The 57,671-nt window shown below is 33.3% G+C and carries 40 protein-coding genes and 1 CRISPR repeat array (1 of these 41 only partly in view); of the genes, 28 read left to right on the top strand and 12 right to left on the bottom strand.

What is annotated here, in order from left to right:
• From LBP67_10955 to LBP67_10930, 6 genes are all read left to right on the top strand, one after another.
• Positions 1-224, top strand: partial view of a hypothetical protein gene (locus tag LBP67_10955; GenBank protein ID MDR2085500.1) — the 3' portion only. 109 nt of this gene lie to the left of the window's left edge; 224 of the gene's 333 nt are visible here — the last part of the coding sequence; its start codon lies off the left edge, out of view; it ends in the stop codon at positions 222-224.
• A gap of 14 nt (positions 225-238) precedes the next feature.
• Positions 239-610, top strand: a complete 372-nt coding sequence (locus tag LBP67_10950) for a hypothetical protein (GenBank protein ID MDR2085499.1) — start codon at positions 239-241, stop codon at positions 608-610.
• Between the two features lie 70 nt (positions 611-680).
• Positions 681-2,543, top strand: a complete 1,863-nt coding sequence (locus LBP67_10945; GenBank protein MDR2085498.1) for a hypothetical protein — start codon at positions 681-683, stop codon at positions 2,541-2,543.
• A 721-nt stretch (positions 2,544-3,264) separates the two neighbouring features.
• Positions 3,265-3,684, top strand: coding sequence for a hypothetical protein (locus LBP67_10940; GenBank protein MDR2085497.1), 420 nt, complete (start codon positions 3,265-3,267; stop codon positions 3,682-3,684).
• Positions 3,685-3,776: 92 nt separating this feature from the next.
• Entirely contained in the window at positions 3,777-5,351 is a 1,575-nt protein-coding gene (locus LBP67_10935; protein ID MDR2085496.1) for a T9SS type A sorting domain-containing protein, read from the top strand.
• Positions 5,352-5,539: 188 nt separating this feature from the next.
• Positions 5,540-7,774 carry a DUF5686 family protein gene (locus tag LBP67_10930; protein ID MDR2085495.1) on the top strand — a complete coding sequence of 745 codons (2,235 nt, stop codon included), beginning with the start codon at positions 5,540-5,542 and terminating at the stop codon, positions 7,772-7,774.
• A 65-nt stretch (positions 7,775-7,839) separates the two neighbouring features.
• Here the strand turns inward: LBP67_10930 and LBP67_10925 are convergent, their stop codons facing one another.
• Together LBP67_10925 and LBP67_10920 are read right to left on the bottom strand one after the other, a co-directional pair.
• On the bottom strand, positions 7,840-8,880 hold the full coding sequence (locus LBP67_10925; protein ID MDR2085494.1) for an acyltransferase: 1,041 nt from the start codon (positions 8,878-8,880) through the stop codon (positions 7,840-7,842).
• 130 nt (positions 8,881-9,010) lie between these two features.
• Positions 9,011-11,650, bottom strand: coding sequence for a gliding motility-associated C-terminal domain-containing protein (locus LBP67_10920; GenBank protein ID MDR2085493.1), 2,640 nt, complete (start codon positions 11,648-11,650; stop codon positions 9,011-9,013).
• Positions 11,651-11,749: 99 nt separating this feature from the next.
• Here LBP67_10920 and LBP67_10915 point away from each other — a divergent pair, with 99 nt between their 5' ends.
• Positions 11,750-14,005: a RelA/SpoT family protein gene (locus LBP67_10915; GenBank protein MDR2085492.1), complete on the top strand. Its 2,256-nt coding sequence runs from the start codon at positions 11,750-11,752 to the stop codon at positions 14,003-14,005.
• 88 nt (positions 14,006-14,093) lie between these two features.
• On the opposite strand, the gene gltX is transcribed toward LBP67_10915, so the two are convergent.
• On the bottom strand, positions 14,094-15,626 hold the full coding sequence (gltX, locus tag LBP67_10910; protein MDR2085491.1) for a glutamate--tRNA ligase: 1,533 nt from the start codon (positions 15,624-15,626) through the stop codon (positions 14,094-14,096).
• Between the two features lie 274 nt (positions 15,627-15,900).
• Here gltX and LBP67_10905 point away from each other — a divergent pair, with 274 nt between their 5' ends.
• The 4 genes from LBP67_10905 to LBP67_10890 all read left to right on the top strand — a co-directional run bounded on the left by LBP67_10905 (position 15,901) and on the right by LBP67_10890 (position 23,980).
• The gene (locus LBP67_10905) at positions 15,901-20,505 is read left to right on the top strand and encodes a type II CRISPR RNA-guided endonuclease Cas9 (GenBank protein ID MDR2085490.1); all 4,605 of its coding nucleotides are present in this window, start codon (positions 15,901-15,903) and stop codon (positions 20,503-20,505) included.
• An 18-nt stretch (positions 20,506-20,523) separates the two neighbouring features.
• Positions 20,524-21,459 carry a type II CRISPR-associated endonuclease Cas1 gene (gene cas1, locus LBP67_10900; GenBank protein ID MDR2085489.1) on the top strand — a complete coding sequence of 312 codons (936 nt, stop codon included), beginning with the start codon at positions 20,524-20,526 and terminating at the stop codon, positions 21,457-21,459.
• Positions 21,460-21,594: 135 nt separating this feature from the next.
• Positions 21,595-21,927 carry a CRISPR-associated endonuclease Cas2 gene (gene cas2, locus LBP67_10895; protein MDR2085488.1) on the top strand — a complete coding sequence of 111 codons (333 nt, stop codon included), beginning with the start codon at positions 21,595-21,597 and terminating at the stop codon, positions 21,925-21,927.
• A 490-nt stretch (positions 21,928-22,417) separates the two neighbouring features.
• Positions 22,418-23,387: direct repeats of the CRISPR family, unit length 47 nt; unit sequence GTTGTTTCGAACCACAAAGATATCAAATTTTGAAAGCAAATCACAAC.
• Positions 23,388-23,584: 197 nt separating this feature from the next.
• On the top strand, positions 23,585-23,980 hold the full coding sequence (locus LBP67_10890; protein MDR2085487.1) for a hypothetical protein: 396 nt from the start codon (positions 23,585-23,587) through the stop codon (positions 23,978-23,980).
• A gap of 496 nt (positions 23,981-24,476) precedes the next feature.
• On the opposite strand, the gene rpmA is transcribed toward LBP67_10890, so the two are convergent.
• Positions 24,477-24,737: a 50S ribosomal protein L27 gene (gene rpmA, locus LBP67_10885; protein MDR2085486.1), complete on the bottom strand. Its 261-nt coding sequence runs from the start codon at positions 24,735-24,737 to the stop codon at positions 24,477-24,479.
• Between the two features lie 19 nt (positions 24,738-24,756).
• The gene (rplU, locus tag LBP67_10880) at positions 24,757-25,068 is read right to left on the bottom strand and encodes a 50S ribosomal protein L21 (GenBank protein ID MDR2085485.1); all 312 of its coding nucleotides are present in this window, start codon (positions 25,066-25,068) and stop codon (positions 24,757-24,759) included.
• Positions 25,069-25,204: 136 nt separating this feature from the next.
• Between rplU and LBP67_10875 the strand changes: the two genes are divergently transcribed.
• Positions 25,205-25,867 (top strand): outer membrane beta-barrel protein, encoded by a 663-nt coding sequence (locus LBP67_10875; GenBank protein ID MDR2085484.1) that lies wholly within the window; start codon positions 25,205-25,207, stop codon positions 25,865-25,867.
• A 134-nt stretch (positions 25,868-26,001) separates the two neighbouring features.
• Here LBP67_10875 and hydE read toward each other — a convergent pair whose 3' ends face one another.
• The gene (hydE, locus tag LBP67_10870) at positions 26,002-27,063 is read right to left on the bottom strand and encodes a [FeFe] hydrogenase H-cluster radical SAM maturase HydE (protein MDR2085483.1); all 1,062 of its coding nucleotides are present in this window, start codon (positions 27,061-27,063) and stop codon (positions 26,002-26,004) included.
• Between the two features lie 336 nt (positions 27,064-27,399).
• Here hydE and LBP67_10865 point away from each other — a divergent pair, with 336 nt between their 5' ends.
• From LBP67_10865 to LBP67_10830, 8 genes are all read left to right on the top strand, one after another.
• Positions 27,400-28,962: a KamA family radical SAM protein gene (locus tag LBP67_10865; protein ID MDR2085482.1), complete on the top strand. Its 1,563-nt coding sequence runs from the start codon at positions 27,400-27,402 to the stop codon at positions 28,960-28,962.
• Between the two features lie 355 nt (positions 28,963-29,317).
• The gene (gene mgtE, locus LBP67_10860) at positions 29,318-30,658 is read left to right on the top strand and encodes a magnesium transporter (GenBank protein MDR2085481.1); all 1,341 of its coding nucleotides are present in this window, start codon (positions 29,318-29,320) and stop codon (positions 30,656-30,658) included.
• A 308-nt stretch (positions 30,659-30,966) separates the two neighbouring features.
• Positions 30,967-31,251 carry a DUF2089 domain-containing protein gene (locus LBP67_10855; GenBank protein MDR2085480.1) on the top strand — a complete coding sequence of 95 codons (285 nt, stop codon included), beginning with the start codon at positions 30,967-30,969 and terminating at the stop codon, positions 31,249-31,251.
• 9 nt (positions 31,252-31,260) lie between these two features.
• Positions 31,261-31,857: a hypothetical protein gene (locus LBP67_10850; protein MDR2085479.1), complete on the top strand. Its 597-nt coding sequence runs from the start codon at positions 31,261-31,263 to the stop codon at positions 31,855-31,857.
• Positions 31,858-31,864: 7 nt separating this feature from the next.
• Positions 31,865-33,265, top strand: coding sequence for an alpha/beta fold hydrolase (locus LBP67_10845; GenBank protein MDR2085478.1), 1,401 nt, complete (start codon positions 31,865-31,867; stop codon positions 33,263-33,265).
• Positions 33,266-33,276: 11 nt separating this feature from the next.
• Positions 33,277-33,894, top strand: a complete 618-nt coding sequence (locus tag LBP67_10840) for a uracil-DNA glycosylase family protein (protein ID MDR2085477.1) — start codon at positions 33,277-33,279, stop codon at positions 33,892-33,894.
• 191 nt (positions 33,895-34,085) lie between these two features.
• The gene (locus LBP67_10835) at positions 34,086-35,987 is read left to right on the top strand and encodes a putative porin (protein MDR2085476.1); all 1,902 of its coding nucleotides are present in this window, start codon (positions 34,086-34,088) and stop codon (positions 35,985-35,987) included.
• Entirely contained in the window at positions 35,980-37,527 is a 1,548-nt protein-coding gene (locus LBP67_10830) for an NAD(P)/FAD-dependent oxidoreductase (protein ID MDR2085475.1), read from the top strand. The genes LBP67_10835 and LBP67_10830 overlap by 8 nt, the downstream gene beginning before the upstream one ends.
• Positions 37,528-37,680: 153 nt before the next feature.
• On the opposite strand, the gene LBP67_10825 is transcribed toward LBP67_10830, so the two are convergent.
• The 6 genes from LBP67_10825 to LBP67_10800 form a co-directional block, all read right to left on the bottom strand.
• Positions 37,681-40,146, bottom strand: a complete 2,466-nt coding sequence (locus LBP67_10825; protein ID MDR2085474.1) for a DNA translocase FtsK — start codon at positions 40,144-40,146, stop codon at positions 37,681-37,683.
• Between the two features lie 142 nt (positions 40,147-40,288).
• Complete coding sequence (gene lnt, locus LBP67_10820; protein MDR2085473.1) at positions 40,289-41,950, bottom strand: apolipoprotein N-acyltransferase; 1,662 nt, start codon at positions 41,948-41,950, stop codon at positions 40,289-40,291.
• A gap of 8 nt (positions 41,951-41,958) precedes the next feature.
• The gene (gene rnr, locus LBP67_10815) at positions 41,959-44,136 is read right to left on the bottom strand and encodes a ribonuclease R (protein MDR2085472.1); all 2,178 of its coding nucleotides are present in this window, start codon (positions 44,134-44,136) and stop codon (positions 41,959-41,961) included.
• Positions 44,136-45,854 carry an ABC transporter ATP-binding protein gene (locus tag LBP67_10810; GenBank protein ID MDR2085471.1) on the bottom strand — a complete coding sequence of 573 codons (1,719 nt, stop codon included), beginning with the start codon at positions 45,852-45,854 and terminating at the stop codon, positions 44,136-44,138. The genes rnr and LBP67_10810 overlap by 1 nt, the downstream gene beginning before the upstream one ends.
• 7 nt (positions 45,855-45,861) lie before the next feature.
• Positions 45,862-46,443, bottom strand: coding sequence for a hypothetical protein (locus tag LBP67_10805; protein MDR2085470.1), 582 nt, complete (start codon positions 46,441-46,443; stop codon positions 45,862-45,864).
• A 141-nt stretch (positions 46,444-46,584) separates the two neighbouring features.
• Positions 46,585-47,169 (bottom strand): thymidine kinase, encoded by a 585-nt coding sequence (locus LBP67_10800; protein ID MDR2085469.1) that lies wholly within the window; start codon positions 47,167-47,169, stop codon positions 46,585-46,587.
• A 92-nt stretch (positions 47,170-47,261) separates the two neighbouring features.
• Here LBP67_10800 and LBP67_10795 point away from each other — a divergent pair, with 92 nt between their 5' ends.
• The 8 genes from LBP67_10795 (at position 47,262) to LBP67_10760 (ending at position 57,489) form a co-directional block, all read left to right on the top strand.
• A complete protein-coding gene (locus LBP67_10795; GenBank protein ID MDR2085468.1) occupies positions 47,262-48,227 on the top strand; it encodes a hypothetical protein in 966 nt (321 codons plus the stop codon).
• Positions 48,228-48,441: 214 nt separating this feature from the next.
• On the top strand, positions 48,442-49,704 hold the full coding sequence (locus LBP67_10790; protein ID MDR2085467.1) for a M20/M25/M40 family metallo-hydrolase: 1,263 nt from the start codon (positions 48,442-48,444) through the stop codon (positions 49,702-49,704).
• A gap of 1 nt (position 49,705) precedes the next feature.
• Complete coding sequence (rsmI, locus tag LBP67_10785) at positions 49,706-50,401, top strand: 16S rRNA (cytidine(1402)-2'-O)-methyltransferase (protein MDR2085466.1); 696 nt, start codon at positions 49,706-49,708, stop codon at positions 50,399-50,401.
• 168 nt (positions 50,402-50,569) lie between these two features.
• Positions 50,570-51,664: an AhpC/TSA family protein gene (locus tag LBP67_10780; GenBank protein MDR2085465.1), complete on the top strand. Its 1,095-nt coding sequence runs from the start codon at positions 50,570-50,572 to the stop codon at positions 51,662-51,664.
• The gene (locus LBP67_10775; protein ID MDR2085464.1) at positions 51,664-52,791 is read left to right on the top strand and encodes a glycosyltransferase family 4 protein; all 1,128 of its coding nucleotides are present in this window, start codon (positions 51,664-51,666) and stop codon (positions 52,789-52,791) included. Before LBP67_10780 ends, LBP67_10775 begins: the two co-directional genes overlap by 1 nt.
• Positions 52,792-52,908: 117 nt before the next feature.
• Positions 52,909-54,444, top strand: a complete 1,536-nt coding sequence (locus LBP67_10770) for a hypothetical protein (protein ID MDR2085463.1) — start codon at positions 52,909-52,911, stop codon at positions 54,442-54,444.
• Positions 54,386-55,681, top strand: a complete 1,296-nt coding sequence (locus LBP67_10765) for a GDSL-type esterase/lipase family protein (protein MDR2085462.1) — start codon at positions 54,386-54,388, stop codon at positions 55,679-55,681. The genes LBP67_10770 and LBP67_10765 overlap by 59 nt, the downstream gene beginning before the upstream one ends.
• 83 nt (positions 55,682-55,764) lie before the next feature.
• Positions 55,765-57,489 carry an MBOAT family protein gene (locus tag LBP67_10760; GenBank protein MDR2085461.1) on the top strand — a complete coding sequence of 575 codons (1,725 nt, stop codon included), beginning with the start codon at positions 55,765-55,767 and terminating at the stop codon, positions 57,487-57,489.
• The last annotated feature ends 182 nt before the right edge of the window (positions 57,490-57,671 follow it).

Here is a 57,671-nt window from a genome sequence, read left to right as displayed (position 1 = left end):
AAGGCGGTGCAACCGGAACTTCAGGCAGCGGAGGTACTGAAGTAAAAGTATGCACACAAGCAGGTGATGCCGTCTGTGCAACAGTTACAATCGAGCTGCCCATAAAGGAAAATTCATCTGACAATGATAATACGATTGTAACAATTTATACTTATGAGGATAATAAAACATACTACATTCCATTAAATCAGTTGATTGTACCGGAAAATAATACTTCTGATTAAAATATAAATCTATTATGAAGAAAATTATTTTATTTATAATTTTTGGATTGTTCATATCGGTCCTAGATTCTTATGCACAAGAGCCGGAATATATTCAAGTACATCTTTACGGCCGAGCAGGTGCAACATTTAATCCAAGTGGAGACATAAAGTTGTGTCCCGGTTTCAGGTTTAATATTTGCGCAACAATTGAAGGAAAACTAAAGGATATATGGAATCTCCTTTTTAACAGCGGCCCTAATTTCCCTGTAGTGGTTATTACTTATGATGAATTAGGACAAATCTGTGAAACATCAATTATGAATGGAGATATTATTTCTCCTCATAGATTTGATTCCGAATCATCCATTATGGAAATAACGGGCGACGATATAATTTTAAAGTAGCGGTTTTAGACCAACTGAATGATTTTAATTCAGTTGGTCTTTTTTTATAAAATATCAAATGAAGCACAAAATGAACGCACACAAATTAAACAGCCTTTTTATTTTGATTATGGCTCTTCTTGTAAAAACATATTCATCTGCTCAACCTGCAGACAATTATGAAAAAAATAATCAAGACACACAACTGTTGTATTATCTGCATCAAAAGGTAGGAACTGAAGAACAATTACAAAATTACATTAGTACTATTATAAAAAACAAAAAAGATAATATTGATACATTATCCGATATATACATAAACTTTATCCCGCCAATGCGTTGTCCGAGATGTGAAGGTTTACTTATTACGTACAATAACATGCTCAAAATAGCGACGCAAGATAGCGCTGTTATTATCAATGTGTTACTTTACAAAAAGCCTCATGCACTTCAGAAATACATTAACAGACAAAACTTTCCCGGCGATTTTTTGTTCATAGATACTTCCGATAATATTTACAATATATTCACATCAAATAATAATGACAAACTATTAGTACCATTTGTTACTAAAATATCCATTCCAAATGGAAGGTTAATAACTGCAAAACCAACACTTGGAATGACTTTGGATAGTTTGCTAATTGAGCAAATGATTAATGAAATCATGTTTGAACCACTTCATAGTATTAATGAAAACCTTGATTTATCATTAACAGCGAAAACTTCCAATAATCTCACAAATACCGAACGCTGGATCGAAAGTCTCTCAATTACAATCAACAAGCAACCCTTACTTCCATACGATTCTTGTATAATACCTGATGTCCATGCATTACCCGAACTTAATTCATTTCAAATCAATCATACAGGGAACGAATTATTAATAAGTGATTTTTTATCAAATTCTTTTATATTGTATTCAAAAGAGCAAAATAACTGGGCAAATCCCACCCCATTGTCGCCTAATATCGAAGAAAAAACAATGTTTATTGAAAGCGGTCTTGACACGTCCTATGTATATTATTACTTAAGAGATGCAAATGTATTAGTTTCAATGTATTTAGAGGCATCATTTACAAAATCAAATCAATATATTTTTGCCTCACTTCCAAGATTAGAATGGAGCGGACTATCTAATATTACATATTATAATATGCCTATATGTTTGATAAAAAACAAAAACGCCGAAACCATTCGCTTTTTTTTATTAGATTCAATAGCTGAGTTGGAATCCGATAAGTTATTGAAATTAGGATACTCATTTTCACATCCGACAGGTCTCTACTTTGAGGAGGATAGTTTATTTGTATTTCAGATTCAAAAAGGATGGCCTGTTATCGGGTCTGAAGCTTTGCCACAAATTGATAACATTTCGGACAATCCATTTCTAAATGAATTCTATACTCCACAATTACAAACAATTATGTTATACAATCATTACACAAACTCATATGTTTTGGCCGCCCCTTTAGACCCAATTTATGAAAAACATAAATTAGGTTATTATTATTCCACACCTATAGTAAAGAAATTTGATGAAATATATTATGTTGGTGATAAACATACGGGTAAGATACTACAATTATCTCATGATTATGTTTCAACCGACTTAGTTTGCGATATATTCATGCTTGATACAGTAATAAAACAAATGCACTTTAGTGAAGATATTGCATATATAGAATCATATAAAATTTATTTTGATAAATGGCTTAAAGATTTCGTAGTAATAAACGATTCATTTTATACAATCATATCAGACATTGAAAATAATTATTTGATTGAAATAAAAGATAACCATCCGTGTCGTATTCAAAGCTTTCCCAAATATTACAGAGGCTTAAAAATAGCAAACATGCAATTTGGCTATAATGAACAAAATGAGCATGTAGTATATGGCTTATATCAGGATAACCTGAATGCGGTAATTTATACTTTTGATTTTAAATAATATCGGAGCTACATATTTTGTAGAATAGTATTTGTATTCGAATATTATGAAATGACTATTCCTTAATGTCTGCAACAGTTGTTAACATACACAATAAAATGTATCTATTCCAACATGGAAATCAAAATATTATTTCCCATCGAAGTTACAATTTATAAAAACGTGTTAAAGAAATATATTAATGAAAAGAGAAAGACATAAAATAGACAAATTCAAACAAAGCTTAAAATATAAAGTTATTATTTTTTCGATTATAATATATGATTAAAACAGATAAAATTAAAAAATATCATATTTATTTCTTTTTTTTCTTATAAAATTGTCTATTATTGTTTTTTTTGTATCTTTGCGAAGATATTTACATTTAATGTTAAACACAATCTTATTTCGGAATGAGTTCGAACGTCTCTCACATTGATAACAAAATAAAAATGTTATTATTTATTTATCCGGCATATTGTTTAACAAATACTGCCATGTCTTTGCTTATTTACGGCAAACCAAACACTTATATATACTTAACAATATTTTTGGCAGTATATCTATGTATTTTAAATAATATTTGGTTTTTATGCAAAACTAATTTGGGCAAAGTAGGATCATATTAGCGGAAGCCGATTTATTGTATTGGCAATCACCTGCTATTGTGATTTTAAACCCTTTGTGATAAACAAATTCATTTAAATAATACGTAAAATAGTAACTTCAAAAAAGTAAAACAATGAAAAGAATATTTACCAAATTAATAATATTGACAGGATTAATGTTTCTATCAATGGGTGCGTTTGCACAGGTAACAACTGTTAAATTTGATGAGTTTCCGAATATTTCGGATTATTCATCTACATACAAAGTGTTTGTTCATATAAAAACCACATGGTATATCGGAACAGAAGAATCTTTTTACAGTTCTGTTGGGATGTGGAGTGTTGATGGGATATCTACTTCCATCCCTATTCAATTTGCAGGCCCTCCCGAACAAATAACCCAAATAACACATACTCATGTTGAATTAATTTTCAATGAGGGTATTTGCGGAACAAGTAATACTTTTCCGGGTTTTGCGGAAATAGTTCGTTGTAAAAGTGATTTTCCAACTACAACATGGTGGTACAGAAATTCCGGCGGAACAAATTATTAACCCGATAAATGTGTACAAAAAGCACTTTCAGCCTTTTGTACACATTTTAACTTTATTAATATTTTTTTATAATTATTTAAATATCAATTATCATGATTTCAAAAAGAAACTATTTTATAATCATCCTTGTATTCTCAAGTATCTTTTTAAATGCACAAGTATTGTTTGAAAATGCTTCCGTGCGCAATAAAATTAATTATTCCCTTCCGGAAGAAAGAGTAAAAATAGATTTGAGCAAATCACCGGGCGCCGCTCTTAATTTACAGTTAAATAAATCTAATTTAAAAACAAATAACGGATGGTATCCTAAAAAGGGTGAAATATATTTTGTCTCCGAAACCGAAATTGCGGGATACTCATATTATGAAGTATCCGGAGATGGTTTATTGGATAAAAAAATTTCGGTTTATGATCATCCGGACTTTTATGATTCAACTGTTATTGTTATGAACCGTACGCAATATTCTAAAGGAAAGGATTTATATGATACTGTTTACAATTATTATAAAAAACCAGATGGGACTTATGTTTCAGATAAACGTACTACATATTCATATCATTATTTTGATCATTTCGAAGGTGATTCTTTATTTTTTGAAGAAATAACACAGTATTGGGATAACACAGATAAACAATGGATTAATTATTATAAAATTAAATTCGGTTACCATGACACTTTAGTACAATTTAATAATCGGACATCAATATATACGTACGGCGATAATAATACATGGAAGTTATACGACTATTGGTATGATTCAATAAGTTATAACAATAAAGGATTTGTTGACTCATTATATAGAATTATAAATAACGGCATCACCAGTAATTGTACTTATAAAGTAGGTTTTACAAATGATGAACAAGGTCGCTATACGCATGTAAGGCATTATATGAAGCAAGGAAATATTTGGACAGAAGTAGGTGTAAGTTATGATGTTACTTGGATAGAATGGAACGGATTCATGTTCGGAGATGAAAGAGCTATCGGAAAAGAATTACTCAGTCCATACAAACGTTCAAAAGTTAATTCTTACTATAGGGAACGTACAAGTACAGGAGGTAAATCATTTTATAAAAAATTATGGGATATAGACGGTACCTTATCCAATAGTGACGGCCAATATTTTCTAATAGACGAACAATTATATCCTGCCGATGTATTTAAAAATTGCTACAATAAACATGGCGATTTTATTGAATGGATAAACGAATCTTATTCTGAACCGGATGAAAACGGAAATCAGAGATTAATAACATTTAGCACTATTCTTGATAAATACTCTTTCGATGAAACATACGGGAAGACCGGATGTATGCAATATTTGATCAATTTATTAAATGACGGCACAATTGATACTGCATTTTACTACGGCGAAAAATATACCGAATTTGCTTACTTTGAATCTATTCAGGAATATCCGCAAAAAACAATTCAACCTTTAATAATTGCTCCTAATCCGGCTTCAGGTATTGTAAATATTTCGGCACAGGAAGAAATAATTCAGCTAAATATTTTCAGCATCACAGGAAAATTAGTAAACAAACAATATCCTGTAAGCAACCAAGTTACTTTCGATGTCGGAATTTTGCCGAAAGGAATTTATAATGTTCAGGCAATATTTGAAAGCGGCAATCTGCAAACAGGAAAATTAGTTGTAGAATAAATATTCACAATAATAATTGAGTATTTTAAGTATTTACTTAATTATATTATAGTTAATTATCACTAAAGATATTTTAAAATATTATCTGGATAATACTTTTAAGGCTTTATATATCTATAAATCAAGGGCGAAAAAACAATTGCAAAACTAAGGAATTAGTTTTATTTTTGCGGAAAATTTACTCTTACATGAAGAAATCCTTAAATATTTTTACTTCCTTTCTTTTTATCTTTATCTCCACTTTATCCGCACAAGAAATTCCCGACTCACTAAGAATTGATAAAGAAGTTGATATTTCCGGCATTGAAGTAGTAGCCGAAAGGAATCCTGCATATTATATAATGGAAAAAACGCTTGCAAAGAAAAATCAAAACAATTACGAAAAATATAAATCTTATTCTTATGTTGCTTATGATAAATTATATATTCCTATAGAAACTGATTCTATAGAAAATTTAATTGAAGATGATGCAAATTTAGTTAAGATGTTTGATGAAATGTATCTATTCTTTATGGAAAGCATTTCACAAGGTAAATTCATGTCACCGGATTTAAAAAAAGAAACCGTTACAGCCTCACAAATTTCCGGCATTAAAGACCCTGTCATCGATTTTATTATAGCACAGATGAATATAAACTCTTTTTACAGCGACTATATAAATGTTTTCGATGCCAAGTATCTTTCGCCTTTAAATAAAGAATCTATTCTTACTTGGAAGTCAAAATATTATTTCAATATTGAAGATACAATTTATAAAAATCCCGTTGATACGATTTTTATAATTTCTTTTCGTCCGGTACTTTCAAGTGTTTTCTCAGGATTAAGCGGAACATTGCACATTAACTCAAGTCATTGGGCCCTTGAAGAAATTCAAGCTAAGATATATGAACGCAATGATGATGAAAAAAAATTCTTTAATATTGATTTTTTTCAGAAATTTGAATTTTTGCATGATACTTTATGGTTCCCTACTTATACGAAAATCGATTTAATACTTTCCGGTCTTAGTTTTTCTTCAAACGAGACTTCAATCTATCCATATATTCGAAACGAGCGATATATGTATAATGTTGAGTTTGATTCGGATATTCGTAAACGTGATTTCAATAATATCCAATATTCGGTTGACCCGAATGCTTATTATAAAAATGAAAAGTATTGGGAAGAAAACCGTTATGTTGAACTCGACAACAAGGCAAATACAACTTACACGGTTTTGGATAGTCTTGATAAAGAAATCAATCTCACACGCAAGATAGATTTTATGACATCATTGATTTACGGAAAATATTCATTATGGAAGTTTGATTTACTGTTAAATCATATTATTAATTATAATCAGTATGAAGGTTTTTCATTAGGTTTAGGCGCCGAAACCAATCATCGTTTATCTAAAGTTTTTAAAGTGGGAGGATATTATCGTTACGGATTTAGAGACAAAGCGTCAAAGTGGGGCGCATATACCCAAATCAGATTACACAGAGAAAGCGACTGGTTATTAGACCTTTCCTACACTAACGATTTAAATGAAGCCGGCGGAAAACATGTAAACAATAATATATCATTACTTAATCCCGATTACTTCAGGAATTATTTGATAGACAGAATGGATATGGTTAGAAGTATTAAAGCCGAAACGTCTCTGATGGCTTTCAAACATTTCCGCTTTGCGTTGGGATTGAGAATGGACAGGAAGACTCCTTGTTATGATTATTCATTTAAAGGAAATGAAACCGATTCTTATTACGATTTCACAATCGCACATCTTGGAGTTCGATTTGCGTTCAAAGAAAAGTTTATTACAAGTAAATACGGCTTAACTTCGCTCGGCACAAAATTTCCTATTGTTGAACTTGATTATGAACGCGGGTTAAGCGGCTTCTTAAACGGCAAATATAATTTCAATAAAATCCGACTAAGCATCGACGGTAAAGTTCATATTAAAGATAATTACAGATTTTGTTTTTATATTGAAAGCGGTTTTGTTGACGCCGATTTACCATATACGGAATTATTCAATAGTTTAGGTGCATATTACAAATTTACGTTATTCTCCCCCGCTTCCTTTACAACCATGAGATTGAACGAATTTGTTTCAGACAAATATCTTGCAGTATTTTTAAGATTTGATTTTGTGAAGTTCTTTGAAACGGGAATAAAATCTTTTAATCCGAAGCCTTCAATATGCTTTAATTACGGATTAGGAACTTTGGATAAAAATAAAATAGGAAGTCACTCGGAAATAGAAATAAAAACTATGGAAAAAGGTTACTATGAAGCCGGTATTATTATAAACAGCATATTAGACATTAATTTTTACAATATAGGTTTTGGAGTTTTCTATCGATTCGGGCCGTATTCCATGCCCAAGGTTGGTGAGAATTTTGCGTATAAATTAACTTTGTCGTTTCCGATAATGTAAATGAGATTTCTATTTCGTTCCGAATGAATACTTCAAACCGGCAATATTAAACTCAAACTCGGAATTCAAAATCCGGTTGCTTTCAACAGCGGTTTCCAATTTATTTTCCGAATTATTTTGCTTATCAACACCGGTACGTAAATTCCTACAAATACGCTTAATATTGATAACAACAACATTAAAACAGGAGAGCTTGTTCTGGAGTATATTTCAAGCACAACAAGTTGACATAATGTTCCGAAAAGATAAACTTGATAGTAATATTTTCTGAAGCTTGAAAAAATATTCGGTAAAAATTTTGCACAAAATAGAGAAAGATAAACAGACAGGCTTATTCCGCTTAAGGAATGTATCAATTTAAAAGGGTTAAGCATATCATATCCGTAACCCAGATTTTTGAAATACTCAATAAAAACATTTGCCGCTAAAAATACAACAAGGCTTAAAATAAATACCCATACTTTATTTTTCCGAAAATATTCTATCACATTAAACTTGGAAAATAAAATTCCGCAGTAAAAGAAAATAAAATAATAAGCAACCGTCCAAAAATCGAAAAGCATATCTACATCAGGAACAAAAAACCTGAGAGTTAAAGAAATTATAACTGCCATAACTATTCCATACCATTTCTTTAAGCTGACCTTAATAAGCGGATATAAAATAAAAAATATGAGTATAGTATTTAAAAACCAAAACGGCCCCCAGGGAAGATTATGCCTCGGATATAAAAACATTTCAAAATAAGAAAACAACGAAAGATCCACCGGTCGTTTTACATACGAAGCAAATATCAATTTCAATAAATAAATTACCGTACAAAGAAAGATATACGGATAAGCAACCCTTGTAATTCTTTTCTTCCAAATATTGCTATAGGGACTATTGTATTTCAGTTTAGTATGATAGAGTAAAAAACCGGAAATGAAAAAAAACAACGGCATTCTAAAATGCATTAGAGTATTAAATCCGTCGAAAAAAATTCCGATAAATCCGGGTTGATCATTCAGCGGAGCATGAAATATTACAACTAACAACACTGCCCATCCTCTCAAAATCGAAAGCCACGGTAAATGATTGTTATTTTCAATCGTTATGTTTTTCATGCCGCAAAAATAGCGAAATCAATTGAGAATGGAAGATGGAGAACTGAGAATTTTAGCAGAGTAATGGAAATTTCATATTATTAAGAAGTTCGGTACTTCAAACCACAGGTATAATTCGAAATTAATAGTTTTATCTAAACAAATGAATATATCCTGATAATATTGTTTCTACAATACCTTCGTAAGAATAACTTCTTACCACACAAACGTAAAAATATACACCGACGGAAACATCCAATTTTGTATGCTTATCTTTTCCGTCCCAGTTGATTTCAATTTCATTACTTTCAAAAACAATCTTTCCTTGTCTGTTGTAAATAGTAGCATTCACACTCTCTATATTCGAGTAACGAATCGGGACAAACTTGTCATTAAAGCCGTCACCGTTGGGAGTGAACACATTAGGCAATTCATAGTTAGGACATTCGTTACCGAGAATACAAACAATTTCGGAAGCATCGCTGACATTTCCGGAATAATCGGCAACACGTACATAATAACAACCTGATAATTTCCCGAAATTATAATGTAAGTATGAAGTATCGGAGGCGTTGTACGAAATAGAATCCAAGAGAATAAAATCTTTGTCTTTTTCAGGTTGATAATAAATATAATAAATAGCTACATCGTTATTTCCGCAGATTGTTTCGGGATTTTCCCAGGATAATCTGTTTATCATATCATCACAAAGTGCTTTTACGTACAATTGCGGCACACAAGGCGGCTCATTGTCCATAGGAATTTCACAATCAATTTGAGAATTATTTAAAATCGGAAAGATATATCCCTCCGACGAATAATATCCGACAGATTGGATATAATAACAGTATTCTTTTTCATTTTCAAGATTGATATCTTCGTAAAACATATTTTCTGTTGAAGCAATACTATCGAAATTTCCGTAATCATCCTGTCTGAAAACAGTAAATGAAGAATTAATCCAAGGCACAGAACAAGTCCAATTTAAGATAATACGTCCATCTCCGGACTGGCTTGTAAGAAATATTGAACCGGCTTCGGCAGATCTACCCATATAAAGCAGATTACTTCCGTTATTTTGATACAATCCGAAATAATATTTATAGGATTTTTCAAGAGTATTTAATCCTGAATCCTGGAAAATACTATCATTTAAATTATCGGCAGAAGCAATTTCCAAATAATTCTCGCTATTGTCATCATACCTATAAAGAAAATATTTATACGGACCCGGATATTCGAGCAAATCAATCTCCGTCGGCGGGGAAAGAATAATCTTTATCTCGCCGTTATTCCTGTCGGTTTTTTCAACTGTAACATGTGTGATAACAGGAACATCTTTTTTCAAAAGAACTTCAGCCTTTTCCGACAATTTTCCTTCTACTTCATTAATAAAATACGCTGATATTCTGTAAGAATAAGTAACTCCTACGGCCAATCCGCCTTCATCTCCCCTATCAATATAAGTATTTGATTCAATATTATCAATTGTTGCAATTCTTTCATAGCCCCAATCCGCAGGCATTCCGGTACTACAAGTTTCCTGAACGTGATTATCAGGTAATTTCGATCTGTAAATATATAATCCTTTAGCATTTCTGCACATATATTTATCCCAATGAAGATAAACATCACCTCTATCTGCTTCGGCGGAAAGATTTTCCGGAGGCGGACCAAGAACATAGATATTTGTACTTCCAATAGTACTTAAATTTACAATATTGCCTTCGTCGGTAGCTTTATAATATAACATATACGGATTTTTACGAACCTCGTAACAACCGGGAGTCCAAGAAAATAAACCTATAGTACTACCGGCAGTCGAATCAATAATTTCAAATTCCGCATTAGAATTTTCAATCATAAATGGTTCTCCCGCAATTTCAATATTAATATAATTATAATCGTAATCTGTAGCTTTTACCTCAAATTCAAGCAATTCCGCAGCAACAACACAAGTATCCCTAACAACATCAAGAACCGGCGGTTGATTATCGCAAGCAAGAACGAGAATCTGAAAATCTCTTACAATATATCCGATTTGAATACCACGTCGCCATTCTTTTATCTTCATTGCAACATTATATTCACCTTGCATCATCGGTTTCTCCCAAATAATGTCGCCTGTTCTTTCATCAATAATAAAATAATCGGAAGCATCCGGCACAATATAACCCGGAATCTCTTTGCCGTCGGCGCCCATACATGTAATCAATTCATAAGAAAGACTGTCGCCGTCAGGATCGTATGCACCCGGATTTGTGATAAAAGTTGTTCCTACACAAGCTTTATCAACCGGCAATAATAGCAGTTGCGGTGAGTCATTAGAGCCTAAAAACGGATTTATCATCAAAAAAGTTTCTATATAAAACGGGACTTCAACTGAATTGGGAATATTTGCAACGCCATAATTTCTATTCGGATCTTCCACAGAAATTATATAGCTGCCGGCACCGGCATACGTATGAGTTGTAGTATATTTATTCAACTGCACATCATTATAACCTTCAAGCGTTTCACCAAGGTGAGCACAATAATACCCGGCAACATTGTATCCCGATGGTCCGTTAACTCTCTGAACAGTATCGGTACTTCCGTCGCCCCAATTTACAAGCAATTCATTTCTATCAGCAGGGCTGGGCGAATACGTTATTGTAGTAATAGTTATTTCGTAAGTATTACCGCTTATATGAACAAATGTAATTTCACCGGCTCTGTTATGAGTTGCAAAAGAGCATAATGAGGCAAATAACAACAATAAAAAACATACTGTTTTATTTAAAACATGCATCGAAAACAAATTTGACTACAAAATTAATCTAAGAATTTAAAAAAGCAATGAATATTATTTTTTAATTTTGCAAAATAGTCTAAAATTAATCTTGCGAATATGTATGTTATTGATCTTGAAAAAGAAGCCATTGAAATAGAAAATGGATATAAGCGAATTTTGAAGGCATGGAAGCCGCAAAAGAGAAACAAAGCCGATGTTGCCTTAATTAGAAAAGCTTTTGATTTAGCCGTAAAGGCTCATAGTAAAGATAGAAGAAAAAGCGGTGAACCATATATTTATCACCCGATTGCGGTTGCCGAAATAACGGCGAAAGAACTTTGCCTCGGCAAAACATCAATTGTTTGCGCATTGCTTCATGACGTAGTAGAAGATCATGAGGAATATACTTTAGACTATATACAAAATGAATTCGGAGAAAAAGTTGCAAAGATTATTGACGGACTAACTAAGATTGACGAAGTTTCTTCTATTAATGAAAACATGTCGCCGCAATCCGAAACTTTCAGAAAAGTTTTACTTTCATTTGCTTATGACATCAGGGTAATTTTGATAAAACTTGCCGATAGGCTTCACAATATGCGTACCTTAGAATTTATGCCGCGTGAGAAACAAATTAAAATTGCTTCCGAAACAGAATATATTTACGCATCTTTGGCACACAGGCTGGGTTATTATAATATCAAAAGCGAACTTGAAGATTTGTCTCTCAAATATCTTGAACCGGAAGTATATAAAATGATTGAGGATAAAATTCATGAAAAGCAAAAAGACTATCTAAGATTTATAAATAAATTTATTTATCCGATAAAGCATGATATTGCTGATCTTGGAATGAAATTTGAAATATATGCAAGGTTTAAATCGGTATATTCCATTTGGAAAAAGATGACCGACAAAAAAGTTGATTTTGATGATATTGATGACCTTTTTGCAATAAGAATTGTAATAGATTCTCCCCGTTCTCTGGAAAAATTTGATTGCTGGAAAGTTTATTCGATTGTTACAAATTATTATAATCCCAAACAAGACCGCTTGCGTGATTGGATTTCCACTCCTAAGGCAAACGGTTATGAATCTTTGCATGCCACCGTTATGAGTAATACCGGTCAGTGGGTTGAAGTACAGATACGTTCTAAAAGAATGAACGAAATTGCTGAAAACGGTTTAGCCGCTCATTGGAAATATAAAAACAAAGTTGATAGCAATTATAATGTTGATAGCCGCTTAGATCAATGGATAAATCAGATGAAAATTTTGATTGAGAATCATAAGCTTGAATCCGACGACGATGATGCTGTCGGTTTTATTGATGATTTTAAACCCAACTTATTTAATGATGAAATTTTTGTTTTCACTCCCAAAGGACATTTGAGAACATTGCCTAAAGGTGCAAGTGTACTTGATTTTGCTTATGCAATTCATACCGATATCGGAAATCATTGCATAGGAGCAAAAATCAATAGTAAATTAGCATCAATTGGTGAAATCCTAAAAAACGGCGACCAAATAGAAATTCTTAATTCAAAGAAACAATATCCGAAAGAATCTTGGCTTGACCTGGTAATTACACAAAGGGCAAAAGCAAGAATAAGAATGAGTGTTAATGCAATAAAAAAAGAAAAATTTGAAGAAGGGAAATCAAAGCTATCCGGATGGCTCAAACAATTAAATATTGAACCTAACGACGTCGCATTCAACGATGTTCTATTAAAAAGCAAAAGACATTCATTAGCAGATTTGTTTTATGACACGGCAATGGATATTTTAAGTTTCGAAGATATTAAGCAACTTATTAAGCCTCAAGAAAAAAACAAATGGTTCCCGTTTTTAATTAAAACAAAATCATCAGGAAAAAACATTGATGAAATAATCAAGGATCAAATAGACGCCGATCCCACTCCGCTTTTACTTAATAATGAAACCACTAATCTGAATTACACTTTATGTAAAACCTGCAATCCTATTCCGGGTGATAACGTTCTCGCCTTAGTTGGCCCTAATCGTGAAATTACAATTCACCGTACCAACTGTCCGAAAGCAATTAAACTTATGGCACAATTCGGAAACCGTATTATAAAAGCAAAATGGAGAAAAGAAGATGCATCAGTCGGATTTTTAACACGGTTAGAACTTAAAGGAATTGACCGAAAAGGACTTATGGCCGAAATTTCAACAATTATCGGAAACAATTTTAATTTCAACATAAGAACCTTAAGTATTAAAGCTTCGGATGGTATTTTTGAAGGAAAAATAACACTTTATGTTAGTGATACAGAGGCTCTACAACTTCTTATTCAAGAGTTAAAACACATAGACGGTATCAGATCTGTTGTAAGAGTGAATAGAAAATGATTTATCTATATATGAGTTATGAGATTTGGGTTATAAATGTAACTACTTAAAATTCAATACTGTGAATTAATAAGTGACATTCGGATTATTATTCGATAACAATTGAGTTTATTGCTGTGTTTATTCTGGCTATTGTTTCTTTTTTACCGATAATTGCCATAATATCAAATACGCCCGGACCTTTTCCCGCACCGACTAAACATAATCTCAGAACATTAAACATATTTCCCGGATTAATTTCATTGTTGGTAATCCACTCTTTCACTTTATTTTCGCATTCTTCGGCAGAAAAATTATCAATTTCATCTAATATCGGTATCAAATCTAATAACTCAGTACCTGTATTATTCTTCCATCGTTTCTGAATAATTTTTTCATCGTATTCAGTGGGTGTTTCAAAAAAGAAAGAAACCTGTTCCCAAATATCCTTAACAAAACTTAAGCGCTCTTTTACAAGTGAACAAATTTTTATTAAAGTTGCTTTATCAAATTTATTTTCAAAACCATGAAGATAAGGTATAATTTCTTTCGCTAATTCTTCATCCGTTTTATTGATAAGATATTGATGATTAAACCATTTCGCTTTATCCGGATTGAATTTTGCTCCCGACTTACTCACCCTATCCAAAGAGAAAGTATCGACGAGTTCCGGTATAGAGAAAATTTCTTGCTCGGTACCGGGATTCCAACCTAAAAGTGCAAGCATATTAACAAAAGCATCAGGATAGTAACCGCTTTCTCTGTAGCCGGAAGCAATTTCTTCTTCTGCAGGATTCAGAGGCCAACGAAGTGGAAACACCGGAAATCCCAGTCTATCACCGTCTCTCTTGCTAAGCTTACCATTGCCATCGGGTTTCAGAAGCAGAGGAAGATGGGCAAACAGTGGAGCAGTCCATTCGAAAGCCCTGTAAAGCATCATGTGAAGCGGTAAAGAGGGTAACCATTCTTCGCCACGAATAACATGACTGATTCTCATTAGATGATCATCAACAATATTAGCCAAATGATAAGTAGGCATCCCGTCGGATTTAAAAAGCACTTTATCATCAAGAGTCGAGGTATTAACCTTAACTTCCCCACGAATCAAATCATGAATTACCAAATCCTCATTCTCAGGCATTAAGAATCTTACAACATAAGGTTTTTCTTCCTTCAGCCATTTTTCCACAACATTATTAGGTATGCTCAAGGAATTTTTCATTTCCATTCTATATTTACTGCCATAGAGGAAAGTTTCATTATTTTCTTTTTGCAATTTCTCCCTAATTTCCTCCAATTCTTCAGCCTTATCAAAAGCAATGTATGCTTTACCCTTTTCAATTAATTCATCAACATAAGTTCGATAAATTTCTTTTCTTTCCGACTGAATATAAGGGCCATACTCACCGCCTACCCCAACACCTTCATCAGGTTTAACTCCGCACCAGTTTAGAGCTTCAATAATATATTCCTGTGCTCCGGGAACAAATCTGGTTTGGTCGGTATCTTCTATCCTAAGCAAGAATTTTCCATTATTCTTCTTTGCGAAGAGATAATTATACAATGCCGTTCTTACGCCGCCGATATGTAACGGACCTGTTGGACTCGGTGCAAAACGCACTCTGATAGGTTGGTTTGACATGGTAGTTTGGTTTTGATATAAAAAAACCTCCTGATTATGGACAAGAGGTAACCCAAATGTTTTCACAACGGAATAATCCTTATTGTGATTTGCTTCAAAATTTGATGATGCAAAAATAACATTTTTTTAAGATTCTATTAATATTTATAAAAAATTTATACTTTTGAAGGAAATTTTATTGAACGTTAGGTGAATTAAAAATTTTGGAGAATAACTTGAATTATACATCTTAAATTTAGAGATAAATTTATATATATTATTAATAAATTATATAATGAAAAAAATATTAGGACTGGACTTAGGCACCAATAGCATTGGATGGGCTATTATTTCAACTGATGAAGAAGGAAACACATATAAAATAGACGGTATGGGAAGTCGGATTATTCCGATGAGTCAGGATATTATAGGAAATTTTGATAAAGGAAATTCTATTTCACAGACAGCAGAACGTACTGGCTTTCGAGGAGCCAGAAGGCTTCGTGAGCGCCACTTACTGAGACGCGAACGCTTGCACCGAGTACTTCATATTATGAGTTTTCTTCCAAAACATTATGAAGATTATATTGATTTTGAAAAACGTTTTGGAAAATTTCAAACCGACACAGAACCAAAATTAGCATGGAAAGAAAATGAAAAAGGAGAGTTTAAATTTATCTTTCATAGCTCATTCAACGAAATGTTGAATGATTTTGAAAAATTTCAACCGCAATTATTATCAGATAATAAGAAAATCCCATACGATTGGACAATTTATTATTTACGTAAAAAAGCGCTTCAACAAAAAATAGATAAAGAGGAATTGGCGTGGATACTTCTCAACTTCAATCAAAAACGTGGATATTATCAGTTACGTGGCGAAGAAGAAGATGAAAATCCGAATAAATTGGTCGAATATTACGCGTTAAAAGTTATAAACGTAACAGCCGATGAACCACAAAAAGGGAAACCAGATATTTGGTACAATGTGGTTCTTGAAAACGGTTGGGTTTATCGCCGTTCAAGCAAAAATTCCTTATTTGACTGGATTGGTAAAGAAAAAGAGTTTATTGTAACCACCGACCTTAATGATGACGGAACTGTAAAAGTGGATAATGAAGGCGTTGAAAAACGTTCGTTTCGAGCTCCTTCAGAAAATGACTGGAATTTGCTGAAAAAGAAAACAGAAGCAGATATTGATAAAAGTAAAAAAACCGTCGGAACTTACATCTATGAAACATTATTAACCAATCCCGGTCAAAAAATCAGGGGAAAATTGGTTCGTACCATCGAACGCAAATTTTACAAAGAAGAATTACTCCAAATCCTTGAAAAGCAAAAAGAGTTTCATTCGGAGTTGCAGGATAAAACACTATTTAAACAATGTGCCGATGAACTTTATTCTTATAACGATGCGCACAAAAACACACTTCTGCAGCACGCCGATTTTACCAAACTATTTATTGATGACATAATTTTTTATCAACGTCCTTTAAAAAGTAAAAAGACCCTTATTAGCAATTGTCCGTATGAGTTTCGAACTTTTAGAAATGAAAACGGAGTTTATGAAAAAGCACCGGTAAAATGTATTGCCAAATCCAATCCGCTATTTCAGGAATTTCGATTGTGGCAATTTATTCACAATCTGAGAATTTATGAACGAGAAAGTGAAGTTGACGGAAAGCTGCAAACCGATGTTGATGTTACATCAGAATTTCTGCCGTCAACCGAAGAACGTGTACAACTTTTCGATTGGCTGAACGGCCGAAAAGAAATCAAACAGGACACATTATTGAATTCTTATTTCAAGATAAAAAAGAAAAAAGGCGAAGACAAATTACCCTATCGATGGAATTACGTGGAGGACAAAGAATATCCTTGCAACGAAACACGTGGGCAAATACTAACGCGCTTGTCGAAAACCAATATTGATAAGGAATTTCTTACCAAAGAAAACGAACATGCACTTTGGCATATATTATTTTCGGTGGAAGATAAGACCGAAATTGAAAAAGCGTTGAAAAAGTTCGCTCAAAAACACCAGTTTGCAAATTCTTTTGTTGAACAATTCTCGAAATTCCCGCCATTCAAAAAGGATTACGGTTCCTATTCAGAAAAAGCAATTAAAAAATTGTTGCCTTTGATGCGAATGGGAAAATACTGGAATCAGGATGATATTTGTGCCGAAGCCATAGGACGGATTAATTCCACCATTGAACGATTAGAATATCTAAAAAACAATGATATTAAGATAGAAGACGTAACTGACGATGAAATTCCGAAACAGGTTTTGAAAAGTTTTGCCAAATTGTCGGGTGAAAACAAGAATTTCTATTCGGGGTTGAATACTTATCAGGCTTGTTACTCAGTTTATGGTAGCCATTCCGAATTGAGTGATATTACAATTTGGAAAACTCCACAGGACATCGACGAATATTTGACGGAATTCAAACAACATTCGCTTAGAAATCCTGTTGTAGAACAAGTTATTACCGAAACGCTTCGTGTGGTTCGGGACATATGGAAAAAGTACGGCGATGTATCCGAAATCCATCTTGAATTAGGCCGGGAAATGAAAAATCCTGCCGAAAAACGAGCCAGAATTACTCAACAAGTTACCGACAACGAAAATACAAATCTTCGGATTAAAGCCTTGTTGATGGAGTTAAAAAACGATGATAAAGTAGAAAATGTTCGTCCATATTCGCCGAGTCAACAGGAAATACTGCGTATTTACGAAGAAGGTGTTTTAAGTTCGGTAGATACGATTGATGATGATATTCTTAAAATTTCCAAACTGGCGCAACCGACAAAACCTGAATTGATTCGCTACAAATTATGGTTGGAACAAAAATACCGTTCTCCATATACGGGCGAAATTATTCCTTTGGGAAAACTGTTTACTTCGGCATATGAAATTGAGCATGTTATTCCGCAATCACGCTATTTTGATGATTCTTTCAGCAATAAAGTAATTTGCGAATCAGAAGTAAACAAATTAAAAGATAATCAACTTGGTTATGAATTTATTAAAAATCATTCGGGTGAAAAAGTTGAACTTAACTTCGGAAAAACAGTAAGGGTTTTTTCTATTGAAGAATACGAAAAATTTGTGAAAGACAACTATCGAAAAATCCGAAGTAAAATGAATAAACTTTTGATGGAAGATATTCCAGAAGGTTTTATCGAACGCCAATTGAACGACAGTCGTTATATCAGCAAAATGGTAAAAGGATTATTGTCGAATATGGTTCGCGAAGAAAATGAGCAAGAAGCGACTTCTAAAAATGTAATTTCCTGCACCGGCGGAATTACTTCAATGTTAAAACAAGATTGGGGATTGAACGATGTTTGGAATCGAATTATCACACCGCGTTTCGAGCGATTGAACGAATTGACCGACAGCAATCATTTCGGTGAATGGACCGATAAAGATGGGAAACGGGTTTTTCAGATAGAAATGCCACTGGAATTGCAAAAAGGTTTTAATAAAAAACGTATCGACCACCGCCACCATGCACTCGATGCGTTGATTATTGCCTGCACAACACGCAATCATGTGAATTATTTGAACAATGAGTCTGCAAGTAAAAATGCTAAAATATCTCGCTACGATTTGAGGCAAAAATTATGTTTCAAGACCAAACCCGATGAAAATGGCAATTACAAATGGCAGTTTCATAAACCTTGGGAAAGCTTTACACAAGATACCCAAACGGCTTTGGAAAATATCATCATCAGTTTCAAACAAAATCTGCGTGTTATCAACAAAAGCATTAATTATATTCAGTCATACAAAGACGAAAATAGCATTTTACAAACTTATAAGAGTGGGAATCCGACAAAAGTGAAACGCAAACAAATAAAAGGTGATAATTGGGCTATTCGGAAACCGCTACATAAAGATACGGTTGCAGGAATTGTTAATCTTCGTTTCAAGAAGCAAGTAGCCATTTCGATCGCTATTGACGAATGGGAAAACATTGTGGACAAAAACCTGAAAACGAAAATTAAACAGTTGATAAACGAAGGATTCGATAAAAAGAAGATTCGGAAATTCTTTGCAGAGCAAGAAAACAAATGGCAGGGAAAAGATGTGTCGAAACCCGATATTTATTATTTCAGCAACGATAAAGATGTATTGGTTGCTTCACGCACAAGTATAGATCCGTCATTTAATTCGAAGAAAATAGAAAGCATTACCGACACGGGCATTCAGAAAATTTTACTTTGTCATTTAGAAAAATATAATGAAGAAAAAGATGGAAAAATAACCGAACGTCCCGATTTAGCTTTCTCACCCGAAGGAATCGAAGAAATGAACAAAAACATTGAAGAACTAAACGATGGCAGAAAACACCAACCGATTCTGAAAGTCCGTACCTTCGAACCGAAGGGGAATAAATTTAATGTCGGGAATTCGGGTAATAAGGGAAATAAATATGTAGAAGCGGCCAAAGGAACAAATTTGTTCTTCGCAATTTATACAGATAAGGAGGGGAGTAGAAGTTACGAAACCATTCCTTTGAATATAGCTGTAGAACGATTGAAACAAGGATTAAAAGAAGTTCCCGAAAAGAAAATCGTTATGGAGAAAGGTGAAGAAAAAGAATTATACTTGCTGTTTTCTTTATCTCCGAACGATTTGGTGTATGTCCCGACGGAAGAAGAGTTAGAAAGTGGAGTTGATAATGTAAATATTAGATCGGAGAGGATTTATAAAATGGTTTCTTCTTCAGGGAATCAGTGTTTCTTCATGCCAAATTATATTTCTGCTCCGATTGTTCAAACAAGAGAATTAGGTGCAAATAATAAATCCGAAAGAAGTTGGGATGGCTTAATGATAAAACAACATTGTATCAAGTTAAAAATAGATAGGTTAGGTAGTATCATAAAATAAACATGTTTAATTAATATCATGATCAAAAAAACACTTTATTTCGGCAATCCGGCTTATTTGAGTTTGCGGAGTTCTCAATTGATAGTAAGAATACCGGAAATTGAGAATAACGATCGTTTATCTGAAAATGAAAAACTTGAGACACATAAAAGTGTTCCTATTGAAGACATCGGAGTAGTTGTACTTGATAATAAACAAATTACCCTAACAAATGGGTTAGTTGAGTTTCTTCTTGATAATAACTGTGCGGTAATTACTTGTAGCAATAGTCATATGCCGGTCGGATTATTGCTTCCTCTGCATGGAAATACAACACAAAGTGAGCGTTTCAGACATCAGGTAGATGCATCCTTACCACTAAAGAAACAATTATGGCAACAAACAATCAAAGCAAAAATTGAAAATCAAGCACATGTACTCTCTAAATTTCGCAAGGTTAATACAGGAAATATGACTGCTTGGGCAAATGAAGTGAAAAGCGGTGATTCGGAAAATTTGGAGGCACGGGCAGCTGTCTATTATTGGAATAATCTATTCCCTAATATTGATTCCTTTAAAAGAGATAAAGAAGGAACTCCCCCGAACAATCTTTTAAATTATGGATATGCAATACTAAGAGCAGTGATTGCAAGAGCTTTAGTTATTAGCGGATTAATTCCAACTTTAGGAATACATCATCACAACAGATATAATGCATATTGTTTGGCCGACGATATTATGGAACCCTACAGACCTTTTGTCGATAAACTTGTTATAGAAATATGTGACGAATATAATGATATCGAAAACTTGACAAAAGAAATAAAAGAAAAACTTTTGCGCATACCGGTTTTAGATGTAACGATAAATGGATCGAGAAGTCCGTTGATGATAGCCGCATCACAAACAACAGCATCTTTATCAAAATGCTACTTAGGTGAAAGCAGAAAAATTAATTATCCGAGTTTTAAATAATTACAAATTGTAAATTATGAATCTTATAATTAATAAGTACTATGCAGAAGTAAAATTTATTCGATCGAAACCATAGTCTCGATTCGGGAAGAAGTGGATGACAAGCTGTTTTGTAATTAACAATTCACAATTAAGTTGAACCGTTTAAGTGAATATAGAATTATGTGGATATTAGTCTTTTTCGATTTGCCTACCGACACGAAGAAAGATAGGAAGGCGTATACACAATTTCGTAAGAATTTGGTAGAAGACGGATTTTCAATGTTTCAATTTTCAATATATATGCGACATTGTCCAAGTATGGAAAATGCTCAAGTACATATTAAACGTGTTAAAAAAGCCTTGCCCGAAAAAGGACAAGTTGGGATAATGTGCATAACCGACAAACAATTTGGAAATATTGAATTATTTATCGGTAAAAAAGAAGATAAACTGCAAGCTCCTTCACAACAATTAGAATTATTTTAAATTAGTTTTTTGGTATAAAAACAAAAAAATCTCACGAAAATTCGTGAGATTTTTTATTCGCAACAACCAGTTCTATTCTGTGATTTTCATCAACTTACGCAGTTCGTGTTGTTTCGAACCACAAAGATATCAAATTTTGAAAGCAAATCACAACAAAACGACCTGCGGTTCTACGGATTGATGGTTGTTTCGAACCACAAAGATATCAAATTTTGAAAGCAAATCACAACAGCATGACCAGACACCTCATTATTTAACGGTTGTTTCGAACCACAAAGATATCAAATTTTGAAAGCAAATCACAACATTCAACTTTAAAAGATTAATAAACTCAACGTTGTTTCGAACCACAAAGATATCAAATTTTGAAAGCAAATCACAACTCCATAGCACCCTCAGAACCTTGGTATCCCGTTGTTTCGAACCACAAAGATATCAAATTTTGAAAGCAAATCACAACCTAGACCAACCACACCAATTGCTACGATTGGTTGTTTCGAACCACAAAGATATCAAATTTTGAAAGCAAATCACAACTCAATCGCCCCCTCAGAACCTTGATAGCCTGTTGTTTCGAACCACAAAGATATCAAATTTTGAAAGCAAATCACAACGTACAGTTGCGATTTTCATCATAACTATAAGTTGTTTCGAACCACAAAGATATCAAATTTTGAAAGCAAATCACAACTAACTCAACCACACAATCATTGTTGATTAGTTGTTTCGAACCACAAAGATATCAAATTTTGAAAGCAAATCACAACACACAAGTAGTCATTTGGTTGCACTTTATGGTTGTTTCGAACCACAAAGATATCAAATTTTGAAAGCAAATCACAACCCACCATTTATAGGAGTGTATATTGATTCAGTTGTTTCGAACCACAAAGATATCAAATTTTGAAAGCAAATCACAACGCGATTACGCCCTTGAATCCCGGTACTGGGGTTGTTTCGAACCACAAAGATATCAAATTTTGAAAGCAAATCACAACTATAAATTATTGTTAGTAATAAGCTTTACCGTTGTTTCGAACCACAAAGATATCAAATTTTGAAAGCAAATCACAACCTCCACACCATAAATTACCCAACAACCCTTGTTGTTTCGAACCACAAAGATATCAAATTTTGAAAGCAAATCACAACGGAGTAGATAGATATAATCGCATTGCAAAAGTTGTTTCGAACCACAAAGATATCAAATTTTGAAAGCAAATCACAACCGCAGCTTCACGGGCTAAATAAATCAATTTGTTGTTTCGAACCACAAAGATATCAAATTTTGAAAGCAAATCACAACATTAAGGAAGATAGCAAACAGAACTAAAACGTTGTTTCGAACCACAAAGATATCAAATTTTGAAAGCAAATCACAACTTCTTCACCGATAAGTTCACCAGTGGATTTGTTGTTTCGAACCACAAAGATATCAAATTTTGAAAGCAAATCACAACGGCGCTGTTACGGAAGAAACGTTCGACACGTTGTTTCGAACAACAAAGATACCAAATTTTAAAATTAAATCACAACCATTCGTTAGTCAAAAGTAAAGTAATCTATTTATTAATTCAGTTTTTTCAATGAGTAAATTCTAAGAATTATTACTATCTTTGCGGCAACAAAATTATTTTTAACTAAATTTTAAAATTTTATGAAAAGAACCAAATTCTTAGGAGCATTTATTGCAACATTATTTATTTCAATTTCTGCCTTCGGGCAAGAGGGTAAATTATCAACAAAAACACCTTTACCGGTAACTGTTAATATCTGTTCTTATATGTCCAGTCTGGCAACAGTTACATTTAAATGGGAACCCGAAACAGTAATTTTACCTGACGGGACTAGTATTACAACAGCAGTTCCTAATCAGGTATATTACGTAGGCCTAAGAGGATTTATTGATGGACCTTATTGCGGTCAACTTGTAAATAATGTTTCAAGAACAAAAGCTTTTACTGTAGAAGTAACTCTAAATTATGAACCGTACTACAAGTATACCCAAACTTTTACACTTCCTCATCCGGTGGAAATAGTAATAGACTTATAATAGCATAGAGCCCGGATTGATCAAAAGTAGTCGGTGGAAAATATCTTCCGGCCACTTTTGTTTATTAAAAGATCTTCCTTGTCGTTCCAGGTCAAAAAATTTCTCCGGATAAGATTTTCAGATTTCTAATCTATATATATAAATAAAATAATATTATCCGGATACTGTGTTTAGATGAATATATTTTGCCCCGAATAATCGGTAACCATACATTGAAACATAATCCGGTAAAAATCCTTCCGGGCACTTCCTCTGAATATTTTTATTTTCGCAAATATTGGCATTCATTTTTATTATAGCCGGTTAAAAACAACCGACTCTGTATATAATTGTTCTGAGTTAATATTTTTTATACAAAACGAACAAAGTCCTTTAATTCATTTGAAAAACTTCAATATATTTTTTAACAACCTGTAAATATAACATACTGAAAAAGAGAAAGGAGTTACACTTTCGTGCAACTCCTTTCTCAAAACATCAATATATGAAACAATGATTATTCTGTAATAGGCATTACGCTTACATAAGATTTATTATCTCTTTTTTTGCGGAATGAAACTGTACCATCAATTAATGCATAAAGTGTATGGTCTTTACCAATACCGACATTTAATCCCGGTTTATGAACTGTACCTCTTTGTCTAACAATTATATTGCCGGCTTTAACAATCTCACTGCCAAATTTTTTAATACCAAGTCGTTTACTATGTGATTCGCGACCGTTATTAGAACTACCGGCTCCTTTCTTATGTGCCATATCTTTCTGATTTTAGGGTTTAATAAACAATATTTTCAATCATTATCTTTGTAAGATAGTCACGGTGACCGTTTAATTTTTGATATCCTTTTCTTCTTTTCTTTTTGAAGACAAGAACTTTATCACCTTTCAAATGTTGAAGAACTTTAGCTTCAACCTTAGCGCCCTCAATAAGAGGTGTACCCACTGATACCTTATCATCGGTATCTAAAAGAAGTACTTTATCAAATTCGATATTCGTATCTTCTTTTGCATCAAGGCGGTTTACATAAACATATCTACCTTTTTCGACCTTGAATTGCTTTCCTGCGATTTCTACAATAGCGTACATTATTAATTTTTAAAATTTATTTTTTTAATTTTCGGACTGCAAAAGTACAATATTTTTTTGAATTGAAACAGAAATTCTAAAAAATTTTTATCTTTGCCGAAAATTAAAAAAGTGATTAATTAAATTTTATCTTATTATGAGAAAAAATAATGTAATAAAAACTTTATTCGTTGGGTTGATATTAATCTCAACATGTACAGGAGCTTTCGCTCAAAAGACAGGACTTTCTTTACACCTTGGCGGAATATTTCCCGCTGGTGATTTCAAAACGCCAAAGATTTCTTTACAATCTGGAACCGCAACAGTTGACGGCAGCACTACTACTGGAGCATCGTTAGGACTAAGATACAACGTTAAACTTCCTCTGGGATTTAATGTTTTTGCTCACGCCGAATTAGTTTGGAACTCTTTGGATAAAGAAACAAAGGATCAATACAAAGAAATTTCCAAAACCATTCCTCAATATGTTAATGTTCCTCTTTTTGCGGGAGTTCGTTATCATCTTTCACTTTTTAAGATTGTCGGTATTTATGGTGAAGCCGGGCTCGGCGCCAATATTCTTATGAAAACTCGTGAAGGCTGGAAAGACAATATCGTTAAATATAAGAATTCAACAAAATTTGCTACCGAATTCGGAGTTGGTATAACAGCATTTAATTTCGTAAGCTTGGGCATTCACTATTATCTTTTGGGAGATCATACAATTTCGGTTAAGGAACAGGATGTACCAACACAGGTTATCAGTGATGAAAACATTAACGTAAGAATGTGGGCTCTTAAGCTCGCAATATTATTTTAAGAAATACTTGTTCGGATTTTGTCATTGCGAAGAATTCATCTAAAAAACAGTCTATTGAATTTCTTTTCAGGATTGTTTAACAGTTATACTCTTCGCAATGATTATTTATAAACACACTATCAATTTTTCAGATATCAACACTCAACTCTAATAACATCTCCGCGGGAAACTACAATCCTATTCCCAGTACTTTCTATCTTTCTCTTGATATTCTCCAGACTCGCAACAGCGTCATCTTCAATACCTACTTTATTGTCGTAAATCATATATTTTTTCCGAACCTTAACCGGCGATAAATTCGGCATAACAACATTTGCTCCCGCCAATATCGCTTTTTCTCTACCAAACACATCAATAGAACCTAATGCTGTAGTTGACGGTAATAAAGAATACGGCAACATTAATCTCAGAATCGAAATAAGAAAAACAGTCAACTCAACCGTACCGCCTTTAAAATCTGCAAACTTTGTATCGTGATGCGGAATAAAAGGACCTATACCAACCATATGCGGTTGAATATCGCAAATAAAAATCAAATCTTCCGCAAGATTCTCATAAGTTTGATATGGAGATCCTACCATAAACCCCGTTCCGAATTGATAACCCAACGATTTTAACTCCAGTAAACATTGTTTTCTGTGTTCGGAAGACATTTTCTGGGGATGTAGTTTCGAATAATGTTCCGGATTAGCCGTTTCATGCCGCAACAAATATCTGTCGGCACCGGCTTCCTTCAATAATTTATAGCTTTCAAAACTTCTTTCTCCCAATGATAAAGTGACTGCGCAATCAGAAAATTTCTTTTTAATTGAACTTACAATATCTGTCATTCTTTCATCAGTAAACCATTTATCCTCACCGCCTTGCAGGACAAAAGTTCTAAATCCGAGTTTATATCCTATTTCACAGCATTCCAAGATTTGTTCTTTTGTCATTCTATATCGAACAACATTTTTATTTGAAGCACAAATTCCACAATAATAACAATCGTTTTTACAGTAGTTTGTAAATTCGATTAATCCTCTAATATAAACATCTTTCCCATAATTCTTTTCTTTGGTATTTCTTGCTTTTTGAGAAATATAATCGGCAAGTTCAACATCTTTATGCTCAATTAATAATTGAACGAATTCTTTCTTTGAAAGAATCTTTTCAACTTCAAGTTTATCAATCAGATTTATTAAAGTTTTTTTCATCGGATTATATTTGGAATGCAAAGATATAGAAAAATGTGTGAAAGCGAAAAGCATAAAAGAATTAATACATTGCAATGTAATAATTTGATTATTAATGTCTTTTTAATTATTACAAAAACAAAAATTCATTATATAAAAAGTCGGGATTAAAGAAAGTTTTTGCATGTTTACAAATAAAATGTATTCATTACTAATTCAAATCAAGTTAAAAAATCCCAAATTCTCATAGATTCCGATAATTAATACTTATATTTGCATAAATTGTTTTTTAAACAATCAACTCCTCTCTCAATATTTAAGAGAAATCTCAAATCAATATTAATAAAATTAAAGATCATGAGTGATAATAATACTAATTTTTATAATACCAACAATTCGTTTTATTATAAACAACGCGATTATAGAACAATAAAACTGTGGGAAAATGCTACTGAGGAAGATTGGAATAATCCGAAATGGCAATTAAAAAATTCTATTCGTGATGTTGAGCAGTTGAGCAAGGTTATTAAATTAAATTCTCATCAGATTAATGAAATAAGAAGAACTGTTGAAACTTTGAGGGTAGAAGGAAAGGAATCTTTACGAATAACGCCATACTATGCAACTCTAATGCAGAAGGATCCTTTTCATCCGGTATTTTTGCCGGGAGAAAAAGCAAAATACAGATTAGACCCGATTTTTTGGCAAAGTGTTCCGACTCCGGCTAATCTACTTTTTCCTGACACCGGATTGGAAGGTGCGATGGATGAAGGCTCAAGAAGTTACGGCGCTGCTTATCAAAGATACCCTAACAGAGTTGCTTTATTTGTTGCCGAAAATACGAGTTGCGCTTCCTATTGTGTTCATTGTCAAAGAGCGAAATCATTGGACGGTACTGTTGATGTTAGTATTAACGATATTAATAAAGGACTGTTCTATATTAATTATAATACAAATATCAATGAAGTTCTTGTCACGGGGGGCGACGCGCTTATGATTAATAAAAAAAGGTTACAGTATGTTCTTGAAGAACTTAGTAAAATTAATCATATTCGTGCCGTAAGAATTGCCACACGCGTTCCTGTTGTATTACCAATGGCAATTGATGATGAATTGCTTCAATTGATAAAAACCTCAGCAAATAAATATACGGTAGGGCCGAATAAATATGTGTACTTTATGACACATATCAATCATTATCACGAAATTACGGAAGAACTCGCAAATACAATCAGAAAAATTAATGATCATGGCTTTACTGTAAGAAATCAAACTGTTTTATTGAATCATGTTAATGATTATTACAAAACTTTAGCTGAAACTTTCAGGAGAATGTTTTGGATTGGCGTTCATCCTTATTATCTTTTGCAATGCCATAAAGAAAAAGGAATCGTACATTTTATAACACCAATACAAAATGGGAAAATATATATGAAAAATTTGCAGGGATGGCTTTCAGGAATTACAGTTCCGCGTTATGCCGCAAATATCGAAGGCGGCGGCGGAAAAGTTTTATTAATGCCATCGGGACATGATACTATGCATCTTGGCAGTGCAATTGAAAAAACTATTGCCGATTCTTACGCAACTGTTCGCACTTGGGATGGTAAAAAAATCACTCATTATGAAGAGCTCGGAAGAAGTTCTCAAAAAGAGTTCGCTGAAGCTAATGAAATTATGACGAAATTCATCGGCAGGAAAGATGTATTTTTTCCTAAACTTATTATTTTCGATGAAAAAGACGAATATCTCTATACTACAAATAGATATAAGCTGCCGAGAATAGAAAAATACAAGAAAAATGAATTATTAGAATACGATTTATTTGATTATAAAACCGAAATGCCATTGACAAATCCTGCGATGATTGTATCTAAATTGGATAAATTATTTGAAGAATCCAAATATAATAACGAATAGTTGTATGTTTCCCGTTATTTAATTTCTGATTTTATGTTTTGAAATGAGGAATTTCAATTTTCAAATCATAAAATTTACCTTACAATCAAAATATTCCTACGGCTAAAATCACAAAGAATAATCAATCAAAACCTAGAAATTTATTCAATCTATGCTCCTATTAAATTTCAAAAAAAATCAATTCTAAATTTTCAATTTTAAATTAATTTACTATCTTTGCAGCCGAAAATTTAAAATAATCTTAACATGGACGAAGGCCCGTATTATAGTCGTAGAAAATTAAACATCAAACATTAACTACTCTGTAAGGGACTTCAATGGTCTTCTTACAGAAAAAAATGTAAGGAGGTCATAAATGAATGAGATCAAACTTTTTTTAAGAAATTTAATCGAACAAAAAGACTGGAAAAGTCTAAAAAAGGAACTACAACACTTCTCACCTCTTGAAATAGCAGAAGTTATTGAAGACTTATCTAAAACAGAAGGTATTCTTTTGTTTAGATTGCTTTCGCGTGAATACGCAAAGGAAACTTTCGAGCATTTATCTCACGAATCGCAACAGGATGTTATTGAAAGCCTTGCTGAAAACAGTAACAGGATTACAAGTTTATTGAATGACTTGGAACCTGATGACAGAACAGCTTTTTTTGAAGATTTACCTGGAGAGATTGTACAGCCCCTGATGCAATTACTTAGTGATAAAGAAAGAAAAATTGCCGGCCAACTTTTAGCATATCCCGAAGACAGCGTAGGTCGATTGATGACTCCCGAATACGTTGCAGTTAAGGCATATTATACGGTTGATCAATCTTTAGAACATATTAGAAAATACGGTCGCGATTCCGAAACTCTCAATATTATTTATGTAGTTGATGATAAATGGCATTTGGTTGACGACATTCGCATTAAGGATTTAATACTTGCTTCACCCCAACAGAAAATATCAGAAATTTCCGATAATAAATTCATTGCTCTAAATGTTTTTGATGATCAGGAAAATGCGGTAAAAGTTTTTTCGGATCATGACAGGGTTGCTTTACCTGTTATTGATAACGACGGTACTCTGGTTGGTATTGTTACCTTCGATGATATGATGGACGTTGCGGAAGAAGAAAGCACAGAAGACTTTCATAAATTCGGTTCTATTAAAGATGCTATTGTAAACCCATTGAAAGCAACTATTGCAACATTATATAAAAACAGAGTTGTTTGGTTGACTGCTCTTGTGTTTGTGAATGTATTCTCCGGCGCGGCAATTGCAAGCTTCGAAGATGTAATACAATCGGCCGTATCATTAGTTTTTTTCCTTCCGCTTTTGATAGCAAGCGGAGGTAATGCAGGTTCTCAATCCGCAACACTTATGATTCGCTCTTTAGCAACCGGTGATGTAGAAATAAAAGATTGGGTCAAATTGCTCGGCAAGGAGCTCCTAGTTTCACTTTTACTCGGACTTACTATGGCGGCAGGCGTTGCATTAATTGCAGTCTTTCGAGCTAAGGAAATAGTTTTAGTTGTAAGCTTAACCATGGTTTTAACAGTTATTACCGGCAGCTTAATAGGCTTAATCCTGCCTTTCATATTCACAAAATTTAAAGTTGACCCCGCAACGGCAAGTGCACCGCTTATTACATCAATTTCTGATATTACGGGAGTACTGATTTATTTTTCAATTGCAAGTTGGGTACTGGGGATATAAGGTAAATAAACTTTAAGTTTATTCTATTCGTTTGTTCTTATTTGTGAGGGACATTGGTCCTAAAAGTTCCCTCATATTGACACAATTTTCAGAGTTAATATATTTTATCTAATTCAATATTTTATAGCAATAAAAGAATTTTACTAATTACTTTTATAAAAATACTATGAATTTTATTGTTTTTCTATCTTTTCTTTCATTTATTTTCTGCATATTTTCATTTTATTAAATTTTTTTTAAACAAAATTAAATTATACTTCAATAAAATTAAAAATATATTTATATCTTTGCAAAAAATATATTGAATTATGTTACCGACTCATTGTCCAAGTTGTAATAATCAGCTTAAAGTAAAATGCTTAAAATGTGATGAGTGTAATACTGAAGTTAACGGTTCATACGAACTTCCTATTTATTTACTTCTAACACAAAAAGATCAAGAATTTATTCTAAAATTCGTAAAATATAGCGGAAGTCTTAAAGAAATGGCTAACGAACTCAAGCTAAGCTATCCTACGGTTAGAAATATGTTGAACGACATTATAGACAGAATAAACTCATTGGAAGAAATTCAATCAACAATAACAAAATAATAAACAATTATGAAACGTAATGAAATTTTCAGGTTGATTTTTGTTAATCCGTTTGAGAAGATTGCCGGTTGGCAGGCGCTCGGTTTAGGATTAATTTTTATTATTCTTACCGCTCTCATCGGGAGTTATAACGGGGCATATTTCGACGGAGCATTAGATATGCATACAAACGGAAAAGCATATTCTTTTTGGGCTGCATTTGCAATGTTGAATATAGATTTAGCAAGCATAATTATTATGTTTCTGCTTGCCGGATTGATTTTTTCCAAAAACTTCAGAGTGATAGATGTAATCGGCACAACATATTTAGCGAAGGCTCCTACTTTATTTCTGGCACTTACAGCCTTTTTTCCGCAACCGGAATTTATTGATATGATATTCGAAAATCCGGAAGTTTTTATCAGTAATCCCAACATTATTTTCTCTTCCGTTTCTTTTTTTGCAATCATTTTATTATCAATCCCAATATTAATATGGACAATTGTTCTATTTTATAATGCATTTAAAGTTTCTTTAAATATCAGAAAAAACAATTCGGTTATTTTTATCTTTGCTATAGTTTTAGCAGAAATTATTTCTAAAATATTTATTAACATCTTATTCTAATTAAGTCATGAAAAAAGTATTATCCACAATCTTAGCTGCATTTATCTTTTGCACTATCAACGCTCAATCTATAGAAGGAACATGGAACGGCAAAATTGATGTAAACAACACTTTTCTTACTATAGTTCTCCATATACAAGATTCTTTGGGTTCAAAAGTGTTGATGGACTCTCCCGACCAATATACTTTTGGAATTCCTTGCGATAGTTCTTTCTTTAGTAACGACAGCTTATTTATTTCTATAAAATCGATAGGTTTAACCATAAACGGTAATTATAATACTGAGAAAGATTCAATCTTTTGTTTTTTCAAACAGATGGGATTTTCCGCCGATTTAGTTTTGGGTAGAGGAGATTTTACAAAAAAGAAAATTGTAAGAAAACAAGACCCGGTTGATTTCCCTTACCATGTTGAAGAAGTCTCAATAAAAAGTGCAGACGATGTTATTCTTGCAGGAACATTAACAATGCCCAACGAAAAAACAAATGTGAAGCCAAGCAACAAAATAGTTGTACTTATTTCCGGTTCAGGAGCTCAGAATCGCGATGAGGAACTTTTTGATCACAGACCATTTCTCGTGTTATCGGATTATCTCACAAGAAACGGAATTGCCGTAATAAGATACGACGACAGAGGAACTGCCGAATCTACAGGAAAGTTCAGTACGGCTACAACTTACGATTTATCTCTTGATGCGGAAGCGGTTGTCAATTACATAAAAGGAAGGGATGATTTGAAGGATATGTCTATCGGATTAGTAGGCCACAGCGAAGGCGGTATGATTGCCCCGATGGTTGCCGTCCGCAATTCCGATATCGATTTCATTGTTCTGCTTGCGGGACCCGGAATTCCGATCGAAGAATTATTGATACATCAAAATAATGATATAATGGTTGCAAATAATGCGCCTAAAGATATTATCGATATTGAAATAAAAAGTATTAAAAAAAGTTATTCGATAATAAATAATAATAAACTTAATGATGAAGAGAAATTAAAAAAGATTATAGCCGTCAAAGAGAAAAGTTACAAACAATATCCCGAAGGGTGGATTAGTGAAGAAGATATTCAACAGATTGTAGAAACAGAAGCAAAATCGTATTTACAACCTTGGTTTAAATATTTTGTCGGATTTAACCCGCAAAATTACTTGAAAAAGACAACAGTTCCTGTTTTAGCCTTAAACGGCACAAATGATATTCAAGTAAGGGCAAAAGAAAATCTCGAAGGAATTGAAAAATCTTTAAAGAAAGCCGGTAATACAAATTATAAAATTGTTCCGTTACCTCAGCAGAATCATTTATTTCAGAAATGTTTATTCGGAAATACCGAATTATATATTAAGAATGAAGAAACTTTTAATGAAGATTCTATGAAGATTATTGCAGACTGGATTAATGAAAATTAAGAACCGATATAATGATTATTAAACACGAAAACTCAGAAATACAAGCTCCGAATCCTGACATTGAAGAAGTTCATCCTTTGGGATTCTTTTTGCCGGAAAATGCGAAACTTTTGATTCTCGGAAGTTTTCCGCCGCAACGCAAGCGATGGTCTATGGACTTTTATTATCCGAATTTTCAGAATGATTTCTGGCGAATCATGGGTTTGGTTTTTTATAATGACAAAGAGTATTTCATTAAGGAAAATAAAAAAACTTTCGACAGAGATCGTGCCGCAAGTTTTTGCTACTACAAAGGTATAGGAATGGGTGATACGGCGATGAATATCATCAGATTAAATAATAATGCTTCGGATAAGTTCTTACATATAACAAAAACTTTTTCTCCGGAGAAAATTTTAAGGAAAATTCCCGAATGTAAAGCAATCGCGGTTACAGGAGCAAAAGCAATGGAAGCATTATTATATTTGCTGGATTTTTCTGAACCAGCAGTAGGAAACTTTTCACCGTGCAATATAAACAACAGGGAAATAATGATTTATAGAATGCCGTCAACATCACGGGCATATCCCAAACCACTCAATGAAAAGGCAGAATTTTATAGAAAAATGTTTGAAAGTTTAGAAATTTAAGATTAGGGAGATTAGTTTTGTGTTTATAGTTTTGCCGTTATAATGCAATCATAATCATTCGGAATATTCCAGTAAGCGGAATTAAATAATTTTCAAATAATATTATCCGTTTATTACACTCGGGACTACTAACTCTCATTTTTCATTCTTAATTTTTAATTTTTAATTCTTATTATTCTTATCTTTGCGCCGTGAAGAAATTTCTGAATATATTTATCGTTTGTCTGTTGTTTATTGTGCCGAAACAATTTCATGCACAAGCACTTCCCGACTCTTTGGCAATATATTACGGATATTTAAAAGATTTTCCTCTCGATTCATTAACATTAACTCCTATTGACACTACTCTTTTCCGCTATCATATTTTTGACGAACTGTACAGGCAAGAGAATTTCTACAATACGACATCGAATACCGGCCACGCTCATCGTCCACTAATTTTTACTCCGAATTTAAACGCCGGATATTATTATAATTACGATGGTTTCGAGCAGTATCTCCAATCAACGCAAAATACAAAATACTTTTCTTCATTAAAGCCGTATTTTAATCTTATGTATTCGCGAGCTCCGGGTAATGAGCGCGATGAGAGTTACTTTAATGCCGAACATAATCAGAGAATCGGACAAACAATAGCTTTCGGATTCAATTTTAATTTTCTAAATAACGAAGGGTTTTATATTCGTCAAACCGCAAAAAATGCTAATTTCAATGCCAATTTACGATTTCATACCCGTGACTACCGTTATGGATTTCTTTTCGCTTATTATCATACCAGATTGAATATCCTGGAGAACGGCGGAGTTAAAAATCTTACCGATTTTACTGAAAATAATTTTTCAAACAGAAAAACTATTGATGTTAATCTTACTAATGCTTCAAATTTTATCAAACGCGGCGGATGGTATTTCAGTCATTATTTCAAACTGATGAAAGCCGATACTACGAGGAAGGAAAATCATCTTCAGCTTCGGCACAGTATAAATTTTGTTCGCGACAGAAATATTTATCAGGATACAAGACCGGATACTAATTTTTACAATTATTTCTATACAAACGATAATTCCGCTATATTTGATTCAACTGTTTTTAAAAGTTTGAAAAACAATTTTGCTTTTACCAATTTCGATAACGGGAACAAAGCTTGGTTTCAATTTGAAGTGGGAGCAGATGTTGATTATCATAATATTCAATACTATGTTTTTGCAAATAATGTTACTGTTACCGACGAAGGCCTTAGTATTATTTCCAGTCAAGAAGAAGTTAATAAGTATAATATTTACAATATAATCCCTTACGGTAAATTCCTTTTGAAGTTTGCTAATTTCACATTAATTCCCGAAGCGCATTTTTCTCTCGGGAATTATAATAACGGCGACTATAACGTTTCGGGATTGTTGAATTATGATTACAAGAAATTTTCTTTTGAGGCCGAATATAATTCCGCCGCAACCGATGTCCCGTGGATGTATTCACAAATTAAGACTACAACAACAGCGTGGGAAAATTCTTTCAAGAAAGTCTTTTATAATCAGGCTAATGTTTCGGTAAAATACAGTTCATTAGAATTAGGCGTAAAATATATGTTAGTTAACAATTATGCTTATCTAAACCAAGATATTACACCGCAACAACATGAAGGCGCCATAAATTATTTATCGGCATATTTTTCTGCGGGATATGATTTAAAACGTTTTGAAATAAGCGGCAGTGTTGTTTACCAATATACCAGCAATAAAGATGTAATGCGGATACCCGACCTTGTTGGAAAAATTACTTTTATATATAAACAACCTTTGTTTAAAAAAGCCCTGATGTCGCAAATCGGATTCGATGTTGTTTACAATACACCTTTCTATGCTGAAGCTTACATGCCTTCAATTCGTTCGTTCTATCTTCAAGATGAAGTTAAAACAGGAAATTATCCGTATATCAACGCATATTTCAGGTTTCAAGTAAAAAGGGCAAGAGTTTTTGTTGAATTTATCAACGTTACGAGCGGATTGTTAGGTTATAATTATATAGGCGTGCCGCATTATCCGTTAAACGACAGACAATTTAAATTCGGAGTAAGTTGGTATTTCCATGATTAATGAGATAGATATAAAAATTTCTCCCGAATTAATAAATGATTATGAAGCTATAAAATTATCATCGGGAAGAGCTGCCGGAATAAAAATTTCAAGTATTAACGATATTAGAATTTTACGTCGTTCCATTGATGCGCGCGGAAGAAACATTTCTTATTTACTGAAAATAGCTGTCTTCTCCGGAAATGATTATCCGAACGAGAGCATAAAAATTCCGGAATTTAAAAATGTTGCCTCCGCTCCGCCTGTAATAATAATCGGTGCGGGGCCGGCAGGATTATTCGCCGCTTTAAAACTAATTCAAAAAGGAATCAAACCCATAATTCTGGAACGCGGAAAAGATATTCACAAAAGAAAAATAGATATTGCCGAACTTTATCGCAACAACAATCTCAATGAAGATTCCAATTATTGTTTTGGTGAAGGTGGCGCCGGAACTTTCTCCGACGGAAAATTATTTACCCGTTCAACAAAACGAGGTAATGTAAATGAAATCCTACAATTGCTGGTTTTACATGGAGCCTCAAAAGATATTCTTGTTGATGCACATCCGCATATCGGTTCGGATAATCTACCAATGATAATGGAAAACATCAGAAATACAATAATTTCTCATGGGGGCGAATATCATTTCAATACTAAAATCTGCGATATCAAAATTAAAAATTCTGAAGTTGATAAAGTAATAGACCAAAACGGGAATATATTTTCCGGAATTGCAGTAATTCTGGCGACAGGACATTCGGCAAATGATATTTATGAATTTTTGAATGAAAGAAAGATAAAAATTGAAGTTAAAGACTTTGCTTTGGGTGTACGTGTCGAACATTATCAGAAAATGATTGATGATATCCAGTACAATGGAAAAAGGCAGCGATATGATTTGCCGCCGGCAACTTATAGTTTAGTAACGCAAGTTGGAGGAAAAGGTGTTTTTTCATTTTGTATGTGTCCGGGTGGGATAATTGTTCCAGCCTCAACAAAATCTGGAGAACTTGTTGTAAACGGAATGTCTAATTCATCTCGCAGCGGAAAATTTGCAAATTCAGGAATTGTTGTTTCTGTTGATAAGAAAGATACTTCGGATTATTCAAAATTCGGAGCGTTGCAAAATCTGATATTCCGGCAAGATTTAGAAAGAAGATTTTTTGATCATAAGGACGGAACTATTAAGGCGCCGGGACAAAGAATGACCGATTTCACAAAAAACAAAACTTCGTCGGAATTAAGAAAAAGTTCCTACATACCCGGATTAATATCCTCTCCTATTCACAATATGCTTCCGGATTTCATCACAAACAGATTAAAACAAGCATTTACAGATTTCGACAAAAAGCTCAGGGGATTTTACTCCGATGATGCTTTATTAATTGGAATAGAATCTCGTACTTCTTCTCCTGTAAGAATTTTAAGAAACAACGAAACATTCGAACATATTGAAATCAAGAATCTATATCCTTGCGGCGAAGGTGCCGGCTATGCGGGAGGAATTGTTTCTTCTGCAATCGACGGAGTAAATGTTGCTGAAAATATTAAGATATAGAAATCAATCTCAAAATTTACATATTCGAAATTCTATAATCTGCACTATTAATTACCAACTATTTTTGGCATCGTTACCAACTAATATATTTTGTACGATTGATTGTTTTTTTACTGAATTTCACTACAATAACATGAGCAAAATTCGAAACAATTATAAATCCGGATTAAGTATCTTATCTAATTCTACTTCGCTGTGAACATATACTTCGCGGGCTTTGCTGCCTTCTTGCGGACCGACAATTCCGGCAGCCTCAAGTTGATCCATAATTCTTCCGGCACGATTATATCCCAAGTTAAGTTTTCGCTGTAATAAAGATGTTGAACCATGTTGATTTATAACAATTAATCGTGCCGCTTGGGCAAACATTTCGTCACGGTCACCAATATCATCCTTATTCAAACTCGTTTCCGCAGAATCTCCGGAATATTCCGGCAATAACAAAGCTGTTGCATAACCTGCTTGCGAACCTATATAATCCGTAAGGCGACCTACCTCATCAGTATCAATAAACGCACATTGCATTCGAATAAGATCACTTCCCGTAGAAAGTAGCATATCTCCTCTTCCTATTAATTGGTCTGCGCCGCCGGTATCAAGAATCGTGCGCGAGTCTATTTTCTGCACAACACGGAAAGCCAGACGAGCCGGAAAGTTCGCCTTAATAGTACCAGTAATAATATTAACAGAAGGTCTTTGGGTTGCAATTACAAGATGAATTCCTATAGCACGAGCAAGTTGCGCCAAACGTGTCAGCGGCACCTCAACCTCTTTTCCGGCAGTCATAATTAAATCGGCAAACTCATCTATTATTACAACAATATAGGGAAGATATCTATGACCGTTTTCAGGATTTAATCTGCGGGCAATGTACTTTGTGTTATATTCTTTAATATTTCTGACTCCAGACATTTTGAGGAGCTCATATCTTGTTGTCATTTCTATCAAAAGTGAATTGAGCGTATTAACAACATGCTTTGTATCTGTAATTATAGCTTCGTCAAGATCAGGTAATTTTGCAAGATAATGTTTTTCTATTTTACTGAATAATGAAAGTTCGACCTTCTTAGGGTCAATCATAACAAATTTCAATTGAGCCGGATGTTTTTTATACAATAATGATGTAATAATTGCATTTAGCCCAACCGATTTACCTTGTCCTGTTGCTCCTGCAACAAGTAAATGCGGCATCTTGGTAAGATCGGCAACAAAACTTTCATTAGAAATAGTTTTACCTAAAGCTATAGGTAGTTCCAGATTACTTTCAACAAACTTTTTAGATGAAAGAACAGATCGCATGGAAACAATTTGCGGTTTGCTGTTCGGCACTTCGATACCGATAGTTCCCTTACCGGGGATAGGTGCAATAATACGAATTCCCATAGCGGCGAGACTAAGCGCAATGTCGTCTTCAAGATTCTTGATTTTCGAGATTCTTACTCCCGGAGCCGGAACTATTTCATAGAGAGTAATCGTAGGTCCGACAGTAGCCTTGATTGAAACGATTTCAATAGAATAAGTGCGAAGAGTATTTTTAATATTCTGTCTGTTTTTCTCTATTTCCTCATCAGAAATAGAAACGCTGTCGCCGCCGTACTCTTCGAGCAAGTCAATGGGAGGCATCTTATACCTCGGCAATTCATCCCTCGGATCAATATCTTCGAGTTCTAAAATATTTTGTTTTTTAAAATCTTTTTCATCAATCGACTCTTCATCAGGTCTTTCAACAACAATATCTTTTAATTCAAACTCTTCTTGGTTTCTACGAATCTCTTCAATTTCTTCCTCCAGCAAATCCTCATCATTGGAGTTTTCATCTTCATCAAAAGATCTTACGGTTTCTTCATCTTCATCATTATCCTGTTCGTCATCATCGAAATCATCTCTATCATCCGTTCCTTCCTCGTCGTCATCTTCAATAATATCCTCAACATCCTTTGTTTTATCTTTAGAATTTAATTTAATGTTTTTAAATAAATTCAACACATTCAATTTGTAGCGTATTCCGATAAAAACGAACATCAGAATAAACAGAATTATTGCCGTACCTACAATTCCGGTAACCGGTTTAATTATTTCGAACAATTCTTTTCCGATATATCCGGCAAATATTGAAACATAAGGTTCATTATTTTGGAAGAATACGGCAAATATGAGTGAAAACCATAAGGCGATTAAAATATTTACGGGCAGAATAAATTTACGATTTATTAATTTCTTTCCGAATGTCAATTTAATTCCATAATGAAAAAGAATCAGAACTAAAAATATCGAACCGATACCGAACCATCTTTTAATCAGCAAATCAGCGATTAAATCTCCGAAATTTCCGGTAATATTATGTCCGTCGCCCTGAGCTAAATATTTCCACCATCCCAAAGCATCAATATCAATTAACATTCCGCTTTTAAAGACATTTATAACATAAGAAACCATTGCTAATGCGGCATAAACCGCAACCGACATAAAGAGCACGCCAAAAGTAATATTCACGGCCTTTTTGTTTCTTTTAAACCAGGAATCTTTTTTCGACTTTTTCTTAGACTTTTTACCTGAATTCTTACCGGCCGGTTTTGTGTTTTTTGGTGGTTCTGAATTTCTTAACTTATTCTTAGACATGCGTGGGAAAATATTTTAAACTAACTGCAAAGATAATATTTTAATGCGATATTTTTTGTTTCGGATTTCAAGCTTCGGGACAGTAACATTCGAGTCAAACACTATATAATCTTTAACTTTATCCCTTCACTTCATATTCAAATCACATTACTTTCTCTATCCTTTCAACTCTCTTCAATACCAGACTATTAATAAAAGAAATAATCACAAGAACAATTAATATTATTAAGGAAATATGTGCAACATAATCGCCATATCTTACATAAAAAGTCTTTTTTGTGTTTAAATTAATTTCATCCTTAAAAACCGCCTGCTCCCAATATTCGGTAGCATTGGAAATTTCACCCCTTTGATTTACAGTACATGAAATGCCTGTATTTGCAGAGCGCGCAATACTTCGCCTTGTTTCAATCGCAAGCAGTGAAGCATATGCACAATGTTGTTTATGCCCTTGTGTATTTCCCCACCAGCCGTCATTGGTAGAAATTGTAATCAAATTTGCACCGTTACGGACAAAGTTAGAAACATGTTCGCCGAAAAGCGATTCATAACAGATTATAGGAGCTATTCTTACAGACATATCTTCATTTACAAAAGGATTTTGTTCTTCATCGTAACCTAAAGAACCGACAGTGCCTCCAAGGTCTAAGGCCAAGTTTTCGAGAAATTTTAAATATCTGATATACGGCATAATTTCAACGCCCGGCGTTAGTTTCGACTTATGATATATCTGAAGAATGTTGCTTGTATCTATATATATATTTGTATTGAAAGAATCATAATAAACATCCTGACTACTAAACTTCTTTGTGTAGGGCTTATGTTCTTCTCCTTCTTGATATAATTTATATGTAGATGCTCCCATTACCATTCCGGCATTAGAAGCTTTTGTTTCCAATCCTTTTCGAATGCGTGAAATATATGACGATTTATCTATTTCGTGTTCCCAGAGCTGTGCCTGTAAAGCAGTTTCGGGACAAACTATCAAATCAACATCTACACCAAGAATATCCTGCATATCAATAAATAATCTGTCAATAAATTCATTTGCGGATAAGGAGAACTTTTCATTAAACGGGTCGCTGTTAGGTTGATACACAACAACAGTTATCGGATCTTCAACTTCCTTATATGTGTGAAATCTTATCAATGAGATTATTATCGGCACAAATATAATTGTTAAAGGAATAAGTAATCGTTTGCCCAATATAGCATATTGTCTGTCTTTTCTGAGCCATTTATCTATCGCTTTAAAAACAAAAACATTCGTAAGCAGAACCCACAACGAACCGCCAAGCACTCCGGTAACATCATACCACTGAATAAGTTTTATTGACGTAGCAAAAACGTTTCCCAAATTCAACCAAGGAAAATTCAACTCCCAATTGTAATGCAAAAATTCAAAACAAATCCATATCGGTATTAAAATCCATTGTCCGCGACTTCTATTATCATAAATACTCGCTCTTATAATATGATAAACCTGGAAAAAGAAAGTCATAACAATAGCATTCAACAAACAGGTTGCAATTCCAGCCGCAAAAGCAACTTTGCCAATCCACCAACAAGTTATTACATTGAAAATTAAAAACGCAATAAATGAATAGCGAAGTAACAACCAGGAATATTTTCGCACATATTGCATCAAATCCCTTTCAATCAATAACAACGGAACAAAACCGATGAAAATCAAAGGAGAGAATCCGTATGTCGGCCAAGCAAGCGCCAATAATAAGCCCGATAAAACCGCCAATAGTAAATTTTTGCTGCTACGTTTTTTTCTTTTCGTTTTTGTTTTTGCCATAATAAACTTTATTTTTCTGCTATTGCCAAGTCCATTTGTTTCTTTTGTAAATCTATGCTTTTTACCACAACATCAATAGGATCGCTTAATTTATAAACTTTACCGTGATGATGGCCAACAACCTGATAATTTTCTTCATCAAGATAATAGAAATCGTCTTTCATATCTTCTATTCGAACCAAACCTTCGGCTTTGCTTATGTCGAGTTCAACAAACAATCCCCATTTGGAAACTCCCGAAATAAGTCCGTGGAAAGTTTTTCCGATATGCTCCGCCATAAATTCCATTTGTTTCAATTTTACGGAATCTCTTTCCGCATCAGCGGCTCTGCGCTCCATTTCGCTGCAATGAATACATTTTTCCTCCAGCTCCTCTCCGTCAACAACATAATTTTTGTTATTAATATAATTAAACAACAATCTATGAACCATCAAGTCGGGATAACGGCGAATAGGTGATGTAAAATGAGTGTAAAAATCGAAAGCTAATCCGTAATGCCCTATATTTCTTGTGGAATAAATCGCTTTTGCCATAGTTCTAACAGCAATGGTTTCTATCATATTTTGTTCGCCTTTGCCGCTGATATCAGTAAATAATTTATTTAATGAGGCCGAAATTGTTTTGTGATTTGAAAGATTAAGTTTATAACCCATCTTTCCGATGAAATCGGAAAACTGCATTAGTTTAGCTTCATTCGGCTTATCATGAATACGATAAACAAATGGTTTTGATTCGTCTTTCGGATTTTTTTTGAAAGTTTGAATACGTTCGGCAACTTTTCTGTTTGCCAGAAGCATAAAATCCTCAATCAATTTATTAGAATCTTTTGATTCCTTGAAATAAACTTCTATAGGTTTTCCGGTTTCATCAAGTTTGAATTTAACTTCTTCCGAACCGAAATCGATAGAACCTTTTTTATATCTTTCGTCGCGAAGTTTTTTTGCAAGCCTATCAAGAGTTAGCATCACTTTTGAATATTCGTCCTGTTTTCCTTCAATAATAGCTTGTGCTTCCTCATAATCAAATCTTCTGTCAGAATGAATTACCGTTTTACCGAACCATTGATTTTTCACTTTCGCTTCTTCATCAAGAACAAAAACTGCGGAAAAACAAAGCCTGTCTTTATTCGGCTGAAGAGAACACAATTCATTCGACAAAGCTTCAGGCAACATCGGGATTGTTCTATCAACAAGATAAACAGACGTTCCTCTATCGAAGGCCTCATTATCAATTAAAGTACTCGGGTGCACATAATGAGAAACATCAGCGATATGAATTCCCACTTCATAATCGCCATCCGGCAAATATTGCAGAGACAAAGCATCGTCGAAATCCTTAGCATCCGCGGGGTCAATCGTAAAAGTAAGAATATTACGGAAATCTCTTCTTTTACTAATCTCAGATTCACTTATTGTATGAGGAATTTTTTCAGCTTCTTTTTCGACATTAGACGGGAAGTGTGCAGGAAAAGCGTTATTTACAAGAATCGACAGCATTTCAACATTATTATCGCCGGGTTGCCCTAAAATTTCAACAACCTTTGCAACCGGATTCTTCGCCTTGTCCGGCCATTCGGCTAATTCTACAACAACTTTCTCTCCATCTTTTGCTTTCATAGAATCTTCCAAAGGAATGAAGAAATCGACAGGCATATTATCACCGTCGGGAATAACGAAAGCAAACTTCGGAGATTTCTTAAACACACCTACAAACTGCGTTCTGTCTCGTTTCACTATCTTGATAATTTTTCCTTCAAGTTTCCTGTTCTTTCTCTGCGGAAATAATCTAACTTGAACCGTATCGCCATGAAAAGCCGTTCCCGTATTGTTTGCCGCAATAAAAACATCTTCATCCATATCTTTACAGATAACATAAGCTTTACCTGTGGATTTCATATCCACTTTACCTGTAACAACAGTAGCCTTTGGCCCATAACTTTCGGCAAGATCTTCATTTAGTTTAAATTTGCCGCGTGAGATTTCATTTATGGCATTTACTTGTTTTAGTTCATATAACATAGTTCTGACGAGCTCTTTGCTGGCTTTATCGTTTACACCGAGCAGGGAAGATATCTGACGGAAATTATATGATTTCTGGGAATTAGTTGTAAAAACTTTAAGTACTTCAGCCATAAAGCTGTTTCTTTGAAGTTTTGTGATGTTGGGTTTTGATTTTTTATTTGCCATTATAATGATGATTTAATTAAATTTTCCGTGTAAGGATTTTGAGGATTACTGATTAAATTAAACGGATTTGCACTTTCAATTATTGCGCCGTCTTTCATCACCGAAATCCTCTCGGAAACGTGGCGTACAACCGCAATATCGTGCGAAATAAACAACATACTGAGTTTAAAATCTTCTTTTAATTTTTGAAGTAAATTCAAAACTTTTGCCTGAACCGAAACATCTAAAGACGAAACCGGTTCGTCGCAGATAAGTAATTTCGGATTTAATGTTAATGCCCTTGCTATACAAACTCTTTGCCTTTGTCCGCCTGAAAATTCATGAGGATATTTATCGAAATCATTCGGATTCATGCCGACAACATCAAGTAAATAATTTACTTTTTCCTTGCGTTGTTTTTCATTATCCAATATTTTATGAACTCTCAGGGGCTCCATCATTGCTTGTCCTACCGTTTTCTTAGGATTTAAAGAAGAATACGGATCTTGAAAAACCATTTGAATTTCCTTGCAAAAGCCGATTCTTTTTCTGCCCCGCAAATTACTGATATCGTAATTATTAAAAAATATACTTCCCGATGTAGGATACAACAATCCGGCAATAACTCTTGCCGTAGTAGATTTTCCGCAACCCGACTCTCCCAGCAAACTTAAAGTTTCACCATCGTAAATATCAAAAGAAATATCATCAACGGCTTTAATATATTTTTTTACGTTACCGAAAGAATTTACTTTCTGAGGATAATATACTTTCAAATTTTGAACCGAAAGAATCTTATTTTCATTATCAATAGAAAAGTTTTTATCAATTATTAATGATTTGATATATTCATTTACAGAGAAATTCGGATTTTTTTCTTTCAATTTTTCGACATCTTCAACAGTAGGCAGATATTTCAAGTTGAAATTCAACGGGGGTTTACAAGCCATCAATCCCATTGTGTATGCTTGTTGCGGATGATTAAAAATATTTTCTGCGGTATTGGTTTCTACAACTTTTCCTTTATTCATCACAATTACATAATCTGCAATAGCGCGCACAATTCCAAGATTATGAGAGATAAAGATTATAGACATTTGATATTTTTCCTGTATATCTTTTAATAGTTCAATAATGCTTTTTTGAACACTGACATCGAGGGCGGTAGTCGGTTCGTCTGCGATTAGGATATCTGGACGACAAGCTATTGCCATTGCAATCATGACTCGCTGGCGTTGACCGCCGGAAATTTCATGGGGATATGACTTAAAAATATGTTCCGGACGAGGTAATCGCACTTCATTAAATAAGCGGATAGTTTCGTCGTACGCATCTTTTTTATTTAATTTGAGATGAATTTTAAGAATCTCAGTAATTTGATGTCCGCAACGCATCGAAGGATTGAGCGATGTCATTGGAGTTTGAAAAATACAACTGATTCTTTTACCTCTATACTTTACGAGTTTTTTTTCAGGCAGCGAAAGTAAATCAACCGTTTCTCCGTCAATAGAGAAATCAGCTTTTCCTTCATCTATTCTCGCCGGAGGATAATCCAAAAGCTTTATCAGAGATAAAGTTGTAACAGTTTTCCCGGAACCCGATTCTCCTACTATGCCGAGCGTTTTACCTTTCTTTACGGCGAAAGATACGTTATCAACAACCTCGTTATATACATCATCGGAAAGGAAAGATAAAGAAAACCCTTCCAGTGACAATATATTGTCGGTTTTGACTTTCATTTAAGAATTAAAATTTAAATGAAACTCCCAGTTCTATAGCGCTTATGCTTCCCCAACCAATTTCTAAATAGGCTCCGAAAGAGTCTTTAAACCAGTATTTTGCACCTATTTTAAAATCTGCGGCAAATCCTGCATCGGTATATGGATTCATTTTATCTCCAACATATTGATTACTATATCTATACACATAATTCCGTATCTGAACTCCTAAAAACAAATGCACATACAAATCTAATTTCGATACATTTGGAATACCATTGAAATGGTAGCTAACTCTTGGGCCTAAATTTATATAGCTGGTATTTATCGACCAATAATTATTTATTCCGTTCCAATTATAACGTGATTTTGAACCGGAAAAACCAAAATATCCGCCGATTCCCATTGACCCTGGCATTCCGAAATCAACAATACCATAATCATAAGAAACAGAAACAGGCGGAAGAATCATATTAGAAAAATATGTCGGCACATGAATGCCGACGTTTAAATTAGAAGTTCCGACAGTAAAAATATTTGTTTGAGACTTAAGTTGTGTCGAACATAAACACAATAAGGAAATTAATAAAATGTTGTAAAGTCTTTTCATATTATAATAATTTTATTGTAAATGCAAAGATAGGGAAATAATCAAAAATTAAGAATTAAGGATTAAAAATGATTTGGTAATTTTAGGGTCAAAATATGAATAACTAAATATAAAGGATTATTAGAGATACAAATTTGTTCACTATTTATTATTCCCGGTTGAGTTTAAATAGCAGGCCCTGCAAAGCGGCTCATAACTGTCGGTTTCCCCAAGCAAAACTTGCTGCTTGCCTACGGCCGTTCTATGAGAATATTGTGCTAAATTACCGCATTTAACACAAACAGCATGCACTTTATCAACATATTCGGCAGAAGCAATTAATGCGGGCATCGGACCAAAAGGTACTCTTTGAAAATCCATATCCAGTCCGGCAACAATAACTCTAATTCCCTGATCGGCTAATTTGTTGCAAACATTAGCAAGTTCTACATCAAAAAACTGAGCTTCATCAATTCCTATAACATCAACACCCTGTGCATAAAACAAAATTTCTTCCGCAGTTTCAACAGGTTTGGAAGGAATAGCATTATCATCATGCGAAACAATATTCACATCATCATATCTTATATCAATTTTCGGTTTATAGATTTCTACGCGTTGTTTTGCTATCTTCGCCCTTCTTAACCTTCGCAACAGCTCTTCGGTTTTTCCGGAAAACATTGATCCGCAGATTACTTCAATCCAACCGCTACGAGCAGTATTATTATATGATCGTTCAAAAAACATATCAATAAATAGTTGATAAATTTCAATTTAAATTATGCTGCAAATTTACGATTTTTTGTACCTTAGCGAATTGAAAATCTAAAAAAATCGTCATGAATATTAATAATTCCTTAGATTCAGATCTTAAGATTGTTAATGATTTAACAAACAAGGTTTTATCAGAAGAAAAAATTCATCCTATTGAACTTGATCTGCTAAAAGATGCTTTGAAAAATCTTTATAAAGAAGTATTAAAAATCGAAAGTTATCCTCAAAAAGAAGTTGAGAACTATATTTCCGATAAAAAGCAAGAAGAGGTTATTTCTCCTTTTATTGAAAAAGAAATTAAGTATGAACTAAAAATTCAACCTGAAGAGGAAGAAATTATTGAAAATGAAAAAATCCTTGAGGAAAAACAGGCTGCTGAAGAAAAGAAATATACGGTTGATAGTGAGCCGGAAGATGATAACTATAAAGAAGAAGAAATAGAAAACAATCTTCCCAAGCCTGAAATCGAAAATATACAAGATACTCATGATGAAATCTTTTTTGACTTCGAGAAAAGAGAATTTGAAGATATTCAAAGTAATGAACAGGCGGATAAAAATGCAACGCATGACATATCAATAAAAGAAAATAATGAACCCGAAAAGAAAATAGCGGGCGATGATTTATTTGTTTTTGAAAGAAAAGAGGAAATTATTGAAGAGAGGATTATTATTGAAGAGAAGGTTGATGATTCAAAGCATGTAACTATTGCTGAAAAGTTGTCTTCGGTCAGCAGCACTATTGCTAATACTATTGTCACGGAATCAAAGAATACTATTGCGGATAAAGTAAGTAAAGAAAAAATCTCCAATATTAAATTAGCTATTGGCATTAATGATAAATTTTTCTTTATCAATAGATTATTCGATGGCGATGTTAATTTTTACAATGAAACAATAGAAAAATTCAATAATTTCTCATCTTTAAATGATGCGAGGATTTTACTTCAATTACTGATAAACAAATATGGTTGGGATTTTGAAGACGAAGCATTTAAAAAGTTTGAGGATATAATTGAGAGAAGATATTAATCTTTTAAAACAGAGAAGAACATAAATTATAAATAATATAAAAGCACGCAAAAGAGCTTAAAAAGAAATTATATTATTTTATATGTTTGAAATTAAAATAGTTATTAACATTACAAATCCGGTACAGGAAAATACAACACTTTTGAAAATAAATCTCTATGCCGGCTAAATACGAACGGGCAAATTAAAAACAAATGAATTAAAAAGTTTTCACATGAAACGCATATTAATAAGCATTTCTTTTTTATTTTACAGTGTGTTTGCACTGTCGCAAGATTTGGTATATATGCGGTACATTATTGATAACTTAACTTCAAAAGCCATGTCCGGCAGAGCATATACAAACAAAGGAGCAAAAAAGGCTTCAAAGTTTATTGCCGACGAATTTGGAAAACTTCAACTTTCTAGGTTTAATAATTCATATTTTCAAGACCTGTCCTACCCTACTTCCGATTTTATTAAGACTCCAAAAGTTATCATAGACGGAAAAAAATTAGATCCTGCTTCGGAATTTATAATTACAAGATCATCCGGATCGGCAAAAGGTAATTTTACAATTGTTCCTTTTCTTAATGATCCGCTGGTGCACAATGATGCTTTTCAAGAAATATTAGCACTGGGCGATAAAACAAAAGTTCTTTTAACCGACAGATTTCATTCGAATTTAATAAATAAAGATTTTGAGCCTTACGCCGGAACAATAATAATTTCTAAAAACAACAGGTTGTCTTGGGCGATGAGCGATGCCCGCGAATTGAAAGATAATTTTACTATTTACGTTACAAAAGATGCAATCGATACATCGGCAAAAAAACTTTATGTTGATATTAAAAATAAGGAAATCAAAGAATTTAATACCCGCAATGTAATCGGATTTATTCCTGGCAGATCGGAAAATGCAAACTATCTTATGATAGGAGCTCATTACGATCATATCGGCGGTTTCGGCAAAGAAATCCACATGCCCGGAGCAAATGATAATTCAACCGGAATTGCAACTCTGTTAGCAATTGCAAAATATCTGAAAGAAGAAAAGATTAATCTCGAACATCATTTGTTAATTATAGCTTTTACAGGCGAAGAAGCCGGATTAATCGGTTCGAAATACTTCGCGGATAATCCGCCCATTCCACTTGATAAAATCGATTTCTTTATCAACTTCGACATGGTCGGCGGCGGATCCGACGGAATTACTATTGTGCAAGGAAAAGTTTTTCCTGAAGAAACCGAAATCCTGAAAGCATTAAACGAAAAAAATAATTACTTCCCTAAAGTCGTTGTTAAAGATGTATCATATAATAGCGACCATGCTCCTTTATATGCTAAAAACGTGCCGTCGGTATTTATTCATACTCAAGGCAGCGGTTTAGTTGAATATCACAATATCTACGATCTGCCTAATGAAAATATTTTAGATAGAAGTAGTGAATTTGTACGGCTGATGGTAGAATTTCTTCAAGAATTAGATAAAAAATAATATGGCAAAACTGTTTATTGTACCGACACCGATAGGAAATCTGGATGATATTACCATTAGGGCGATAAATACTTTAAAGAATGCCGATTTTATTCTTGCGGAAGATACAAGAACTTCGGGAAATTTACTTAAGCATTACGATATCAACACAAAGATGATTGCCTTTCATCAATACAATGAACATTCGGTATTAAACAATATCATAAACAAAATAAAATCCGCAGAATCCGTTTGTTTGGTTACTGATGCCGGTACGCCGGGAATTTCCGATCCGGGATATCTTCTTATAAGAGAATGTATTAAACATAACATTAACGTTGAATGTCTTCCGGGTGCTACAGCAATTATTCCCGCTTTGGTATGTTCCGGACTTCCTTGCGACAGATTTTATTTCGAAGGTTTTCTTCCTCATAAAAAAGGAAGAATAACTAAACTCGAACAATTGAAAAATATCGATCAAACCTTTGTATTGTATGAATCGCCGTTTCGACTTCTTAAAACTTTAAATCAGCTCAAAGAATATCTGGGAGAAAAACGGCAAGCTGCTGTTGCACGAGAAATCAGCAAGTTGCACGAAGAATATGTCAGAGGTAGTTTAAACGAGTTATGCGAGTATTTTAACGACAAAACAATTAAAGGCGAAATTGTAATTGTAGTTGAAGGTAAAACAAAAGAAAAAGTAAATGAAGAAATTTAGAAATATAAAACTGAATATAAACAGTTTGTCACTGTTCGGATTGCGAAATAGAAACAATTCGAAGAATAATTACAAATATATTATTGTTTCGGACTTCAGCCTTTAACAATAACATATTCTGAAATTTTAAATGCATTTTTGAATTATTAATATAAAATGAATATATCTATGAAAAAAATCTTATTAGGAATTTTAGTAGCTGTTACTCTTGCTTCTTGTTCCACAAAATCAAGCGAATACGTTATTAACGGTAAGTTAAATAAGGCTGATAAACTCTTTATTATCGAAAGAACCGGTAGGAATTATTCGGTTTTGCACGATATTACAATAACAAACGGGCAGTTTAACGTTAAAGGCTCTGTTGATTCTCCAAAATTAGTTTATCTCGCTTTTGAACAAGATAAACCTTTCAAAGCTTTCTTCCTCGAAAATTCTAAAATAACAATTTCAGGCGACAGAGATAATCCTGATAATATTATGATTACGGGTTCAACATCCAACGATTTATACCAAGCTTATATTAAATCGAATAAAGAAATTGAAAAAGAACAAGAAGAATTATATGCTAAATATGTTGAACTCAGTAGAGAAGACAGGCATGAAAATGAACTGAAAAAAATTGGGGAAGATTACGACAAATTAGACAAACAAAAAAATCAATTAATCCTTGACTTTGTTAAAAATAATCCGAATTCCGCCGTCTCTACATACTTATTATACAGAAATTCTTATAAGTTCGATGCCGATGAAATAAATGGAGCATTTAATTTTTTAACAAATGAAGCTAAAAAAACTCCTGATTATGAATCGCTAGCAGATTATGTACAAAAACTTAATAATGTTGCGGTAGGCAAAAAGTTTGTTGACTTTACAATGAATGATATTGAAGGAAATCCTATCAATTTATCAAATTTGGTTGGAAACGGTTATTTACTTGTAGATTTCTGGGCTTCATGGTGCGGTCCCTGTCGCAATGAAAACCCAAATGTTGTTATTGCTTACAACATGTACAAAGACAAAGGTTTTGATATTCTCGGCGTTTCTTTGGATCGTGCAAAAGATGCATGGGTAAAAGCTATTGATGAGGATAATTTGACATGGCATCATGTTTCCGATTTAAAAATGTGGGATAATGAAGCTGCAGGCTTATACGCCGTACGCTCAATTCCGGCTAATGTTATTATTGATAAAAACGGAATTATCGTTAAAAGAAATATTATGGGCGATGAATTGCAAGAATTTCTTGCAAGTGTTTTAGAATAATGAGAATAGCAGTAAATACCCGACTTTTACTTTCCGGCCGGCTCGAAGGTATCGGAATGGTTACTCATGAAATTCTCAAAAGGATTACCAAAAATCATCCTGAGCATGAGTTTATTTTCTTTTTTGACCGACAATATTCTCCGGAGTTTATATATTCCGATAATATAACTCCCGTTGTTGTACGCCCTCAGGCAAGAGCAAGAATATTATGGTATTTGTTTTTTGAGTGGGGAATTTATTTTGCTTTAAAAAAATATAAAGCCGATATTTTTGTTTCTACAGACGGCTGGATATCGCTTCGATCTAAAACACCAACTCTGGATGTTATACATGATCTTAATTATGTGCACTTTCCCGAATTCTTTTCTAATAAAAAACATCTCGCATATTACAGGAAATATGTGCCGAAATATATTGAGAAATCGGATAGAGTTATTGCCGTTTCAGAATACACAAAGCAGGATATAATAAAAACTTACGGTATTAGTAAAGATAAGATTGATGTTGTACATAATGCCGCATCAAGTGATTATTTTCCTCTTTCCGAAGAAAAGCAAATTGAGGTAAGGAAGGAATTAACACAAGGTGAAAGATATTTCCTTTACGTGGGAGCATTTTACAAAAGGAAAAATCTTGTAAACCTTTTACGTGCTTTTGACAGATACAAAAATATGATTCCCGGTAACGAAAAACTTGTTATTGTAGGCAACAGAAAAACTTCTTATGAAGAGTTGGAACAAGTTTATAATTCAATGAATTTTAAAGACGATGTTATTTTTACCGGTTATCTTCCGCAAGAAAAATTAAATAATGTTGTGGCATCATCCATAGCACAAGTTTATGTTTCTATTTTCGAAGGATTCGGAATTCCTATTGTTGAAGCTTTTAATGCTGAAACTGCGGTAATTACTTCAAATACCACTTCAATGCCGGAAGTTGCCGGCGATGCGGCGTTAATTGTCGACCCATTCAATGTAGATGAAATTGCAGATGCAATGATTAAATTAAGTACAGATGAAAACCTGCGCCGGCAATTAATAGAAAAAGGTCGTGAAAGACGAAAATTATTCGATTGGGACAAGAGTGCGGAAGATTTTTGGAAATCTTTGGAAAAGATAAAATATTGATAAATAAAATGATGAATTTTTCACAATTAATGTATTCATTATGAGTGTAATGGTTAAAATTCAGGAATTAAAAAGCGTAATTGACCCTTTTTTAATTCTTCCCCATCCTACTAATATATGAAGTCGTATAAAACAGTAATATTTATCTTTTCAATCATTATTGCACTTGCAATTTTATCTTTTTGTTTTCCGGAATCCGGAGTAAAGATCGGAAATATTGTACTAAGATTTCCTTCTCTTGAAAGTATTCTTTCAAAAAGTTCAATCAATAAAAAAGAAATGTCTGATATTCTTTCATCAATGGAAGAAAACAACATTGAAGATGAATACATCAGGCAAGAATTATTAATACGTGACTCTACTTTAAACGCAATTGCCGATTCTATTCAATTTTATCAATCAAAAATATTTCACAATACTAAATTATATTTACCGGACAATAACATTCATTTCTTCGACAGTATTTTCAATGAAATGGATAATTGTAAAATTACCGAAAGGATTATCAGGATTCTTCACTATGGTGATTCTCAAATCGAAACCGATAGAATAAGTTCTAATATCCGAAGTTTTTTTCAAAATAAATTCGGCGGCGGCGGTCCGGGAATGATTCCGCTTATTCAAAGCATCCCAACCTCATCAGTAACACAGAGAATATCAGGTGATAATATATCAGAATATGCAATATACGGAAATGCGGAAAAACGTGATGATAAAAATTATGGAATAATGGCAAAGAATTACCGAATAAACGGCACCGTAAATCTTTCGATTTTTCCTTCGTCTTTTAAAAATATTGATATTAAAGTAACGCGAATATCAAGAGTTTCTGTTATTTATGACAGCTTTGACAATAATTTTTCCGGCGTCCTATCCGATAGAAAAACAAAATACAAATCGGTACAAACTTGCGAAAATCCTTCTTTAGGAATTATGTACTGGGTAATTGATTCAACATCTTCACATCTGAATTTGGAATTAAACGGAAATGCGGATATTTTTGGAATTACCTTGGATAACGGCTATGGTGTAAGTGTTGATAATATTCCGATTCGCGGCTCATCAGGAACCTTCTTTACAGGATTGAACAGTTACAATTTAAAACAAATGTATAATTTATGCGATGTGGGAATGATAATTCTTCAATTCGGGGGAAATTCTATTCCAAGTTTATCCGGTAAAACAAGTATCGATTATTATACAAACCTTATTGCACATCAGATTGCATATCTAAAAAAGATTAATCCGGATTTAAAAATCATTTTTATCGGTCCTTCCGATATGAGCACAAAGAAAGACGGAGAAATGGTAACATACTCATTGTTGCCCGATTTTGTCAATTCCATCAAAGAAGCGGTTACAAAAAACGGAGCAACGTTTTGGGATATGTACAATGCCATGGGAGGAGAAAATTCAATGCCGGTTTGGGTTCAGAACGGTTACGCCGTCAATGATTATGTACATTTTACTCCGCAAGGTGCAAATATTATAGGAAATTCCTTTGTAAACAATTTGAACATATTTTACGATTTCTTCAAATATAAAAAATCTGTTTCCGAAGATTTGTACCTCGAAGCATTAAATCTTCTTTTAAATGAAGAAGATTCTGTTAGCCATTATCAACAAATCAATGATACAATTATTTATGAGTAAAATGAGAATTATATTAGTTGTATTATCTTTCATCTTCTGCGGAAATATTTATGCTCAAATCAATCTGGAAAATCTTGATTTTATTAATCTCGACAAAAACGTACTTGTCTATAACAAGGATTCGTCTTTGATAATTCCTTTCTTCCGGAAATTAGATTCGATCACAAAAAATAACGACGGCAATATTAACATTATTCATTTCGGAGGTTCTCACGTACAAGCGGGTATTCTCCCGAATCGAATCAGAATAAATCTGTTAAACGTATTTAATGAAAACATCGGCAGTCGCGGAATAATTTTTCCGTATTCCGCGGCAAGAAAATGTAATAATCCTTTAGATTATTCTGTAACAAAGCATGGCGATTTCAATCTTATCAGGAATGTTTACGATAGCCTGCCGAAACCGCTCGGCGTTACCGGAATTGCAATTTATACCGATGAAAAATTTTCACATATAAAAATAACACTTCAAGATACTGTAAAATATCGCACCAATAAGATCAAATTATTCGCTTTTTCCGAAAATTCGGAAATCAATCCGACAATAATTATTGATAATACCGAATATAGTTATTGGGAGAAAGATACCCAACGGAGAACCTACACTTTCTGCGTTGATGATTTTTATGATTCTTTTATTGTAAACATTCCGAATGAAGAAAACGGAACATTTACATTAACCGGAATTTTACTTGAAAATGATGAGCCGGGAATTACATATCATTCAATTGGGGTTAACGGCGCAAGTGTTGCATCTTTTCTAAAATGCGAATATTTTTCTTTAGACCTGGAAAGTATTAATCCAGACCTTGTTATCTTCGGACTCGGAATTAATGATGCATCCGAAACAGAATTTGACGAGAATGTTTTTGTCGAAAATTATCTGCTGTTGATTGACAAGATAAGGAAAGTTAATCCGGAATGTGCTTTTCTTTTTATCACAAATAACGACAGTTACTTCCGAATCTCAAAAAATGATTATAAGGTTAATACGAGAGGTATTATTGTCAGAGAATTATTCTTCCGATTAGCTGAAAAAACAAAAGGTGCGGTTTGGGATCAGTTTGAGGTTATGGGCGGACTAAAATCAATGGTTAAATGGGAAAGAGCAAAACTTGCAAAAACCGATAAAGTGCATTTCACTAATATCGGATATGAATTAATTGGAGATCTGTTTTTTAACGCTTTTATAAAAGCATATTTAGGTGAAGTACAAAAGGATTATGATACAAAATGAAAGGATGAAATGATATATTCTTATTTAGAAAGTAAAAGAATAACAATGAATAATATTTCTATAAACTTGGAAAGTGAAAATTAATGGATAATTTTATTGAAAATATAATATCCTTCTTAAAGCTTATATTTATTTTTGATGAGCAGCAGCCTTTATTATTCACTCAATTCTATTTCTGGGCCTTCTTTGCTATTGTTTTTGCCGGATTCAGTTTACTGAAAAATAAAATTTTATTAAGAAATACATATTTATTTCTGATAAGTTTATTCTTTTATTACAAAACTTCCGGATTATTTGTTTTGATATTGATTTTCTCAACTTTATACGGATTTTTCATAGGCAAGAAAATCTTTTCGGCAAAAAAGAAATCTACAAAAAACCTACTCGTTTTTATCGGGGTATTTATAAACTTGCTGGTTTTATTCTATTTTAAATATGCATATTTTTTCACCGATGTATATAACAACATTTTCGGCACAGATTTAGTTGTTGTCAATTATTTATGTAAATGGGCTAATGATTTAAGCGGTACAACTCTTTTTGATACCGGAAAAATTCTTCTCCCGGTAGGAATTTCTTTTTATACTTTTCAGAATATTAGCTATTTGGTTGATATAAGAAGAGATTTAGTTAAACCCGTTAATAACATTTTAAACTTCGGGTTTTACACATCTTTCTTTCCGCAGTTAGTTGCCGGCCCCATTGTTAGAGCAAATCAATTCGTACCTCAGTTATACACAAAATATTTCCTTTCGCGCAGGCAATTCGGAATTGCCGTTTTTTGGATTTTGAACGGATTGATTAAGAAGATAATTCTCAGCGATTATCTTGCCGTAAATTTTGCCGACAGAATCTTCGCCAATCCGAATTTATTTACTGGTTTCGAAAATCTTATGGCAATTTTTGTGTATTCGCTGCAAGTTTATGCAGACTTTTCCGGATATACTGATATTGCAATAGGAGTTGCAATGTTGATGGGATTTTATCTTCCGAAAAACTTCAATTCACCATATAAAGCAACAAATTGCGGCAATTTCTGGAAAAGATGGCATATCTCTCTTTCAACATGGCTTAAAGATTATCTTTACATTCCTTTAGGCGGAAGTAGAAAAGGAGTTTCAAGAACATATATTAATCTTATGATTACCATGTTGCTGGGCGGACTCTGGCATGGAGCGAGCTGGAATTTTGTAATCTGGGGCGGATTAAACGGATTCGGAATAATTATTTACAAATTATGGAAAAACCTGGCAAAAGACAGTCGTGTACTCTTAACATTTCTTTCATTTGCAGCATTTTACATAGCCAATTATTATTACAGTCATCCGGCTTTCAATATAGGTATGATTTGGATGGGAATAATCTTTTTGGGAACATTTATTGATTACATCTACTCTTTTATAAAACCCGGAAAACAAATTATATGGCTGAATAACAGTTGGAATATAATGTTGACTTTTGTATTTATCACTTTCACACGATTATTTTTCCGTTCCGGCTCTAATTTAGATCCTGTTGAAGCAAACAGAACAGCATGGGAAACCGCCAAAAATATGATTTTACGTATAGGTAGTAAATGGCAGATAGATATTATTCCGGACATACTTTATGAATATCGTTATATTTTCATTCTTTTTGTAATAGGAATGATAATTCATTGGCTTCCCGAAAGATTTAAACGTTGGTACAGAATAAATTTCGCCCTGCTTCCTCTTTGGCTTATGGCGTTGATTGTGATTATTGTAGTATTCTTCTTATATCAATTTATTACTGCGGATTTACAAGCATTTATTTATTTTCAGTTTTGAGAATAAAAACAGATAAATTTCTGTAAATGATGTAATTCAACTTGTCGGAAGTCTTAATACATTTGTCTTGCTATAGTACAATTAATACTTGATCAACAATATATCCGTCATTAAGAATAAAAAAAATTCTGTCTTTCACCTTCTATGACAAACAATATATCTTCCGGTGAAATAATTCCTCC

The sequence above is a fragment of the Bacteroidales bacterium genome (assembly GCA_031276035.1).
GTDB lineage: Bacteria > Bacteroidota > Bacteroidia > Bacteroidales > BM520 > RGIG7150.
Note: the sequence above shows the minus strand (reverse complement) of the source record. Positions and strands in the feature narration are given on the sequence as shown.

Bases quoted from the DNA above. Each gene is read 5' to 3' on its own strand.
- LBP67_10950 (MDR2085499.1), top strand. From the start codon at position 239: ATGAAGAAAATTATTTTATTTATAATTTTTGGATTGTTCATATCGGTC.
- LBP67_10945 (MDR2085498.1), top strand. From the start codon at position 681: ATGAACGCACACAAATTAAACAGCCTTTTTATTTTGATTATGGCTCTT.
- LBP67_10940 (MDR2085497.1), top strand. From the start codon at position 3,265: ATGAAAAGAATATTTACCAAATTAATAATATTGACAGGATTAATGTTT.
- LBP67_10935 (MDR2085496.1), top strand. From the start codon at position 3,777: ATGATTTCAAAAAGAAACTATTTTATAATCATCCTTGTATTCTCAAGT.
- LBP67_10930 (MDR2085495.1), top strand. From the start codon at position 5,540: ATGAAGAAATCCTTAAATATTTTTACTTCCTTTCTTTTTATCTTTATC.
- LBP67_10925 (MDR2085494.1), bottom strand. From the start codon at position 8,880: ATGAAAAACATAACGATTGAAAATAACAATCATTTACCGTGGCTTTCG.
- LBP67_10920 (MDR2085493.1), bottom strand. From the start codon at position 11,650: ATGCATGTTTTAAATAAAACAGTATGTTTTTTATTGTTGTTATTTGCC.
- LBP67_10915 (MDR2085492.1), top strand. From the start codon at position 11,750: ATGTATGTTATTGATCTTGAAAAAGAAGCCATTGAAATAGAAAATGGA.
- gltX (MDR2085491.1), bottom strand. From the start codon at position 15,626: ATGTCAAACCAACCTATCAGAGTGCGTTTTGCACCGAGTCCAACAGGT.
- LBP67_10905 (MDR2085490.1), top strand. From the start codon at position 15,901: ATGAAAAAAATATTAGGACTGGACTTAGGCACCAATAGCATTGGATGG.
- cas1 (MDR2085489.1), top strand. From the start codon at position 20,524: ATGATCAAAAAAACACTTTATTTCGGCAATCCGGCTTATTTGAGTTTG.
- LBP67_10890 (MDR2085487.1), top strand. From the start codon at position 23,585: ATGAAAAGAACCAAATTCTTAGGAGCATTTATTGCAACATTATTTATT.
- rpmA (MDR2085486.1), bottom strand. From the start codon at position 24,737: ATGGCACATAAGAAAGGAGCCGGTAGTTCTAATAACGGTCGCGAATCA.
- rplU (MDR2085485.1), bottom strand. From the start codon at position 25,068: ATGTACGCTATTGTAGAAATCGCAGGAAAGCAATTCAAGGTCGAAAAA.
- LBP67_10875 (MDR2085484.1), top strand. From the start codon at position 25,205: ATGAGAAAAAATAATGTAATAAAAACTTTATTCGTTGGGTTGATATTA.
- hydE (MDR2085483.1), bottom strand. From the start codon at position 27,063: ATGAAAAAAACTTTAATAAATCTGATTGATAAACTTGAAGTTGAAAAG.
- LBP67_10865 (MDR2085482.1), top strand. From the start codon at position 27,400: ATGAGTGATAATAATACTAATTTTTATAATACCAACAATTCGTTTTAT.
- mgtE (MDR2085481.1), top strand. From the start codon at position 29,318: ATGAATGAGATCAAACTTTTTTTAAGAAATTTAATCGAACAAAAAGAC.
- LBP67_10855 (MDR2085480.1), top strand. From the start codon at position 30,967: ATGTTACCGACTCATTGTCCAAGTTGTAATAATCAGCTTAAAGTAAAA.
- LBP67_10850 (MDR2085479.1), top strand. From the start codon at position 31,261: ATGAAACGTAATGAAATTTTCAGGTTGATTTTTGTTAATCCGTTTGAG.
- LBP67_10845 (MDR2085478.1), top strand. From the start codon at position 31,865: ATGAAAAAAGTATTATCCACAATCTTAGCTGCATTTATCTTTTGCACT.
- LBP67_10840 (MDR2085477.1), top strand. From the start codon at position 33,277: ATGATTATTAAACACGAAAACTCAGAAATACAAGCTCCGAATCCTGAC.
- LBP67_10830 (MDR2085475.1), top strand. From the start codon at position 35,980: ATGATTAATGAGATAGATATAAAAATTTCTCCCGAATTAATAAATGAT.
- LBP67_10825 (MDR2085474.1), bottom strand. From the start codon at position 40,146: ATGTCTAAGAATAAGTTAAGAAATTCAGAACCACCAAAAAACACAAAA.
- lnt (MDR2085473.1), bottom strand. From the start codon at position 41,950: ATGGCAAAAACAAAAACGAAAAGAAAAAAACGTAGCAGCAAAAATTTA.
- rnr (MDR2085472.1), bottom strand. From the start codon at position 44,136: ATGGCAAATAAAAAATCAAAACCCAACATCACAAAACTTCAAAGAAAC.
- LBP67_10810 (MDR2085471.1), bottom strand. From the start codon at position 45,854: ATGAAAGTCAAAACCGACAATATATTGTCACTGGAAGGGTTTTCTTTA.
- LBP67_10805 (MDR2085470.1), bottom strand. From the start codon at position 46,443: ATGAAAAGACTTTACAACATTTTATTAATTTCCTTATTGTGTTTATGT.
- LBP67_10800 (MDR2085469.1), bottom strand. From the start codon at position 47,169: ATGTTTTTTGAACGATCATATAATAATACTGCTCGTAGCGGTTGGATT.
- LBP67_10795 (MDR2085468.1), top strand. From the start codon at position 47,262: ATGAATATTAATAATTCCTTAGATTCAGATCTTAAGATTGTTAATGAT.
- LBP67_10790 (MDR2085467.1), top strand. From the start codon at position 48,442: ATGAAACGCATATTAATAAGCATTTCTTTTTTATTTTACAGTGTGTTT.
- rsmI (MDR2085466.1), top strand. From the start codon at position 49,706: ATGGCAAAACTGTTTATTGTACCGACACCGATAGGAAATCTGGATGAT.
- LBP67_10780 (MDR2085465.1), top strand. From the start codon at position 50,570: ATGAAAAAAATCTTATTAGGAATTTTAGTAGCTGTTACTCTTGCTTCT.
- LBP67_10775 (MDR2085464.1), top strand. From the start codon at position 51,664: ATGAGAATAGCAGTAAATACCCGACTTTTACTTTCCGGCCGGCTCGAA.
- LBP67_10770 (MDR2085463.1), top strand. From the start codon at position 52,909: ATGAAGTCGTATAAAACAGTAATATTTATCTTTTCAATCATTATTGCA.
- LBP67_10765 (MDR2085462.1), top strand. From the start codon at position 54,386: ATGAAGAAGATTCTGTTAGCCATTATCAACAAATCAATGATACAATTA.
- LBP67_10760 (MDR2085461.1), top strand. From the start codon at position 55,765: ATGGATAATTTTATTGAAAATATAATATCCTTCTTAAAGCTTATATTT.